At 69.6% G+C, this 41785-nt stretch carries 32 protein-coding genes and 1 pseudogene; 16 read left to right on the plus strand and 17 right to left on the minus strand.

All coding sequences use genetic code 11. The features are described from left to right. The 13 genes from Q1K70_RS15855 to Q1K70_RS15915 form a co-directional block, all read right to left on the minus strand. On the minus strand, nt 1-907 hold a 907-nt coding region (locus Q1K70_RS15855), incomplete at its 3' end, for a hypothetical protein (RefSeq protein WP_300161487.1). Nucleotides 908-909: 2 nt separating this feature from the next. Next, a complete protein-coding gene (gene asnB / locus Q1K70_RS15860; RefSeq protein WP_300161489.1) occupies nt 910-2784 on the minus strand; it encodes an asparagine synthase (glutamine-hydrolyzing) in 1875 nt (624 codons plus the stop codon). 59 nt (nt 2785-2843) lie between these two features. Next, the gene (locus tag Q1K70_RS15865) at nt 2844-3800 is read right to left on the minus strand and encodes a glycosyltransferase family 2 protein (RefSeq protein WP_300161491.1); all 957 of its coding nucleotides are present in this window, start codon (nt 3798-3800) and stop codon (nt 2844-2846) included. A 143-nt stretch (nt 3801-3943) separates the two neighbouring features. Then, entirely contained in the window at nt 3944-5614 is a 1671-nt protein-coding gene (locus Q1K70_RS15870; protein ID WP_300161493.1) for a hypothetical protein, read from the minus strand. Next, nucleotides 5598-6737 carry a hypothetical protein gene (locus Q1K70_RS15875; RefSeq protein WP_300161495.1) on the minus strand — a complete coding sequence of 380 codons (1140 nt, stop codon included), beginning with the start codon at nt 6735-6737 and terminating at the stop codon, nt 5598-5600. The genes Q1K70_RS15870 and Q1K70_RS15875 overlap by 17 nt, the downstream gene beginning before the upstream one ends. Before the next feature lie 14 nt (nt 6738-6751). Then, nucleotides 6752-7702, minus strand: coding sequence for an efflux RND transporter periplasmic adaptor subunit (locus tag Q1K70_RS15880; protein ID WP_300161497.1), 951 nt, complete (start codon nt 7700-7702; stop codon nt 6752-6754). Continuing rightward, nucleotides 7703-9295 carry a TolC family protein gene (locus Q1K70_RS15885; protein WP_300161499.1) on the minus strand — a complete coding sequence of 531 codons (1593 nt, stop codon included), beginning with the start codon at nt 9293-9295 and terminating at the stop codon, nt 7703-7705. It lies immediately after the preceding gene. 123 nt (nt 9296-9418) lie between these two features. After that, nucleotides 9419-10123, minus strand: coding sequence for an ABC transporter ATP-binding protein (locus Q1K70_RS15890; RefSeq protein ID WP_300161501.1), 705 nt, complete (start codon nt 10121-10123; stop codon nt 9419-9421). Then, nucleotides 10116-11369 (minus strand): ABC transporter permease, encoded by a 1254-nt coding sequence (locus Q1K70_RS15895; RefSeq protein WP_300161503.1) that lies wholly within the window; start codon nt 11367-11369, stop codon nt 10116-10118. Before Q1K70_RS15895 ends, Q1K70_RS15890 begins: the two co-directional genes overlap by 8 nt. A 63-nt stretch (nt 11370-11432) precedes the next feature. Continuing rightward, on the minus strand, nt 11433-12716 hold the full coding sequence (locus Q1K70_RS15900) for an aminotransferase class I/II-fold pyridoxal phosphate-dependent enzyme (protein ID WP_300161505.1): 1284 nt from the start codon (nt 12714-12716) through the stop codon (nt 11433-11435). A gap of 128 nt (nt 12717-12844) precedes the next feature. Beyond that, nucleotides 12845-13372 (minus strand): hypothetical protein, encoded by a 528-nt coding sequence (locus tag Q1K70_RS15905; protein ID WP_300161507.1) that lies wholly within the window; start codon nt 13370-13372, stop codon nt 12845-12847. Then, nucleotides 13369-13809: a hypothetical protein gene (locus tag Q1K70_RS15910; protein WP_300161508.1), complete on the minus strand. Its 441-nt coding sequence runs from the start codon at nt 13807-13809 to the stop codon at nt 13369-13371. Before Q1K70_RS15910 ends, Q1K70_RS15905 begins: the two co-directional genes overlap by 4 nt. Further along, nucleotides 13806-15464 (minus strand): glycosyltransferase family 39 protein, encoded by a 1659-nt coding sequence (locus Q1K70_RS15915; protein WP_300161510.1) that lies wholly within the window; start codon nt 15462-15464, stop codon nt 13806-13808. The genes Q1K70_RS15910 and Q1K70_RS15915 overlap by 4 nt, the downstream gene beginning before the upstream one ends. Nucleotides 15465-15907: 443 nt before the next feature. On the opposite strand from Q1K70_RS15915, the gene Q1K70_RS15920 reads away from it, so the two are divergent. Both Q1K70_RS15920 and Q1K70_RS15925 read left to right on the plus strand, forming a co-directional pair. Next, nucleotides 15908-17749: a methyl-accepting chemotaxis protein gene (locus Q1K70_RS15920; protein ID WP_300161512.1), complete on the plus strand. Its 1842-nt coding sequence runs from the start codon at nt 15908-15910 to the stop codon at nt 17747-17749. 224 nt (nt 17750-17973) lie between these two features. Then, a complete protein-coding gene (locus Q1K70_RS15925; RefSeq protein ID WP_300161513.1) occupies nt 17974-19359 on the plus strand; it encodes a glycosyltransferase in 1386 nt (461 codons plus the stop codon). Here Q1K70_RS15925 and Q1K70_RS15930 read toward each other — a convergent pair. Beyond that, nucleotides 19356-20330, minus strand: coding sequence for a lysophospholipid acyltransferase family protein (locus tag Q1K70_RS15930; protein WP_300161515.1), 975 nt, complete (start codon nt 20328-20330; stop codon nt 19356-19358). The genes Q1K70_RS15925 and Q1K70_RS15930 overlap by 4 nt on opposite strands. Nucleotides 20331-20448: 118 nt before the next feature. Here Q1K70_RS15930 and Q1K70_RS15935 point away from each other — a divergent pair, with 118 nt between their 5' ends. The 4 genes from Q1K70_RS15935 (at nt 20449) to Q1K70_RS15950 (ending at nt 25549) form a co-directional block, all read left to right on the plus strand. Next, on the plus strand, nt 20449-21390 hold the full coding sequence (locus Q1K70_RS15935; protein WP_300161517.1) for an SDR family oxidoreductase: 942 nt from the start codon (nt 20449-20451) through the stop codon (nt 21388-21390). A 26-nt stretch (nt 21391-21416) separates the two neighbouring features. Then, on the plus strand, nt 21417-21881 hold the full coding sequence (locus Q1K70_RS15940; protein ID WP_300161519.1) for a hypothetical protein: 465 nt from the start codon (nt 21417-21419) through the stop codon (nt 21879-21881). A gap of 24 nt (nt 21882-21905) precedes the next feature. After that, nucleotides 21906-23513 carry an O-antigen ligase family protein gene (locus Q1K70_RS15945; RefSeq protein ID WP_300161521.1) on the plus strand — a complete coding sequence of 536 codons (1608 nt, stop codon included), beginning with the start codon at nt 21906-21908 and terminating at the stop codon, nt 23511-23513. Nucleotides 23514-25261: 1748 nt separating this feature from the next. Next, nucleotides 25262-25549, plus strand: a complete 288-nt coding sequence (locus tag Q1K70_RS15950; RefSeq protein ID WP_300161523.1) for an exonuclease V subunit alpha — start codon at nt 25262-25264, stop codon at nt 25547-25549. 9 nt (nt 25550-25558) lie between these two features. On the opposite strand, the gene Q1K70_RS15955 is transcribed toward Q1K70_RS15950, so the two are convergent. Both Q1K70_RS15955 and Q1K70_RS15960 read right to left on the minus strand, forming a co-directional pair. Further along, nucleotides 25559-27757 carry a polysaccharide biosynthesis protein gene (locus Q1K70_RS15955; protein WP_300161525.1) on the minus strand — a complete coding sequence of 733 codons (2199 nt, stop codon included), beginning with the start codon at nt 27755-27757 and terminating at the stop codon, nt 25559-25561. Then, entirely contained in the window at nt 27757-28599 is an 843-nt protein-coding gene (locus Q1K70_RS15960) for a polysaccharide biosynthesis/export family protein (RefSeq protein WP_300161527.1), read from the minus strand. The genes Q1K70_RS15955 and Q1K70_RS15960 overlap by 1 nt, the downstream gene beginning before the upstream one ends. A 315-nt stretch (nt 28600-28914) precedes the next feature. Between Q1K70_RS15960 and Q1K70_RS15965 the strand changes: the two genes are divergently transcribed. The 9 genes from Q1K70_RS15965 to Q1K70_RS16005 all read left to right on the plus strand — a co-directional run bounded on the left by Q1K70_RS15965 (nt 28915) and on the right by Q1K70_RS16005 (nt 40256). Then, nucleotides 28915-29946, plus strand: a complete 1032-nt coding sequence (locus Q1K70_RS15965) for an efflux RND transporter periplasmic adaptor subunit (protein WP_300161529.1) — start codon at nt 28915-28917, stop codon at nt 29944-29946. Between the two features lie 33 nt (nt 29947-29979). Further along, nucleotides 29980-31440 (plus strand): oligosaccharide flippase family protein, encoded by a 1461-nt coding sequence (locus tag Q1K70_RS15970; RefSeq protein WP_300161531.1) that lies wholly within the window; start codon nt 29980-29982, stop codon nt 31438-31440. Beyond that, nucleotides 31437-33059 carry an alkaline phosphatase family protein gene (locus tag Q1K70_RS15975; RefSeq protein ID WP_300161533.1) on the plus strand — a complete coding sequence of 541 codons (1623 nt, stop codon included), beginning with the start codon at nt 31437-31439 and terminating at the stop codon, nt 33057-33059. The genes Q1K70_RS15970 and Q1K70_RS15975 overlap by 4 nt, the downstream gene beginning before the upstream one ends. Before the next feature lie 75 nt (nt 33060-33134). Further along, complete coding sequence (locus Q1K70_RS15980) at nt 33135-34790, plus strand: chemotaxis protein CheA (RefSeq protein ID WP_300161535.1); 1656 nt, start codon at nt 33135-33137, stop codon at nt 34788-34790. A 14-nt stretch (nt 34791-34804) separates the two neighbouring features. Further along, complete coding sequence (locus Q1K70_RS15985) at nt 34805-35257, plus strand: response regulator (protein WP_300161537.1); 453 nt, start codon at nt 34805-34807, stop codon at nt 35255-35257. Next, on the plus strand, nt 35242-35763 hold the full coding sequence (locus Q1K70_RS15990) for a chemotaxis protein CheD (RefSeq protein ID WP_300161539.1): 522 nt from the start codon (nt 35242-35244) through the stop codon (nt 35761-35763). The genes Q1K70_RS15985 and Q1K70_RS15990 overlap by 16 nt, the downstream gene beginning before the upstream one ends. A gap of 3 nt (nt 35764-35766) precedes the next feature. Continuing rightward, on the plus strand, nt 35767-36321 hold the full coding sequence (locus Q1K70_RS15995) for a hypothetical protein (protein WP_300161541.1): 555 nt from the start codon (nt 35767-35769) through the stop codon (nt 36319-36321). After that, a complete protein-coding gene (locus Q1K70_RS16000; protein WP_300161543.1) occupies nt 36318-39299 on the plus strand; it encodes a glycosyltransferase family 39 protein in 2982 nt (993 codons plus the stop codon). The genes Q1K70_RS15995 and Q1K70_RS16000 overlap by 4 nt, the downstream gene beginning before the upstream one ends. Before the next feature lie 144 nt (nt 39300-39443). Then, complete coding sequence (locus Q1K70_RS16005) at nt 39444-40256, plus strand: glycosyltransferase family 2 protein (RefSeq protein ID WP_300161545.1); 813 nt, start codon at nt 39444-39446, stop codon at nt 40254-40256. On the opposite strand, the gene Q1K70_RS16010 is transcribed toward Q1K70_RS16005, so the two are convergent. Further along, nucleotides 40198-41205: a hypothetical protein gene (locus tag Q1K70_RS16010; protein WP_300161547.1), complete on the minus strand. Its 1008-nt coding sequence runs from the start codon at nt 41203-41205 to the stop codon at nt 40198-40200. The genes Q1K70_RS16005 and Q1K70_RS16010 overlap by 59 nt on opposite strands. A 216-nt stretch (nt 41206-41421) precedes the next feature. Between Q1K70_RS16010 and Q1K70_RS16015 the strand changes: the two are divergent. Then, a pseudogene (locus tag Q1K70_RS16015) lies at nt 41422-41785 on the plus strand (HDOD domain-containing protein); the annotation flags it as partial.

Below are 41785 nucleotides of genomic sequence, written 5' to 3' on the forward strand. Positions count from 1 at the left end.
CCCCCCCCCCCCCCCCCCCCCCCCCCCCCCCCCCCCCCCCCCCCCCCCCCCCCCCCCCCCCCCCCCCCCCCCCCCCCCCCCCCCCCCCCCCCCCCCCCCCCCCCCCCCCCCCCCCCCCACCCCGGAGGCGCCCCACGAGCGTGGCGCGCGTCACGGCGAGCAGACCCGGATCGCGGCGGGCGTAGTCGGGGTGCAGACGGTCGGCGATCAGGGCGAAGGCCTCGGGGTCGCTGTCGTAGGCCGGCACGGCCACGTCGAAGCCTGCACCGGTCAAGGCGGCGACGTGGTCGTCGCAGCGCCAGGGACCGCAGGGGTCCGGGCCGGCCAGGCGCTTGGCGGAGGCCTTGGAGAAAAGGAGCCTGTGGTAGGGATAGCGCTCCAGGGGGTCGCGGCAGTCCACACGCCAGACGACGACGCCGCCCGGGACGAGCAGTCGGCGCAGGGCGTCGGCCAGTTCGCGGGGATCGGTCGGGCTGGCCGGCTCGACCACGGCGGCGTCGAAAAAGCCGTCCGGGATCTCGGCCAGACGGGCGGCCCGGGCCACGCAGGTGAACTTCACCCGGGGGTGCATGGCGGCCAGCACGGCCAGGTGCTTGGCGTCGCCGCCCACGTCGAAACCGGGCCGGGGGTCGTGACAGACGGCCCGGGTCGCGCCCATGGCCGCCAGGGCGTAGCCCATGCCGTTGGTCGGGCCGCAGCCGACGGCCAAAAGCCGCGCCCCGACCACGGAGCGCCCTTCGCGCTCCAGCACGGCGGCGGCCTTTTCGGCCAGGACCAGGGGGTCGGGTGTGACGGCTTCATGGAGTCGGCACTGGGGAACGAGCCCCCCCAGGCGGGCGAACCGCTCCTCGCCCAAAAGCGCCCGCAGGCGACGCACTAGGACGTATGCCAGCTTGTCGCGATCCATGGTCAGACCCCGGCCAGGCTGGCGTGGCGCAGCACCCAGAGGTTCCAGAGGAAGAGCCGATGGTCGGCGGTCCCCTGCCGGTGTTCGCGCAGGCGGGCCTGGCAAAAGGCCGCGTCGAGGCCGGCTTCCAGGAGCGACGGCGCACCCATGGCCAGGGCCCCGTCGGCCAGCCAGCGGCCCACGGGCACGCCGAAGCCCTGCTTGCGGCGGTAGATGACGCTCTTGGGCAGAAGCGGCTCCAGGGCCTTTTTCAGGATGTACTTGGTCGTGCCGCGCCGGAACTTGAAACGGTGTGGGATGCGGCGCACGTAGTCGACCAGTTCGATGTCGAGAAAGGGCGCGCGCACTTCCAGGGAATGCATCATGCCGGCCCGGTCGGTTTTGACCAGAATGTCGTCCTGCAGGTAGAGGCGCGTGTAGAACTCCATGGTCTTGTCCACCATGTCGCGCGACGGGCAGGCGTCGAAGACTTCGACGGCCTCGCTATAGAGTTCCTCGGGGTCCACGGGTTCGCGGAAAAGCGCGGCGATGCCGTCAGGATCGAGGGGCCCCAGCCAGACCGGATTCCACAGCCGGGCCGGATGGGACAGGCCGCGCAGGAAGCGGTTGATCTTAAACGGCGTGGCCATGTAACCGTGGCCCACGGGCAACCGGGCGGCCAGGAGCGTCAGGGCCTTGTGCAGGGGCTTCGGCGCGACGCGGGAATAGGCCTCGGCGGCGCGCAGGGCCTTGAAGGGGTCGTAGCCGGCGAAAAGCTCGTCCGCGCCGTCGCCGCCCAGAGCCACGGTGACGTGGCGGCGCGTCTCGCGGCAAAGGAGCGCCGTGGGGATGAGCGACACGTCGCCCATGGGCTCGTCGAGACGGCCGACGATCTCGGGCATGAGGCGCAAGGCGTCGGCCAGGGTCAAGGTGGTCACATGATGGGCCACGCGGCAGCAGGCGGCGGCTTCGCGGGCCTTGGCCGACTCGTCGAAAGCCGGATCGTCGAAGCCGATGGAAAAGGCGGCCACGTCCGGGGCGTGGCGGGCGGCCAGGGCGGTCACGGCCGAGGAGTCCACGCCGCCGGAGAGAAAGACGCCAAGGGGCACGTCGCTCATGAGCCGGCGCGCTACGGCCGCGTCGAGCAGCTCCAGCACGCGCCCGGCCATGGCTTCCTCCCCGCCGCCGGAAACGAGGCCCTCGTCCGGGGCCAGGCAGAAGGACCAGAAGCGGCGGCGCGAAACGGAGGCGTCGCGCACGTCCACAAGCAGGTTCTCGCCGCCGGGGAGCTTGCGCGTGCCCTCGTACAGGGCGTTCGGCGCGGGCAGGAAGCCGTAGGCGAAGTACTTGCGCAGCGCCTGCCGGGAAACCGAGGCGTCGGCCAGGGCGGGATGGGCGACGAGGGCGGAAAGCTCCGAGGCGAAGGCGAAAAATCCCGGCCGGGCGGCGTAGAAAAAGGGCTTCTTGCCGAAGCGGTCCCGGGAGCAGAAGACCACGCCCCGGGGCTTGTCGTAGAGCGCGAAGGCCCACATGCCGTTAAGGCGCGTCGGCAGGTCCTCGCCCCACTCGCGCCAGCCGTGGAGCAGCACCTCGGTGTCGCTGTGGTCGGTGACGAAGCGGTGGCCCTTGGCCTCGAGCTCGCGGCGCAGGGGCACGTGGTTGTAGACCTCGCCGTTGTAGGCGGCCACGAGGTCGCCCCCGGCCGTGGCCATGGGCTGGCCGCCGCCGGCCAGGTCGATGATGGACAGGCGTCGGTGGGCCAGGCCCACGCCGGCGGCCGGGTCCTCGTAGATTCCCTCGCCGTCCGGGCCGCGCCGGGCGAGCCTGGCGTTCATGGCCGCCAGGGCGGCCCGTGGATCGGCCGCGTCGCCCCCGACGAAGCCGCAGATGCCGCACACGGCCTAGCGCCCCCGCCCCGACGCCGGGGCCGACGCGGCCAAGGGCGTCGCAGCCAAGGCTAGGGCTCCTTGCAGTTGCGCGTGCAGTCCACGATGTAGGTCGGCTTGTCCTGGGACTCGTGGTAGGTGCGCATGAGGATCTCGGCAATGAGGCCCATGAAGATGGAGATGATGCCGATGAGCATGAACATGACCACGGCCAGGGGCAACGGCGTCTCGATGAAGCTCTTCCCCAGGAAAAACTTGCAATAGAGCATGAACAGGAAAAAGCCGGCCGAGGCGGCGATGCTGGCCAGGCCGAAGCCGCCGAAGAGGTACATGGGCTTCTGGGCGTACTTGTCCAGGAACTTGACGGTCATGAGGTCGAGGATGACCTTGACCGTGCGTTCGATGCCGTACTTCGACTCGCCGTGGATGCGCGGGTGATGCGTGACGCCGACCTCGGTGACGCGCGCGCCCTGCCAGGCGGCGTGGATGGGGATGAAGCGGTGCATCTCGCCGTAGAGTTTGACGTCCTTGATGATCTCGCGGCGGTAGGCCTTGAGCGAACAGCCGTAATCGTGCAGGCGCACGCCGGAGATGATGGAAATGAGCCCGTTGGCCACGCGGCTGGGGAAATTGCGCTTGATGGGATTGTCCTTACGGTCCTTGCGCCAGCCCGAGACCACGTCGTAGCCCTCGTCGAGCTTGGAGAGCAGACGCGGGATGTCCGCCGGATCGTTTTGCAGGTCGCCGTCCATGGGGATGAGGATGTCGCCCCGGGCGGCGTCGATGCCGGCCATCATGGCCGCGGTCTGGCCGAAATTGCGGCGCAGGTGCACCACGCGCAGGCGCTCGTCGCGACGGGCCAGGGCGTCCACGCGCTCGCGGGTGGCGTCCGTGGAGCCGTCGTTGATGAGGATGACCTCGTAGGGATGCCCGAGGGTCGGCAGCACGGCGTCGAGCTTGGCGTAGAGCGGCTCGACGTTGTCCTGCTCGTTGTACAGCGGGATGATGATGGAAAGCATGTCGGACATGGCGGATTCCAATTTCGAAACATAACGTCAGTCATGCTTCAAATACGAAGGATACAGGGCATTCGCTCTTTACTGCCTGGACGCTCGCAAGGGAACCGGAATGCCGCTCCCGGCAATTCGAGGTTGCGGTCGCAAGGCGGCCCTCACGGCCCGGGCACGGCCGGTTGCGCGCCCGTAAGCGGCCGCAGGTCCACCAGGCGCACGCCGGGCTCGGGGCTGGTATAGGGGAATTTCTCCCCGTCGAGAAGGGCGAAATTGCCGGCCGTCGCGGCAAGCGCGGCGATGCGGTCGTTGAAGGGGGCAAAAAGCGGGCCCTTGGCCGCGGCTTCTTTCGTGAGGTCGGCCTCGCGCACCACCATGTGCGTCACGCCGTAGGCCCGGGCGAATTCCAGCACGACGTCCGCATCCTTGGCGTAATAGGCCTCGGCCTGATGGGCCAGGCGGGGGTAGTACATGGTCCAGTAGCCCTGGCTCCAGGGATGGGCCAATTCGTAGGAGGCCACGACGTCGCGGCGGCCGAAGGTGAGCACGTCGTCGAGGAGTTCGGGGTTGCCGGCCAGGAGGGCGTCCTTGGGCAGAGCGGCCACGGCCCGGTAGAGGGCGGCGTCGGCGCGGTAGTCGTAGAGTCCCGCGCCGCTTAAGCGCCACATGCCGACGGCCAGGGCCAAGGCGGCGAGGACGACGCGGCCGCCGACCCGGGCGAGAAGCCTGTCCAGGGCATGGCGCAGCACTACGGCCAGGGCCAGGGCGTAGAGGAGATTGATGGTGTAGGCGATGTAGCGATCGGGCACGAAGAGCTTGAGCGCCACGACCCGGGCCAGGACGTAGAAGAGAAGCGATCCGGCCAGGAGCATTGCCGCCGGCCGGCCGGCCCGGGCGGCCAACCCGCGCCAGGGAGCGCGCCTGGCTCCGACGACGACGAAGGGCAGCAGCACGGCCAAGCTCGCGATGCCGGTAAAAAGCCCGATGTCGAGAAAAAGCCCGATGCCCTCGAAGGGCCAGTAGACGAGGTCGAAGAAGGGATTGGGCAGGGGGTAGAGTTCCAGTCGGCCGGCGGCGGTGAATTCCGGGCCGATGGCCAGCGTCTCGCGACCGACCAGGGGGCCGAAACCGGCGGCGGTCAGGGAGTGGTTGAAGGACCAGACCAGGGCGGCCGCCCCGAGCAGGATCAGGCCATGCCATGGCCGGGACGGAAAGGGACCGGCGGCGCGGTCCGTGATGCGGGCCCAGAACGCGTCGCAGCAGGCGCAAAAGGCGCACAGCACGGCGATGTAGGGGATGAAAAGCGCCTGGGCCAGAAGCGTCGCGGCCATGCCTGCGCCCGAGCGCCGCACCCAGGCCAGGAAGAACAGGGCCAGAAGCGGCGGCGCGAAGGAGCGCGACAGGCCGCCGGAGATGTTTTTGAGGAAATACGGCAGGCAGCAGGCCATGGCCGCGCAGAAATAGCCCAGCCGCCGCCCTTCCATGGCCGCGCCCAGGCCGAAGAAGGCCAGGGCCAGCGCCACGAAGAGCCCGCCCGTAAGCAGCTTGGAAAAAAGAATGGGGTCGAGGCCCGAGCCCTTGGCGGCGGCGTAGTACAGGGCCTTGAGCGCCAGGGGCACGTAGGCGGCGGCGTAGTCGCCAAGGAGATCGGGCGGGTACAGGGCGGGGTCGAGCCAGCGCGCCATCCAGAAGATCTGCTGGCGCACGTCGTCGTTGATCACGAAGGGCGAGGCCAGACCCAGGCGGTGGGCCGCCAGGAACACCGCCACGGAGCACAGCGCGACGACGAGCCAATCGCGCCGGGCCACCGGGCCGTCAGATGGCGCGGTCATAGAGCCGAAAGACCTTGTAGCGCTCGCCGCCGTAATCCAGCAGAGTCTTGTTCCACTGCTCCAGGGATTCCGGGATGAGCGAACAGTCGCAGTACTCCATCTTCGGATGGTTCTCGAGAAAGTTGACGATGATGTTGAGGATGATGGCGTGGTGCAGGCGCTTCCATTGATGGGTCTTGGCCACGCCCATGATGATGGCCCGGCAGTGGGTGAGCGGCCGCACGCGGCAGTCGTAGAGGAGCTGGAGCTTCTGCCACAGACCGAACTTGCCGTTGAACTTCTTCACCGACCGGTTCATGTCCGGCGACACCACGGAAAAGGCCACGATGTCGTCGCCGTCGAGGATCATGCTCTCGAGGTCCGGCCGCACCAGGGGCTGCAAGGTGACAAAGATGTCCTCGAACTGCCGGTCGGTCAGGGGGATGTGCCCCCAGTTCTTGCTCCAGATGTCGTTGAAGAGTTCCTTGATCTGGGGACCGCGCTTGGCGAAGTCGTTGCGCTCGATGGGCAGGATCTTGCAGTTCTGGCGCCTCAGGATGGAATCACGCATCTTGGCCAGCTTCTTGGCGTCCATGCCCGGCTTCCAGCTGATCTTGTAGGCGTACCAGTCGTAGGTCTTGGCGAAGCCCCAGGAGGTGACGAGGTCTTCGTAATAGGGCGGATTGTGGGTCTGCATCATGCAGGGCGGGCTGTCGAAACCCTCCACCAACAGGCCCACCTCGTCGTAGATGGAAAAGGACAACGGACCGTGGAGCCGGACCTTGCCCTTGGCACGCACCCAGGCCGCGGCGGCGTCGAACAGGGCATGAGCCGTCTCGCGGTCGTTCTCGCACTCGAAGAAGCCGAAAAAGCCGGTCTCGGCGTCGTGGTGCTTCTCGTAGAGGCCGTTCACGTGGGCGCTGATGCGCCCGACGATGCGCCCGCCCCGCTTGGCCAGGAAGTATTCGGCCTGGCCGAACTCGAAGAAGGGGCCCTTTGCCCGGTCCAGGAAATCCCGCTGCATGGGAATGAGCGGCGGCACCCACAGCGGGTCGTCGCGATAGATTTCCCAGGCGTAGCGGATAAAGGCGTCCAGGTCGGCCCGATCGGTCACGGGCGCGACGACGAGTGCGGCGTCGGTCATGGCGGTATGCCCGGCTACTTCTCGGGCTGGATGACGATCTGCCCCTTGAGGCCTTCCTTGAGTTCCAGGCCCGGGTTGGGGATGGTCAGCTCGATTTCGTAATAGGAAGGCTGCTGCAAGGCGGCGGGCATGGGTGCCCAGGGGATGCGCGACACCGAGGCGGCGTACTTCTTGCCGGGTATGGAGTCGAAGGTGACCACAGCCGCCATGTTCTCCCTGAGCTTTTGCGCCTCGATCTCGTGGACCTGGGCCCGGATGATCATGGGGTCGAGGGAGCCGACCTGGAAGAGCTCGGCTTCCTTGGCCAGCTTGACGCCGTTTCGCAGCTCGGGGTTCATCCACATGACGAAGCCGTCGATGGGAGCCTTGACGATGCCGTCCTTGGGCACCTTGCCGACGCCGGCGCCCTTGCCGAAGCGGTCCTCGGCCAGTTCCACGCGGTCGTTGAGCAGTTCCTTGGCCAGGGCGAGCTGCTCGGAAATCGAGGTCTTTTCCTTGCGGAACACCTCGATCTCCTTGTTGTTCATGGCGATGGACTGCTGGGAGGCCATGCTGCGCTGGCTCATGGCCTCGAGTTCGCGGGCCTTGGCGGAAAGGCGGTCGATCTCCTTGTCGGCGGTGGCCAGCTTGTATTCGAGTTCCCTGATGTTGGCCGACGAGAGCCTGGTTTTCTCGTCCATGCGGGTTTCCAGGGGGATCTCGTAGGTGGCCAGCACTTCGTTGCGCTTGACCTTCTGGCCGATATGGCCGGAAAGCGCGGTGATCTTGGCGTTGTAGGGCAGATAGACCGACAACTTGACCGGACTGTAGAGCTTGCCGGAAAAGCTGATCTCGGCGGGGCGGAAGGAGGCCGGCTGGGCCGGCTGGGCGGCCGCCGGCGCGGCGGCCTTGTCCTGGGCCGCGCACGGGATCGCGGCGGCCGCGACGAGGCAGCCGGCGGCCACAAGCGGGGCGAAAAACCGCATCTAGTTGTTCTCCATGACGCTGACGTTGATGTAGCGGTCCTGGAAGTCGCCGGCGATGCCGCGCACCGCCAGCATGGCGACGTCCCGGTCGTACTGCTTGAGCAGCAAGGTCTGGCGGCTGTCGAGGTAGTCGGCCATGGCCTTGACGATGGCGTCGTATTCCGCCTGGCCGGAGTCGAAGCGGAACTGGGCCTGCTGGGTGGTGAGCTTTTGCAGCTCCACCGAGGATTCGGCGAACTTCACGTCGGAATTGGCCGAGCGCAGCTTGGCCAGGGCCTGCTGGAACTCGTTCATGAGGGTGAACTCGATGTTGCGCCCTTCCACGGACAGCTGGGCCATCTTCTTGTACTGGCGGCTGACGTCGCGGCCCTTGGTCCACCAATCGAAGGGGAAATTGAGCGTCAGGTTCGGATACATGAACGGCAGGCTCGAGGTGTCGTCCTTGTAGGCGTTGCTGCTGCTGTTGAGCGTGGAGATGGAGGTGAACCCGAAGGAGAAGGTCGGCAGGAAATGGATGTAGGACAGAGCGATGTTCTTGCGCTGCAGCGACTTCTCGTATTCGTGGATGCGCAGCGAGAACGAGTGCTTGCGCAGGGATTCGTCGGACACGTTGGCCGGGTTGAAGTCGTCGAGCACCTGCCGGGAGGCTTCGGCGAGGTTCACGTCGACCTTCTGCACAAAGGGCACGCCCATGATGAACTTGAGCTCGTCGAGAAGCACGGCCTTGGTGGTCCGCATCTTCTCGCCTTCGGTCTTGGCCATGTTGACCCGGGTTTCGGCGATGCGCACGTCGAGTTGGGCGCCCTGACCGAGTCCGGTCTTGGTCTTGGAGTACTCCAGGTTCTTCTGGGCCAGTTCCTCTTTCTCCTTGGCCAGCTTGATCATGGTTTCGGTCATGCCGAGCTGGAGAAAGGTGGTGGCCAGGCGTCGCAGGCCCTGGTCGATGACCTTGAGGTGCGAGAGCACGGCGATGTTGACGAGCTCTTTTTTGGCCTGGACGTCGAAGGCGGTCAGAAGCGGGTTCCAGGCCCCGGTGTTGAAGTTCAGGTCGTAGGTCTTGCGGTTGCGGTTGTTGGAGTTGCCGGCGTAGACGGCGTTGGCCGCGGAAATGGAGTTGGACAGGTTCTGGGTCGGATCGGAGGAAGCGTTGTTGAACACGGACTGGTAGGCGCTGGAGGCCACCGTGTTCTTGTATTCGGGCAGGCGCAGGTAGAACGTGGTGCTCATGATGATGGTCGGGATGTACTGCGAGTAGGCATCCCCCACGTCCAGGCGCTTGGATTCGATCTCGATGGAGCTTTTGGTCAGCATGGGCGACTGGGCCAGGGCCACGCGCACGCATTCCTGGAAGTCGGCGGGCGAACGAATGGCGGTCGTGCCCAGGGCGAGCTGGGACGAGGCCTTGGAAAAGCTCGGCGCCGGCTCGTCGTCGACGGCCTTGGTCGCGGGCGCCGCCGCAGGAGCGGAAGCCGCCGGCGTCGACGCCGGCGCAGGCGCGGAAACGGCCGTCCCGTTCACCTTGTCCTTGGTGTAGCGGTCCGCCGGACCGGCCATGGCCTGGGCGGCCATGAGCGCCGCCGCCAGGAGAAACACCGCCGTCTTCGCCAGACGGGCCGAAACGCCCCCCGCCGCGCGGGCAACGACGTCCCCCCCGGACGCCCTTCCCCCCTGTCCGCTGGTCAAATGCCTGGCCATGCGCTCCTCCCCGTCGAGCGTTTAACCGTTCAGGTAGCCGTCCGTCAGGACGCATTTTCTCGTGCAATGCTCGGCCGTCATCCCGTCGTGGGTGACCACGACCATGGCCGTGCGCGCTTCTTCCGTGATCTTCGTGAAGTACTCCAATACACGCAGGCTGTTTTCCCGGTCAAGCTGCCCGGTGGGCTCATCCGCCAAAATAAACTCCGGTTCGTTGACCAGGGCCCTGGCGATGGACACGCGCTGGCGTTCGCCGCCGGACAGGCGGTTGGAGGGCTGGTGGATGCGATGGTCGAGATTGACCATGCTGAGCGCCTCCTTGATCCGTTCGGGCCGATCCCGCCGGCGCACGCCGGCGTAGATCAGCGGCAACTCCAGGTTCTCGTACACCGTGGAGTTTTCGAGCAGGTCACAGGTCTGGAAAACGAACCCGAGCATCTCCCGGCGAAAGATCGCCTGCTGGTCGCGGGTGAGCGAAAGCACGTCCACGCCCGCCACCTTGTAGCCGCCGGTGGAGGGCGGCTGAAAAAGCCCCAGGATGAAGAGCAAGGTGGACTTGCCCGACCCTGACGGCCCCATGACCGCCACCATCTCGCCCCGGCGCACGTGCAGGTTGACGTCCTTGAGCACGCGGATGGGTTCCAGGCCGGAGTTGTAGGTCTTGGTCAGCCCGTTGATGTCGATGACGAGTTCGTGGTCGTCGAAAGCGGGGGTCTGGTTACTCATAGCGCATCGCATCCACCACCTGCATCCGGCTGGCCCGGATGGAGGGATACAGGCCCGCGCCGATGCCGAGCACCGCCGCGAACACGATGCCCAGGAGCAGGCAGAAAAAGAACAGCCCCTCGGGCGGCCGCGAGTCGAGCATGCGGCTCATGTACTCGATGCCGACGCGCCCGAGGATCACGCCGAAGACCGACGAGGACATGGTGACGCAAAGGGCCTCGAACAGGAATTGGTACAGGATGTCGGTGTCCAGCGCGCCCATGGCCTTTTTGAGGCCGATTTCCCGGGTGCGGCTGGTGACCGTGGCCATCATGATGTTCCAGATGCCGAACCCGCCGAGGATCATTGTCGCCACGATGGAGCAGTAGATGAACAGCTCCACCCACCAGAAGATGCGCTGCACCTGCTTGAGCGGCTCCCAGGCCACGTTGACCCGCAGGCCCCGGTCGATCTGGTTGGCCTTGACCACGCCGGGCACGGCCTTGGCCACCAGGGCCACGTCGTCCCAGGTGGCGCAGCGCACGTAGGCGCTGTAGGGCATGGAGATGCCGACCACCCTGGCCTGGGCCGTGGTGATGGGCAGGAACACGAACTGGGCGCGGTCGCCGGCGCGCACGCCGCCCAGGATGCCGACCACGGTGTAGAGGTTGTCGTCGATGGACAGCACCTTGCCGAGCGCCTGCTGGTCGCTGCCGAACATCTGGCGGGCGAGGTCGGTGCCGACCACGCACACCCTGGCCCCCTCCTCCACGTCGCGTTCGTCGAACAGCCGGCCGGCCGCGGCGTTGAACGAGAAGACACGCCAGTAGTTGGCCTCGCAGCCCACGAGGTTGAAGCCGAAGAGGCGGTCCTGCCAGGTGGTCAGGGCGCTGGTTTTGAGCGCCACCTTGGTGATGTCCGTCACGCCCGGAATGCGGCCCAGGGCCTCCAGGGTGCGTTCGCGGAACCACTCCTGGCGCTCCAGCGGCAGCTGCTCGAACATGACGTTGATGATCGTCGCGCCGCCGAGCAGGTCGAGGTCGTTGTTGAAGTTCTTCTTGAGGTCGTTGCCCATGGTGATGATGACGATGAAACCGGCCATGCCCAGGGCGATGGAGGCGAGCACGCCGATGTAGCGACGGCGCTTGCGCACGACCTCGCGCACGCTCACGCGCACCAAGTCGTAATAGCGCATCGGCCCGGAGCCGCGACGCCTGATGCGGTCGAGCTCCGCGACGGTGATCTGTTTTCGTTTTCCTATGGCCATAAAAAGATACCGGGGGACGTCGTCCTCCGACGTTCCCGCGCCTATACCGGAGGCCTTGGCGCTTTACAAGTACGAGAGCCTGGAGCGGCCGGCGGCCTCGGGGTCGTCGGAGGCGCAGTCCAGGCCGGGGTCCTCTGGCAGGTCGCATTCGCGCACGCGGAATTCCCGGGCCAGGCGGTCGAGGACGGACAGGACGACGTCGAGCTGGCGGTCCTCGTGTGTGCTCATGTAGGCCGTGCGGATCAGCGCCTGTCCGCGCGGCACGGCCGGGTACACCGCCGGCAGGGCGAAGATGCCGGCCTCGAACAGGGCCCGGGAGAACTGGAAGGCCTTCTCGTCGGAGCCGATGATGATGGGGATGATGGGCGAGGCCGAGCCGCCGATGCGCAGCCCGATGTCCTTGTAGGCCTGGCGCATGCGCACCGTGACCTCGTGGAGGCGGTCCACCCGCTCGGGCTCGCGCTCCAGGATGTCCAGGCAGGTCAGCACGGCCACGGTGTTGGCGGCCGGCAGGGCGGCGGAAAAAATCTGCGTGCGCGACTGGTAGCGCAGGTAGCGCAGCATGTCCTCGTCGTCGGAGGCGATGAAGCCGCCGATGGAGGCCAGGGACTTGCTGAAGGTGCCCATGATGAAGTCGACCTTGTCCGTGATGCGGAAATGGTCGGCCGCGCCGCGCCCGCCCCGGCCGAACACGCCCAGGCCGTGGGCGTCGTCGAGGTAGAAGACGATGTCGGGATGGGCTTCCTTCACAGCGGCCAGCTCGTCCAGCACGGCCAGCTCGCCGGACATGCTGAAGACGCCCTCGGTGACCAGGAAGACGTCGCCGTCGGGCCGGGCGGCCTTGGCGGCCTCCACGCGCTGCATGGCCTGGGCGGCGTCGTTGTGGGCGAAGGTGACGAGCCGGGCCCGGGTGTTCTTGATGCCCTCGAAAATGCTGGCGTGGTTCTCCCGGTCGCAGATCACGGTGTCGGCCGGGGTGACCAGGACGCCGAGCGCACCCATGTTGGTGCTGAACCCCGTGACGTGGACCACGGCCCCGCGCTTGCCGACAAAGGCGGCCAGGCGCTCTTCGAGCTTGTGGTGCAGGACCATGTTGCCGCTCAGGAAACGGGAGCCGCCGGGGCCGGTGCCCCAGTCGTAGACGGCCCGGGCCGAGGCGTCCATGACCCGGGGGTCGTGGGACAGGCCTAGGTAGTCGTTGGAGCCGATCATGATGAGGCGGCGGCCGTCGACCTCGACTTCGGTGCCCCAGGTCTTGGCGATGGGACGGAAGTAGGGGTTGATGCCCAGGGCCGAGATGCTCGAATGCAGGCTATTGAAGTGCTCGCAGCGTTGGCGAAGTCTCATGGCGTTCGTTATTTCCTCGCGTGGTTTGGAAACGGCGGCGGCTCGGATGGGATTGTGGCTGTACGCCGCGCCGGCGACCCTTGGCCCAGGCCGGTTGCCGGCACTTGACCGGAAAAATGGCCAATACGTCAAAGACCCGGCCTTTGCAAGTCTCGGGGGTCGGGGGGGAAGGCGCGGGCCTCGCGGACGCGGGAGGCGAGCTGGCCGAGAATCTTGCCGAGCGCCAGCCTGGCCCGGCCGATCTGGCCGGGGAAGGTCCGGGTGAAATAGATCTCGTCGTCCGGGGCGGCCAGTTCCAGGCTGTAGTTGCGCAGCCACTGGCCGCGCTTTTTGCTCCACTCCAGGTAGACCCAGTAGAAGCTGGTGGAGCCGTCGGCGGCCTTGCAGCGGGCCGCGCCCCAGGCGTAGGCCTCGCCGCCCCGCTCCACCTGGCGGAACTTCAGGAAATCCCAGTCCTCAAAGGTCAGGCCGTCGGAAGCGGTCATGCCGCGCGCGGCGATGTCCATGGCCTGGCGGTAGCCGTCCTTGGGGATGCCGGCCAGGCCCATGGCCGGATAGTGCCAGGCCCCGAACCAAATGAGCGTCCCCGCGGCCAGCACGACCACGGCAAGGCCGGCCCACAGGCCGCGACGCAGAACCCTGCCCGCCCGGCTCACGGCCTGCCCTCCCCTGCCGGGGCGCAGCCCAGGCCCATGCGCCAGCCGGCGGCCTCCAGCCGCCTGGCCCGCTCGAGCTTTTCCCAGGCCCGGACCTCGTCGTCCACGGCGCGCTCGCGCGTGGCCTGGTCCTTGCGGATGGCCCGCTCAAGGGACTCCTCGGTGACGATGGAATCGGGCGCGGGCTTGTAGACGCCGGCGCGCAACTCGCCCAGGCGCACGCGCACGGCCTTGTCCGTGGCCTCCAGCACGTCGCGGTGGCGTTCCTTCATGATGGCCGTGTTCTCGCCGTCGTTGACCAGGCCGTTGTAAAAGGACTTCGGGTCGACAAGCGTCGCCCCCTCGGGGGTCTTGAGGAAGCCCTTCCACAGGGTGCCGCCGAGAGCCACGAGCAGGAGCGCCCGGACGAGGTTGTCACGGGTGAGAAGCCGCGTCATGGCCGCGCCTCCTTGCGACGCCAGACCTCGAGCTCCTTTTGGGGCTCCTCCACGGGCACGAAATAGTGGTGGTTGGGGTCGTCGGTGCGGTTGCCGAAGGTCTCGTCGGGAAAGGGCAGCGGCACGCGCTCGTAGTCGCGGGAAAGGTCCATGGCGTCGGTGAATTCCCGGGCCCCGAAAAGGAAACGGTCGCGGTTGACCCGCACCACGCGCCGCCGCAGCACCCAGTCCGGAACCGTGCCCTCGGGCACGGGCCCTTGCAGGCCGCCCAGGACCCTGAGGCCGGGAACGGCGAACATGAGCGGCAGGTCGCCGTATTCGGCCAATACGGTCTGGCCGGGCTTGGCGTGGGTCTTGAAGAACTCGCCGATGGCGATGTTGACGTCGGGATAGCCGCACACGAGCTCGGTGACGAAGAGCTTGATGGGGAAATTGAGCGAGGTGAGCATGCGGAAATCGTTCTGCCACGGCCGGTTGACGATTTTGAGCCGTTCCATGGGGTAGACGGCCAGCCAGTTGGTGAAGGCCAAAAGGAGAAAGAGCATGACCGAGGCCGGCCGGGAAAACCCCCACAGCCGGCGCACGCACCAGGCGAGCAGGATGGCGCACAGGGGGAGCAGATGGGCGATGTAGCGGAAAAACCGCTGAGGCACGATGCCGAGGAAAAGCAGGCTCAAAACGATCAGCACGGCGGAAAAAAGCACGAACCGCTCGCCGGGGTCGGCCGGGCGCGCCAGGCCCGTGAGAAAGGCGCGCCAGCGCCAGACCAGGGCGGCGGACACGGGCAGGGGAATGCAGAACATGCACAGGTCGGCGAAATAGAGCATCAGGTTTTCCGGCACGAGCAGCACGTCGAACATGCCGCTTTGCCGGCCGATGCGGTAGAGCAGCACGCCCGGGATCACGGCCACGACCACGGTGACCAGGGTCAGAAGCGACAGGCGCTTGACGGCCATGCGCTCGGGAAAGACCAGGGCGGCGGCGACCAGGGCCGTGGGGGCGAAGCTCAGAAAGAGCAGATAGTTGGCATGAAAAAGCAGCACCATGCCGGCGAACATGGCCAGAAGCGGCGGCCAGCGGCGCTGCCAGTCGCAAAGAAAAGCGTCCAGGGTCCACAGGACGAACAGCGTGCCCGGGGCGTAGTAGCGGGCCTGGCGGCCGATGAGGAGATAGGGGACGCACAGGGTGAGCAGCGTGGCGGCGAGCAAGGCCCAGTTGCGGTCGCCGAAATGGCGGCGCACCAAACGGTAGGTCCAGAAGATGGAGAGCAGCGCGGCCAGGGCGAAGGGCGCGCGGCCGGCGGCGGCATCGAGGCCGCCCACGGCGAAGCCGGCGGCCTGCATGTAGATCTGGATCCAGGGCGACCAGCGCCAGAGGTAGCCGCCGGTCTTGTCGAACTCGCGCTCCTCTTCCTGTGAGACGACGTTGACCCCGTCGAAGGCGTAGGGCAGGCCGGCGGACAGCACGTTCTTGGCCAGGCAGGCCGTCTCGGCCTCGTCCTGCCAGAAGGGGCGCTGGCCCAGGTTGTAGAAGAGGAGAAAGGCCGCCAGGGCCAGGACGGCGACAAGGGCCCAGTCCAGGCGGGCGAGAAGCCCCGGCGCGGCGGCCGGCGGCGCGGCCGGCGCGGGGCCGGCGGTCGTCATGGCGTTTGGCATGGCCCGCCCTGGGTAATGGAGGCGGCCGCCGATGTCCAGCCTCAGGCCGCCGCCGGGTGGTCGGCGCGCACGGTCCTGTTCTTGCCGCCGCGCTTGGCGGCGTAGAGGGCGTGGGGGTACGGGGCGTCGCCTGCCGGGCGGCCCGCCGCCCGGCCCGGGTATGGCCAGGGAGAAATGACGCACCGGGTTGCCCGACCCCGCTCCTTCCCCGGACCGAAAACCTTGACGAAACCCCTTGCGGTCGCCGGTTTATTATGATAATGAAAATCATTATCGTAAATTTTCGGTTTGCCCGCACTCGTGACGCAGCCGACGTGTTTTTGCCGAAATCGGGGAATTAGGTCGTTATCGAGCCAACAGGTCCCTTGGCCGCGCCGGGCGCGGTCGGGAACGCCCCGCCGGCGGGAAACGCCGGCGGCCACCAAAGCGAGGACAGGATCGCCATGAAAAACTGCAGCATCAAGACAAAGCTTTTTTCCATCATAGGCATCTTCGCCGTGGCCTTTGTCGTCCTGGGCGTGTTTTCCTACCGAAGCCTGGGCGGCATCGTGGTCAACGGCGGGGTCTACGCGGACATCACGCGCAACAAAGACCTCATCGCTGACATCCTGCCGCCGCCCGAATGCATCATCGAAAGCTACGCCACGGCCATGGACATCCTGGAGAGCCGGGACCCGTCCGCCGTGGCCAGCCTGACCGACAAGCTCAAGAGATTGCGCGAGGATTATGAAGACCGGCAGGTCTTCTGGCGGCAAAGCCTCATCAGCGCCAAGGCCAAGGAGCTCCTGACCGTGGCGGCCTACGCCCCGGCCAGAAAATTCTACGACGCGGCCTTCGGCGAGTTCCTGCCCGCCGTGGCCGCCGGCGACGCCGCCAAGGCACGCGGCGTCTTCTTCGACGTCCTGCGCCCGGCCTACCTTTCCCACCGGGACGTCATCGAACGCCTGGCCGCGCTGGCGGGCGACGAGGTGGCCGCAACCGAAACGGCCGCCAACGCGGCCATCCGCCAGGCCCTCGTCGGCGTCGGCCTCCTGTCCCTGGCCGTCTTCGCCGCGGCCATCGCTTTCTCCCTCTACGTCTCGCGCCAGATCACCCGGCCCATGCGCAAGCTCCTGCATTTCTCCATGCGCACGAGCGAAGGCGACTTCGAGGAAACCCTGGCCATCGAACAAAAGGACGAAATCGGCATCCTGGCCCGGCACGTCAGCGACATGGTGCAAAGCCTGGCCAGGCTCGTGGCGCAAAGCCGGGCCACCAGCGAGCAGGCGCGCTGCGAGGCCCAAAACGCCCTGGCCTGCAAGGCCGAGGCGGAAACCGCTAAGGACGACATGCAAAAACGCCAGGAGAACATGCTCGCCGCCGCCGGCAGCCTGATGGCCGTGGCCGCGGCCCTGGACAACGCCATGCACGCCATCGCCAACCAGGTGGACGCCTCCAACGAGGGGGCCCGCGCCCAGTCCCGCCAACTCGAGGAGACGGCCACGGCCATGGAGCAGATGGCGGCCACGGTCCTGGAAGTGGCCCGAAACGCCGACGACGCCTCCCAGGCGGCCAGGCGCGCCCGGGACAAGGCCGAGGAAGGGGCCAAGGCCGTGGCCGAGGTGGTCAGCGGCATCGACGGCGTCCAGGCCCTGGCCAGGGGCCTGACCCAGGACATGGACGAACTGGGCCGGCGCGTGGACGGCATCGGCGAGGTCATGCGGGTCATCTCGGACATCGCCGACCAGACGAATCTCCTGGCCTTAAACGCCGCCATCGAGGCGGCCCGGGCCGGCGAGGCCGGACGCGGTTTCGCCGTGGTGGCCGACGAGGTCAGGAAGCTCGCGGAAAAGACCATGGTCGCCACCCGCGAGGTCGGCCAGGCCGTGACCGGCATCCAGGAGGAGACGCGAAAGACCGTCTCCAGCGTGGAGAGGGCCGTGGACGGCATCGCCCAGACCACGCTCAAGGCCCGCCACTCCGGCGACGCCCTGGGCCAGATTTTTTCCCTGGTGGACGCCGTGGCCAGCCAGGTCTCCTCGATCGCCGCCGCCAGCGAGGAGCAGTCCGCCGCCAGCGAGGAGATCAGCCGGGCCATCGACGGCATCAACCGCATCTCCACGGACACGGCCGAGGCCATGACCGAATCCGTCGGCGCCCTGGAGGAGCTGCGCGGCCAGTCGGGCGTGCTCGCCGGGCTCATCGACGACATGCGCCGCGCCGGCGGCGAGGCGCTGCCGGCCGGCCCGACCCGAAAGCCCCGCCTGGCCCTGGTGGCCGGACGCACCTCCACCGCCGGGACGTAAGCACTCTTCCAGCCTCGCCCTTCCCGTATCCGTTCCTTGAGCCCGACATACGAAAACAGGTGGTCATCCGGCCTGTTTCTTTTGCCGCGAACGCCTTCCAAAAGATTCAGGACCGCACAAAACTGTAATTTTGCATTCCTGGACGCATCCTCTATGGAGTACCCGTCACAGTCGGCCCGCCCGTCCCCGCCGCCGCAAACCCTCATTACGGTTTAGAAACAGACATGAAAAAGAGCTATACCCACATCGACCTGATCTATCTCGTCCTCGTCGTCGTCACTGCGCTGGCCAGCGGTTCGGCCATGGCCGTCGCCTTCGGCGAGGAGGAATCCCTGGCCTTTCTGGCCACCTATGACGATCTGATCCCGTACGCCAGCCTGGGCGTGGGCCTTTCGCCCCTGGCCGCCTTCCTGCTCCTGTGGCGGGTCTGGATGGCCTGGCGCTACGCCTCCTGCCCGCCGGCGCCGGACGCGGCCCTGCCCGTGGCCACGGTGGTCATCCCGGCCTACAACGAGGGCCGGCAGGTGCTCGAAACCATCCGCTCGGTCATGGCCAGCGACTACCCGGCGGAGAAGCTCCATATCCTGTGCATCGACGACGGCTCGGCCGACGACACCTGGCAGTGGATGCTGCTCGGAGCCAAGGAGTTCCCCACCCGGCTGCGCCTGCTGCGCCAGCCCCGCAACATGGGCAAGCGCCATGCCCTGCTGGCCGGGTTCCGCCAGGCCCGCGGCGAGGTCTTCGTGACCATCGACTCCGACTGCCTGGTCATGTCCGACACCCTGCGCCATCTGGTGAGCCCGTTTGCCGCCTCGCCGCGCACCGGGGCCGTGGCCGGCAACGTGCGGGTGCTCAACCGCGGCGACGGGGCCATCCCCAAGATGCTCGACGTGTCCTTCACCATGTCCTTCGACTTCCTGCGCCGGGGCCAGGGAACCTACGGCGGCGTGCTGTGCACGCCCGGGGCCCTTTCCGCCTACCGCACCAGCGCCCTGGCCCCGGCCATGGAGGCCTGGGCCGAACAGACCTTCATGGGCCGGCCGGCCAACATCGGCGAGGACCGGGCCCTGACCAACATCATCCTCGGCCAGGGCCTCCGGGTGGACTACCAGAAGGACGCGGTGGTGCTGACCAACGTGCCGGCCGGCTATCGGGGGCTGTACCGGATGCTGCTGCGCTGGGCGCGCAGCAACGTGCGGGAATGCCTGGTCATGCTGCGCTTCCTGCCGCGCCGCTTCCGCCATGGCGACGGCGGGAGCGGCTGGGTGCGCCTGTCCGGGATCTCAGAGCTGCTCATGCTGCCGGCCACGGAGATCGTCAAGGCGGCCAGCCTGGCCGGGCTGTGCCTGGCCCCTTTCGCCGGGGCGCAGGCCCTGGTCGTCGGCAGCCTCATCGCCGCCGCCGTGCCGGCCGTCGTCTACCAGTTCCGGGAGCGCGGCCTGTTCGGCCTGGTCTGGGGCGTCGGCTACTGCTTCTTCTGGGTGTTCGGTCTGTCGTGGATCACCCTGTGGGGGCTCTTCACGGCCATGCGCTCGGGCTGGCTCACCCGCGACCTGGAGCCCGCCGCCGCGCCGGCGGCCCTGGCCAAGGAAAGCCCGGACGCCGCCTAGGACGCCGACGATCGCTCCTCCGGGTCCTCGACGAAGAAGGGATCGTGGCCGCCCCGGGCCATGAGCAGGCGAAAGGCCAGGAAGTAGAGGTAATGGCTGGGGTTGGCCACGACGGCCCGGGAGAGGCGCTCGGCCAGGCGGGCCGTGGCCAGCCCGGCCTCCTCGGCCGAGGGGCCGACGTCCGGCAGGGGCTCCTCGATGCGAAGCGTCAGGCGGCCGTCGTCGCCGCGCTCCATGAAGCACGGCAGCACGGCGCAGCCGGTGCGGCCGGCAAGCTCCATGGGGCCGAGCGAAAAGGCGGCCGAGCGGCCGAGGAACGGCACCGCCGCCCGCCGCTCGCCGCCGCCGCCGTCCACGGCCACGCCCAGCACATGGCCGCTCCGCAGGCAGGCGAAGGCCTCCTTGAGGCCGCCGAAGACGTTTACGTGCCTGACCGGCAGCGTGCGCTCGTGCTCCCAGCGCAGCTCCCGCGTGCGCCGCACCAGCGCGCCCCGGGCCTCGGGCAGCTTCTCGTTGAGGACCAAGGCCGGGGCGGAAAGCTGCCACATGCGGTAGCCGGCGTGGCCTATGGCGGCCATGATCATCTGGTTGGCCCCGTAGTGGCCGAAGGCGAGCATGGCCCCGCGCCCGCCGGCCAGGGCGGCGTCCAGGCGTTCCCGGCCCCGGATGGCCGCCAGCGCCGCCGTGCGCGCCGGGGTCAGCCTGGGGAAGAGCAGCACCTCGAGGTCGGTCTGGCAGAATTCCACCAGCGCCTTGCGGGCCAGGGCCAACCGGACGGCGGCATCGTCCGGCACGCCCGGGACGTAGCGCGCCGCCTCGGCCATGCCGGCGAGCCGGGCGTTGGGCACGCGCCCGAGCAGGCGGCCGAGCCCCCTGGCCAGGGCGTGGGCCGCGCCGTCCGGCAGGGTCCAGACCAGATGTTTGAACGGATGCCAGTAGCCCCAGACCAGCGCGTCGCGCAGCATTCGCATGGCGCTCTCCCCCCCCACGGTCGCCGGGCGGTAGCATGTCTGGCGGCCCCAGGGCAAATGGTGTATGGGCCGGGGACGCGACGCCGTCGCCACCACTTCGCACAAAAGGAAAAGACGCATGCGCATACTCGTTACCGGCGGTTTCGGCTACATCGGCAGCGTGCTCGTGCCCGAACTGCTCGCCCGCGGCCACGAGGTCACGGCCTTCGACATCGGCTGGTTCGGCCGCCACCTGCCCGAGCACCCGAAGCTTTCGGCCGTGACCGGCGACACCCGCGACATCGACGCCGTGCCCATGGAGGGCATGGACGCGGTGATCAACTTGGCCAACGTGGCCAACGACCCCTGCGGCGACCTGGATTCCAAGCTGACCTGGGAGGTCAACTGCCTGGCCGTCATGAAGATGGCCGAAAAGGCCGTGGCCTGCGGGGTGAAGCAGTTCCTGCACGCCTCCTCGGGCTCGGTCTACGGCGTCAAGGACGAGCCGGAAGTGACCGAGGACCTGCCCTGCGTGCCCATCTCGGACTACAACAAGACCAAGATGGTCAGCGAACGCGTCCTTTTAAGCTACGCCGACAAGTTCGCCCTGCAGATCATCCGGCCGGCCACGGTCTGCGGCTACTCGCCGCGCATGCGCCTGGACGTGGCCGTCAACCTGCTGACCATGCAGGCCCTGGCCAAGAAGCACATCACCGTGCTCGGCGGCGACCAGACCCGGCCCAACATCCACATGAAGGACATCGTGCGGGTGTTCCTGCATTTCCTGGACACCGGCGACAGGCACACCGGCATCTACAACGCCGGGTTCGAAAACATTTCCATCCTCGACCTGGCCAAAATGATCGTCGAGGTCGCCCCGGCCGAGATCGAGATCAAGCCGTCCAACGACCCGCGCTCCTACCGCCAGAACTCCGACAAGCTGCTGGCCACGGGGTTTTCGCCCAAGTTCGGCGTGGCCGACGGCATCCGCGACGTGGCCGAGGCCTTCGCCTCGGGCAAGCTGGCCGACGAGGACCGCTGGTACAACATCCGCACCATGAAGACCCTGCCCAGGCTGTAGGACGCCTCCGCCGACCGGCGGACGCCATGGAGGACGAGGCGATGGACAAACGGGAATTCCCCTGGGGACGCCTGGCCGCGGCCGGCGTCATCGCCCTCGTCCTCAACCTGATCGGCGTGCTGTGGCTGGGCCTGTCCCAGGAGCGCCTGCGCGCCGCCATGGCCGTGCTGGACCAGGAGGTGCGCGCCCTGCCGCCCGCCGCCCCCTGCGGCGACGTGGAGGCCGTGGAAGCCGAGATCGCCGGCCTGCGCCAGGCCGTGACCGGCCTTTCCGGCAAGCTCGAAGGCCTCAAGCCCTCCAGGGAGGACGCCAAGGCCCTGGACCGGCTGGCCGGGGAGGTCAAGGCCCTGGCCGCCAGGGTCGAGGCCCTGGGCGCGGCCAAGACGGCCAAGCCCGCCAAGTCCGAAAAAACCGCCTCTCCCCCCCGGGAGCGCCCCGCCCCGGGTGGTCCCTACTACGGCCCGGGCTATCCGGGCTGGCCCGGGTATTAGCCCCGGCGCGGACGGTCGGCGGCCATGGAACGCTCCCGAAACAACCTGCCCCGGGTGATCCCGGTCCTCTGCCTGGCCGGGGCGGCGGCGCTCGGCGCGGCGCTCTTCCATGACTGGCGCATGGCGGCCGGGGCCGTTGCCCTGGTCGTCGCGGTCCTGATCGCGCTTTTCCCCTTCGCCGGGCTGCTGTGCGCCACGGCCGTCCTCTTCGTCGGCACGCCCTCGCTCAAGATCGTCCACGCCCCGGGCGTGGTCACCCAGTTCTTCCCGGCCATGCTGTTCATTCCGCTTGTCTGCCTGGGCTTTCTGGTCCGGGCGGCCCTCGACGGAGGACGCCGTCGGCCTGTGCGGCGCGAGAATCTCTCCGTGCTGCTTCCTTTCGTGGCCGCCGTGGGCACGCTGCACCTGCTCGCCCTGGCCTGGGCTCCGCACACGCTCTTCGGCCTGGGGCAGCTGGCCACCCTGGCCAGCAACGTCCTTTTCTTCTGCCTGATCGTCGGGGCCGTGTCCGACGTCGGCCGGCTGCGGGCGCTTTGCCTGTCCGTCGTCGTTTCGGCCGTGATCGTGTGCGCCACCATGGTCTGCGCCGCGCAGTACGACTGGGCCGGCACGCTGCACCTGGCCAGCGGCGTGGAGCTCAACTTCGAACTGTTCTCCGAGGCCCGCTGGGGCCGCATCGGCGGGCTGTGCTCGGCCAACCAGGCCGGCGGCTTCCTGGTCTTTTCCACCTTCATCGCCATGGGACTGGCCGTGCGCTGCCGCCGGATTCCCCGCGTCCTCTTCGGCCTCCTGTCGCTGACCTTTCTCACCTTCGTGGTGGTTTCGGGCTCGCGCGGGGCCATCCTGGGATTTGGCGGCGCGGCCGGCGCGTTCATGATCCTGCACCGGCCCACCCGGGAAAAACTCCTCAGCCGCTCGACGCTCCTCGTGCTGGCCCTGGCCGTGGCCATCCTGGTCGGCAAGCCGTCGTTCATCGACCGGATGCTGGTCGGCTTCGGCTACGACGGGCCGCTGATCTTCTCCGCCAAGAAAAAGAGCGAATCCACGTCCAACGTCAGCGGCTCGGGGGCGCGCTTCCGCATGTGGAAAAAGGCCCTCTCGGTCATGGCCGACCGGCCCGAGCTCATGCTCCTGGGCCTGGGGCCGGGGGGATTCATCTGGCACACCCGCGAGCCCGAGGTGCACAGCCTCTGGCTGGCGTTCTTCTTCGACCTGGGCCTTTTGGGCGGCCTGACCGGCCTCCTGGGGCTGGCCGTCCTGGCCGGGTCCACGGTCACGGCCCTGCGCCGGACCCCGCCCGGGCAGGCGCGCCTGCTCTTCACGGCCGTGGCCGTGGCCGCCCTGGCCGAGCTCGGGATGCACAGCGCCATCGACCACGACCTGACCTCGCCGGTGTCCCGTTTCGCCTGGCTCTACGTCGCCGTCCTGGCCGCCGCCCTGCGGGTCGCCCGGACCGCTCCCGGGGCGGACGCGCCGCGCCCCACGATGGAGGTCGCCCATGCGACATCGCCCACGCCTCCCCTGGCTGGTCGTCCCGTGCCTGCTGGCCGCCCTGGCGGCCCCCGCGCCCTGCCCGGCCCAGCCCGCGCCGGAAATGCTCCTGGACCAGGCCCGGCGGCTTGCCGCCCGTGAACGGACCGAGCCCGCGACGGCGGCCGACGCCGCCGCCCGGCTGCGCGAACTCCAGGACCTCTTGGGGGCCATGCGCCTGACCGGCGCGTTCACGGGCCTGGAGCAGATCTGCCCGCCGGCCTCCCTGGCGGCCATGATGCGCGAGCTGGCCGCCGGCCGGCCCGAGGCCCTGCCGCCGCTGCTCTCCCCCTGCCTGCTCGCCCTGGGCACCCTCGGCCGCCTGGACGGCCCGGCAACGGCGCAGGGCGCGCCGGCCGGACCGGGACCGTTCCCGGGTGCGGCCGCCGGGCCGCCTTCCCCGGGCGCGTTTCCACCGCCGAACGCGGGCGGGCCGCCGGCCGTTCCCGGCCCCGGACAAGGCGCGCCGGTCCCTGGCCCGGCCATGCCCCGGGCGCGCCTCGCCGTCTTCCTGCCGACCACGGCCCCGCGCCTGACGGTCTCCCCGGCCGTGCCCGACACGGCCTCGGGCGCGCCGGACTTCCCGGCCACGGTCGTCGCGGCCGCCGGCGGCCGCGTGGCGCTCACCCTCACGGAAACGCCGGTCTACATCGAGGAGAAGCCCCGAGAGACGCCGCCCACGCCCGGCGAACGCCTGGCCTCGCCCTTCGGCGCGCACCCGGCCACCTTCCGCGGCGAGACGCCGCCCTTCGCCCTGGCCCGGGACCTGGGACTCGGCTGGCACCGGGGCGTGGCCTGGTGGGTGGACATCCAGTCCGACGCGGACCTCGCCGCCGGCCGGTTCGACTTCTCGCGCCTGGACGCCCAACTCGCGGCCATGGGCACGGACATGCGGGCCATGCTCACCATCATGCTGCCGGCGCGCCTGCGCCAGGACGGCCACGGCGGCGCCCCCGGCCAGCCCGGCCCCCCGGCCGTCAAGGCCGACGGCTCCTGGGAGCTCGGCCCGCCGCCGGCCGCCTACGACGCCTTCGTCACTGCCCTGGTCCGTCGCTACGGCGCGAGCCCCCCGGCCGGCGCGCCCCGGGTGACCTACTGGCAGTTCGAAAACGAGCTGGACCTGTCCCGGGCGCGAAACGACGCCGCCGGCTTCGCCGCCCTGACGCTGCGCACCGAACGGCTCATCAAGAAGGCGGACCCCGGGGCCAAGGTGCTCCTGGCCGGAGTTTCGGGCGAGGACTTCCCGCGCAATTTCGAAACGTATTACGTACCGCTGCTCAAGGCGCTGCACGGAAAGGGCTTCGACATCTTCGACCTGCACGCCTTCGGCCGGGCCGGGGACTACCGGGGGCTTACGGCCATGACCGCCGCCGCGCGCCGGACCCTGGACGCCACGGGTTTCGCCCGCGTGCCGCTGTGGATGACCGAGACCGCCACCTACAGCGGCGCGCCGACCGCCCCGCCGGGCCTGCCGCCCCAGACCGAGGCCGAGCAGGCGGCCGAACTGGTGCGGCGCGGCGTGTTCGCCCTGTCGCTCGGCGTGCAGAAGGTCTTCTGGGCCATGGTGCGCGAGGGTTTCCGCTTTCGCGGCGACGTCTTCGACCACGTCGGGCTCACCACCGATCCCCGGGTGAGCCCTGACCGACCCGACGGCGCGGCCAAGCTGGCCTTCTTTACCTATCGTCGACTTTGCGCCAAACTGGCCGGGTGCGACCCCAGGCCCGAACGCCTGTCCCTGGCCCCCGGGGCCTATGCCTACCGCTTCCGCGCCCCGGGCGGCCGCACGGTGGTGGTGGCCTGGGCCGATCCCAGGCCCTGACCGCGACCGCCCGCACCAGAAGGAACCCGACATGCCCCAGCCCGACCCCGGCATCTTCGACTCCGCTGCCTACGCCGAAGCCCTGGCCTTTGCCCGAAGCCTGCGCGCCCCGGGCAAGCCGTTGGATTTCCCGAGCTATTCCGATTATGTGCGCCTCGTGGCCGAGCGCGTGGTCATCGACCTCGACGCCTTCGACCCGGACATGGCCGATTTCCACGAACTGCCGGAGACCTACGAACTGGCTTACCTGACGGCGCGGCTGGAGAGGCTGCGCGCGCGCATCGCGGTCGAGCGCGGCGTGGACGTGAGCGGATTGTAACGAAAGAGATCAGCCGGCGGCCCGGGCGGCGCGCCCCCGGCGCAGGCGCGCCCGGATGGCCCGCCACTGCTCGCGGGGCGTAAGGTCGTCGGCCGGCACGCCCGACAGCACGGCCAGGGGTTCGCGCCCCAGGGCGGACAGGCAGGCCTCGGCCGCTTCGGCCACGACCCCGACCGGCGTGCGGTAAAGCCCGGCCACGAGCAGCACCTCTCCGGCGGACCGCCCCAGGGCCAGAGCGTCGCCCGAGCGCGAAAGCGGCGCGCAAGAGACGAGCACCCGGTCGAAGCGCCCGGTCAGTTCCGCGAGGACCGCGCCCAGCCGCGGCGAATCCATGAGCCGGTCCGCCGCCGCCACGGACAGCGACCGGCCGGCCGGCAGCAGGAAAAGCTCCGGTTCCGGCCCCGGCACCAGCACCGATTCCAGGGAGATCTCCCCGGCCAATGCCTCGGCCAGGCCCGGGCCCGAAGGCAACCCGGCCATGGCCGCCAGCCCGGAAGGCTGGGGCGGGCAGAGATCGGCGTCCACGACCAGGGTGCGCGCGCCGGACCGGGCCACGGCCAGGGCCAGGTCCCAGCACAGGCGGGGCGCGTCGCCGTCCCCTTCGTCGACCCCGGCCACGACGATCGACGTCCCGGGTCCGGTTCCGGCCGGGAAAAGCACCTCGCGCAGCCGGCGCAGGGCCTGGCTTCGGGCCACGGCGCCGCGCCGGGGCACGGCCCCGAGCACCCGCGTGCCGGCCTCGGCCAGGGCCGGGCGCGACCCCGCCGCGTCGTCGGTCCAGGCCGCGATCAACGCGGCAATCACGGCCAGAAACGCCCCGGCGGCGATGCCCACGGCCAGCATCAGCGAAATCTTGGGCCGCATGTAGTCGTCGATCTTGCCCGGCAGTTCGGCCGGCTCCACCAGATGGGCGATGGACAGGTCCATGCCCTCGCCGACCTTGGCCATGGCCTCCATCTGGTTGAGGTTGGACACGAAAGTCTGGTTGGCATCCACCCGGACGGCCACCAGGGCCGAGGCCGCGGCCCGGCCGGGGAAGGCGTCGGCCTTTTTTTCCACGTCGCCCAGCAGCGCGGCGAAGGCCTCGTCCTGACACTCGTAGCCCGCCACTTGCGCCGCGTACTCGGCGGCCCGTTCGCTTAAGTAGCTGTAGGTCGGATCCGTGGACACGGTTTCCGAGCCGAACACCTTCTGGGACTCGCCCTTGATGATGCGCTTGGCTTCCTCGATCTTGTTCTCGATTTCCCTGACCGCCGGATGCTCGGCCGTCAGGCGCGTCTTGGCCGCGGCCAGGTCCAGGTAGAGGTCGCGCAGGGTGAGCTTGACCGAGTCGATGAGCGAGGAGCGCTGGGTGGACTCGGACGTCTTGCGGAATTCCGGCCGCTTGGCCAGTTGGGCCTTGACGTTGGCCAGCATGCCCTGGGCCCGGATGAGGCTCAGGCGGTTGGCGTCGCGGTCGGAGGAGAGCGTGTAGTAGCGCGAGACCAGCTGCTGGCCTTCGCTGGTCAGGTCCACGATCTTCTCGGTGCGCCGGACCTCCTTCTGCTCGGCCAGGGCCTGCTCGTAGGCGGCCCGGGCCTTGGGCAGCTCCCGGGCGACGGCCTCGGCCACGGTCCGGCATTCGTCCTGGCGCATGGCCGTTTCCCGGGCCACGAAGGACTTGGCCGCGGCGTTGGCCAGGTCCATGGCCAGCCGCATGGAGGAGGCCGAGGTGGAGAATTCCAGGATGTCGGAATCCTCCATCATGGCCGCCTTGAGATAGGGCCTGGGGAAAACGACATGGACCAGGGACTTGTTAGTCAGCTCCTCGTAGGTCATGGGCCGCAGCCCCAGGCGAGGCCAGAAATGGCCGATGACCAGTCGCACGAACGGTATGAATTCCAGGGTTTGCAGCGACTTGCGCTTGCGCATGAGGTCGAGTTCGGCGATGACCGGCCGCACCACCGGCACGGTGACGGCCAGGTCCTCGTAGGTGGCCCGCTCGGTGTCGGTGAGCGAGGCCGAACTGACCATGGCCGAATCCAGGGAGGCGCGCCCGAGCAGCGTGGCCTTGGTGGAGGAATGGTACAGGTAGACCTTGGCCGAGGAAACGTACTGGGTCTCGCAAAGGAGCGTCAGCACCAGCAGTCCGCCGAAGACGGCCAGGAAGGTCCAGGCCATGAGCGCCCGGCGACGCCACAGGACGGCGAGAAGCTGGCGGAGTTCCACTATTGCACCGTGAAGACGCCGCCCTGGCTGTTGCTTAACACCTCGCCGGCCACGGGCTGGGACTGGTTGTTGATGATGGTGGTGGACGTCGTGACCGGCCCCTTGAACAGGTCGTTCACGGCGTCGCGCAACTGGGGCATGAAGATGACGAAGCGCTCGGCGTTGATGACGGCGTTTAAAGCCGAGGTCATATGTCCCATGAATTCCTCCACCGTGGCCCAGGTGCTTTTGGGCACGTAGAGGATGTCGCCGCCTTCGAGGTAGCGGTTGAACCCGACCACGCCCTGGCCGACCGACGTGCCCAGGCGCATGTCGAGGATGTAGGCCCGGGGGCGGTCGCCCTCGGGACGCAACAGCACCACCATGGACTTCCCGGCGTTGTCGGTGAACCCGCCGCTTCTGGCGATGGCTTCGAAAAGGTTCATGTCGTGGTCCACGGACACCACGCCCTGGGTTTTGACCTCGCCGAGAACGATGGCCGTCTGGCTGCGCAGGGTGGACACGGAAACCGTCACCTGCGGATCGACGACGTACTTGCCGTACACCCGGGCCAGTTCCGTGCGCAGCTCGGCCACGGTGCGCCCGCCGGCCTTGACTTCGCCGACCAGCGGCAGGGAGATGTCGCCGTTCTCGTCCACCCGGGCCGAGGTCTTGAGGTCGTCGTTGCGCCACACGGCCACGGTCACCTCGTCGCCGTAGCCGAGCATGGCCCGGCGGACGGCGACCCCGTCCGGCGCGCTTCTGGACGTGGTTGCGGGCGGCGGCGGCGAAGGCTTGACGCAGGCGGCGCAGGCGAGCAACGCCAGCCCGCAGGCCGCCAGGAGAATGGCCCTCAGAGACATGCCCGCGCCCTTTCCGGGATGCCGCGACAGTTTCAGCATGGCGTCGTCGAAGCGCACGGATGCGGGTTTCGTGGACGCGCACCAAGCGCAAGGCCGCGGTCGGAGCCGCGAAACGTGGGGTACAGGCAGGCTGCCGGCATGGGAATTCCTGGAGGTTTCGAAACTGCTTCCTGGTACGGGATTTCCGGGGCGACCGCAAGGCGGGGCGGCGCGTTGTGGTCCACCGGGTTATGGTGTAAGAGCCATTGCGCCAAGTTCCGGCGGTCGCCAATGGCGCGTCGCCGGCCCAAAACCCCTACAGCATTCAGGCGACTTATGACATCCACCCGTTTTTCCGCCGGACCTTTCGCCGCCCTGGCCCTGTGCCTGGCCCTGTGCCTGGCCGGCCCGGCCGCAGCCGAGACCCTGACCTTCCTCGGCAAAAGCTATTGCCCCATCAAGTACGAGATCACCTGGCCCTTCATCTCCAAGCCCGACAAGGGCAAGGCCCAGGGCAGCGGCATCACGGCCAACGTCTACGAGTTGCCCAAGGAGCAGAGCAACGAGCAGAAGTCCGCCACGGAGCTCGGCTCCACCATGGACCGGCTGCTCATCCTCTCGGCCCCGCTCAAGGTCGGCGACCCCGTGTCCGAGGACCAGATCCTCATCACCTACGAGATGCCCCTCGAGAACCTCATCGCCGAGAAGCAGACGCTTTCCCGCGCCGAACTCAACGACGCGGAACATGCCTTGGCCTATGTGGAAAACCAGCTGTCCCTGGTGCGCCAGCTGCAGGCCGACCTGGAAAACCAGGCCGCCGGACACGCCGTGGCCCCCAACACCGTGCGCTACAACCAGCAGGAAATCGAAGCGCTCATGCTCCAGCGCGACGCTCTCCGGGAAAAGCGCGACCTGGCCGAGCAGCGCTACGACAACGCGGTCATCATCGCCAAGTCCAAGTACGGCAAGGACCAGGACATCCACAAGCTGCCTCGTGTGGGCTACATCCGCGCCCCGGCCAGCGGCTACGTGCTGTGGACCAACTCCAGCCTCATCCCGGGCATGGCCTTCAGCAAGCAGGCCTCGCTGATCTCCATCGGCCGCCTGGACCCCATCATCATCCGGGCCTCGGTCCACGAGATAGCCGCCCAGAAGCTCAAGGTCGGCGACAAGGCCACGGTGGTCTTCCACGGCCTGCCCGGACAGCCCTTCCAGACCGCCATCTCCAAGATCGACTTCGTGGCCCAGCCGGCCATGCTGCAGCAGCCGTCCTTCTACGAGCTGGAGATGACCCTGCCCAACCCCGACCTGCGCATCAAGGAAGGCATGCGCTGCGACGTCACGGTGGACCTCGACGCGCCCAAGTAACGCCGCCACGCCCCAACCGGAGACCCCCTCCCCGTGACGCCGCCCCCCCGCTCCCTGGCCGGCAACTTCCTGGCCCTGATTTCATCGCGCGTCATCCAGATCGCCAGCGGCTTCTTCGTGCTGCTGGCCGCCGCCCGGTGGCTGTCCCTCGACGCCTACGGAACCTACGCCTCGGTCACGGCCATGGCCGGAGCGGCGGCGGCCATGACCTATTGCGGCATCCAGCAGATCATGATCCGGGAGATGGCGGCGCGGCGAAACGAGGCCCCGGCCATAGTCGGCCAGGCCCTGCTCCTGCGCCTTTGCCTCGTCGCCTTGTGCGGCCTGGCCCTGGCCGTGGCCGGCTTCTTCGCCGACTACGGGCCCGAGGCCCGGCTGGGGCTCGCCCTGGCCTTCTGCCTGGAGGCCTGCCGGTCCCTGGGACAGCTCGGCTGCGCCGTGTTCCAGGCCCACGAGCGCATGGGCTACGAGCCGCCCCTGTCCATCGTGTCGGGGCTGGCTTCGGTGGCCCTGGTCGGCGGGGCGCTGTGGCACGGACTTGGCTACACGGGCGTGCTGGCCGGCCTGACCCTGGCCGCCGGCCTGCATGCGGCCCTTGCCTGGCGCGTGGTCTGGCGCGACCTGACCCGGCCGTCCCTGCGCTTTTCCCGGGCCGAGCTTTGGCGGATGCTCGGCGCGGCCTCGGTGGTGGGGCTCGGCGTTTTTTTCCACCAGAACCTGTTTCGGGCCAACACCCTGGTGCTGTCCTTCCTGGCCGACGCCGCGGCCGTGGCCGACTTCCAGGCCCCCCACGAGTTCATCCTCAAGCTCGAGATCCTGCCGCAAGCCCTCATGCTGGCCGTGTTCCCGGCGCTCTCCCGCCTGGCTCCGATCGATCCCCTGGGGGCCAGGCGGCTTTTCCGTCTGATCTTCCGCCACACCCTGCACGTCATGGCCCTGCCCTCGATCCTTTTGGCCTACTACGCCGAGCCGGCCTGCGTGCTCCTGTTCGGCCAGAAGTTCCAGGGCGCGGCCATGGTCCTGCGCCTGCTCGCCCTGGCCCTGGCCCCCCTGGCGCTGGACATGCTGGTCAATAACGTGCTCGTGGCCATCGGCCGCCAGCGCTACGCCCTGTACTACGCCTCGGCCGCCCTGGCCCTCAACGTGGCCGGCAACATCTACGCCGTGCCGCGCTACGGAGCCGTGGGCTCGGCCGTGGTGGCGCTTTGCTCCTACGTCTGGCTGCTGATCTTTTCCACCCGTTTCGCCGCCCGCCACAGCTACCGGCCCCACGCCCTGGGGCCGCTCGTGCGCGTCCTTTGCGCCAGCGGGGCCTGTCTCGGGGCCTGCATGCTGCTGCGCCACGCGCCCATTCTCGGCGCGGCCTCGGGCACGCTGGTCTACCTGGCCGTGCTCGTGGGCCTCAAGGGCTTCGGCCCCCACGATCTGGCGGAACTGCGCTCCGTCGCCAAACCCCGGCCGCAAGGCGCGGGCGATCCCGGAGAACGTCCATGAAAGCCGCCCGCGTGGTGGTCGTCGGCTGGGACGGCGCCACCTTCGACGTCATAAAGCCCCTGATCGCCGCCGGGCGCATGCCCCATCTGGCCGCGCTCCTCGAAAAGGGCGTCCACGGCCCCTTGTGCTCCACCGTGCCGCCGGTGACGCCCGTGGCCTGGACCAGCTTCGCCACCGGGACTTCCCCGGGCCGCCACGGCGTCTTCGACGCCCTGACCCTCGATCCGCAGACCCACGAGGTGCGCTTCGTCTCGGCGGCCATGCGCCGGGCCGCGCCGATATGGGCGGTGCTGTCCCAACGCGGCCGTCCGGCCGGGGCGGTGAACGTGCCCGTGACCTGGCCGCCGGAGCCGATCGACGGCTTCGTCGTGCCGGGCATGTTCACTCCTTCCGACGCCGAGGACTTCGTGCACCCGAAAGAGCTTCGCGCGGAGATCGAGGCCCGTTTCGGCCCGGGCCTTTGCCGCGACTCGCCGGCCATGGACCCGGACCCGGCCCGCTACCTCGACAACCTCCTGGCCGGCGTGGACGCCCGCTGTGAGCTGACCTTGTGGCTCATGGCGCGCCGCCCCCTGGATTATTTCTGCTCGGTCTTCATGGAATCCGACCGGGTGCAGCACTTCTTCTGGGCCTACCGCGACCCGGCCCATCCCCTGCACGCCCGCCTGGGCCGGGCCATCGAGGCGGTGTACGAACGCCTGGACGCCGCCCTGGGCCGCATCGTGGCCGCCTGTCCGCCGGAGACGGCCGTGGCCCTGGTCTCGGACCACGGGGCCGGCCCCCTGCGCCGGGCCATCTTCCTCAACCGCTGGCTCATGGACCAGGGTCTGCTCGTGCTTTCCGGCGACCTGGCCTCCCTGGCCGGCCGCCGGCCCTCGCCCCTGCGCCGGGCGGCGGCCGCCCTGGCCAAGGCCGTGCTGCCGGCCTCGGTGCTGGCCGCGCGCCGCAAGGCCCGATCCAGGGCCCACGCCCGCATCAACAACCTCTTTTCCGCCATCGTGGACTGGGAGCGCTCGGCCTGCGTGTCCGAAGGCATCGCCGGCGGCATCTTCTTCAATCCCCGCCTGGTGGGGCAGGGCGATCGGGAGGCCCTGACGCGGCGGCTCAAGGAAGGCCTCACCGCCATCGTCGATCCCGAGACCGGGGAGCATCCCTTTTTGGCCGTGCACGCCCGGGAGGAGCTCTACGCCGGGGAGGCCGTGGCCCACGCGCCGGACGTGGTGACGTTGTGCGGCCCGGGCTACCAGGTGCTCGTGCCCCACGAGATCGCGCTCTACGGCCAGGGCGCGCCGACCGGGCTCTTCGCGTCCCACAAGTGGAGCGGCCGCCACGAGCAGCACGGCGTGTTCGCCCTGGCCGGCCCGGGCGTGGCCGCCGGCGTCGCCCTGGCCGACGCGGCCATGCCCGACGTGACGCCGACGCTGCTCTACGCCCTGGGCGAGGCCGTGCCGGACAACATGGACGGCCGGGTGCTGGCCACGGCCTTCACGCCCGAAACCCTGGCCGCCCGGCCCCCGGCCGTGGCGGCGGCGACCGCCGCCACGGCCGCGGCCGCCGGCACGGACGGCGAGGCGGCGGCGCGCATCGCCGACGAGCTGTCGGACCTCGGCTACATGTAGGCCGCCAAGCTTCGGGCCCTTGCCTCCGGGGCGGTTGGACCGTACTCTCGCGCAACGCTCCGGACCGAGCCCGCTATGGCCGAAGACGACAAAATATTCGAACTGTTCGCCGAAAGCTGCCTGGAGCAGCTGCGCGGCATCGAAGCGGCCATCCTCGACCTGGAGTCCGCCGGGCCGGGCGTGCTCGAAGCCAAGGTGGCCGCCGTGTTCCGCGCCGCCCACACCATCAAGGGCGACGCAGGGGCCGTGGGGGCCGCTCCCCTGGCCGCCCTGTGCCACGCCGTGGAATCCGTTCTCGACGCCGTGCGCCAGGGCCGTCTGCCCATCGAACGCGGCCTCGTCGGCGAGCTGCTCGCCGTCTTCGACGTCATCCGGGCCATGGTCGAGGACGCAGCCAAGGCCCGCCACGGCGACATCGCCCGGGAAACGGCCCGCATGGCCGCCCTGCTCCAGGCGACGCCGCCGACCCGGAACGCGGCCGCCCCGGTCTCCGATTCCGCCCCCGCCGCCGAACCCGCTGCGGGTGAAGCCCCCGGCGGCGACGCGCCCGTCGACGAGCGCATCCGCAAGCTTTCCATCCCGGCCCGCGAGCTCGACATCCTGGTCGACCGCGTGGGCGAACTCGGCATCGCCCAGTCGCGCCTGGCCTCCCTGTCCCAGCGTCGGGTCGATCCGGAACTGCGCGACGTGGCCGAGGAGGTCGAGCGCCTGGCGGCGCTTTTGCGCGACCAGGTCCTGGGGCTGCGCCTTTTGCCCATCAAGGTCAGCTTTCCCAAGTACCGCCGGCTCGTGCGCGACGCCTGCGCCGCGCTCGGCAAGGACGTGGAGCTCGTCATGGAGGGCGAGAACACCGAGCTCGACAAGGCCGTCATCGAGCAGCTCAACACGCCCTGCATCCATCTGCTGCGAAACGCCGTGGACCACGGCATCGAGGCCCCGGACGTGCGCGCGGCCCTCGGCAAGCCGCGCCGGGGGGCCATCGCCCTCTCGGCCCGCCAGGAGGGCAACGACGTGGTCATCGCCATCCGCGACGACGGCGCGGGCATCGACGGCCGCAAGCTCTGGCAGCGGGCCGTGGAGGCCGGCCGCCTCGACCCGGCCCGGCCCTACGACGCCGACGCCGCCCTGGAGCTCATCTTCCTGCCGGGAATCTCCACGGCCGACGCCGTGGGCGCGGTCTCCGGCCGGGGCGTGGGCATGGACGCCGTGCGCGAGGGCATCGCCGCCCTGCGCGGCCGCATCGACGTGGCCTCCTCCCCGGGCGAGGGCGCGGTCTTCACCATCCGCCTGCCCGTGTCCCTGGCCATCATCGACTGCCTGGAAGTGGGCCTCGGCGAGGAAACCTACTACCTCCACCTCGACTACGTGGAGGAATGTCTGGAACTGCCGCCGGGAACGTCCCTGCGCCAGGGACGCGGCGTCATGGACCTGCGTGGCCAGGCCATGCCGCTGGTCTGCCTGCGCCATTTCTTCGGCCTGGACGGTCAGGCCCCGTCCGGCTCCCACGTGGTCGCCGTACGCCGCGAGGAGGGCCGGGCCGGCCTCGTGGTGGACAGCGTGCTCGGCCGCAAGCAGGCCGTGCTCAAGCACCTGGGCCGGGCGCTGGGCAAGGTGCCGGGCGTGCTCGGCGGCACGGTCACCGAGGCCGGCGACATGGCCCTGGTCGTGGATGTCCCGGAACTGCTGCGCGCCGCACGCCAAGCCGCGGCGGACGCCCAACCCCAAACATGACGGAGAGCCGAACCATGCCGCGCGCCCTCATCGTCGACGACAGCCGCTACCAGCGCTTCCTCATCATCCAGGCCCTGGAAGGGCTTTTCACGCCAGAAGAAGCCGCCGACGGCCGCGAAGCGGTGCAGCTCTTCGAGAACGCCCTGGGTCGAAACGAGCCCTTCGACCTCATCGTCATGGACATCCTCATGCCCGTGCTCTCCGGCCACGACGCCCTGTCCGGCATCCGGCGCATCGAGGCCGCCCGGGGCCTGACCGGCGAACGGCGCACTCCGGCCGTCATGCTCTCGAGTCTCGACGATCCGGCCAACATGATGCGGGCCCAGTTCGAATCCGGGGCCCAGGCCTACGTCACCAAGCCCTTCACGCCGCAAACGCTCATCGAGGCCCTGGTCAGCCTGGGCCTTCACGACAACCCCCTCGGCGACGACGCCGAAGACGCAGAATTTTCATGCAAGGCCTTCTAGAACGCTTTCCAGACCATGCCCTGGCCTTCCTCAACGTGGCCCAGGGCGGCGTCTACGAACGGCCGACCATGGCCCACACCGTGCTCGGTTCGTGCGTGGCCGTCACGTTTTTCGCCCCGCGCCGGGGCCTGGCCGGCATCTTCCACGCCCTTTTGCCCAAGGCCTCCGAGTACCGGCTCCACCAGCCGGACCAGACGCCCTACAAGTTCGTGGACACGGCCATCGCCACGGTGGCGCGCCGCTTGGAGATGCGGGGGGCCAAGCTCGGCGAGATCGAATGCAAGGTCTTCGGCGGGGCCAGCGCGCTTTTCGCCGAGGACATGTCCGTGGGCCGGCGCAACGTGGAGGTCGCCTTCGCCACCCTGGCCGACCTGGGGCTGCGGGTGACCGCTTCCAACGTGGGCGGCGAGCGCGGCCGCAAGATTGTGTTCGCCTCGAGCTCCGGCGAGATCTTCGTGCGCATGCTCAACAACGCCGCCGCCAAAAACGGCGGACGCGCCCGTTAGCCCATGCCCGCGTTTTCACGCCGCCTCGCCGCGACCCTCGTCTGCCTGCTCGCGCCCGCCGCGGCCTTGGCCGCGGCCTGTCCGGGACTGCCCCCCGGGGCCGGGGCCAAGGAGATGATCGGGGCGGCCATCGGCCTGCTCGACCCGGCGACGACGGACCCGGCCAAGGCCCGGGCGGCGGCCGCCTGCCTGGCGGCGGCCCACGCCGCCGGCGACGCCGGCGCGGCCGCCGCCAGAGGCCAGCTGGCCTTGTCCGGCCGGTCGGAACGGTCGGGCCGGCCCGACCCCACCCTGGCCCTGTCCTGGTTCGCCAAGGCCGCCGCCGCCGGCTCGCCCCAGGGCGACCTGGCCATGGGCCTGGCGCTTTTGCGCGGGCAGGGCGCGCCGGCCGATCCCTACTGGGCCTGCTGGCGGCTCGGCCGGGCCCTGCGCCAGCCGGGGCTTACGCCCGAGGAAAAGGCCCTGGCCGCCCGGGCCGCCGACGAGGCCGCGGCAAAGCTCGCCCCGGCCGAGCGCGCCGCCATCGAGGCCAACCTGTCCGGGGGCGCGGGCCAATGACCATGGGCAGGGACGCGCGCCTGCCCGCGCCGGCCGCCTGGGAATGGGCGATCGTTTGCGCGGCGACGCTTCTTGGCCTGTGGCTGCGCCTTTTCGCCCTGGACGTAGTGGGGCTGTGGTGGGACGAATTCGTGACCCTCGGCCGGGCCGCCTGGCCGCTTGCCGACATGCTGCCTTCCCTGGCCTTCCAGGGGCCAAGCGACGTGAGCCTCGACTCCTCGCCGCCGCTTTTCCACCTGCTGGTCCACGCCGCCTTGCGGGTCCTTCCGGCCACGGACGCCACCGTCAAGCTGCCGAGCCTCGCGGCCGGCACGCTGACCATACCCGTGGTCTGGCTGCTGGGGCGGCGGCTTTTCTCCCGGGAAACGGGACTGGCCGCCGCCGTTGTCTGCGCCGTGTCGCTTTTCCCCATCCACTATTCCCGCGAGGCCAGGCCCTACGCCCTGTACCTCCTGTGCGCCCTGGCGGGATTTCTTTTCCTGCTGCGGGCCATGGATTCGGGCCGCCGCCGCGACTGGGCCGGCTTCGTCCTGGCCAACGCGGCCATGTTCTACGCCTCCTACCTGGCCTCGGCCACCTTCGCGGCCGAGGGGCTCATCGTCTGCGGCCGGGCGGCCCTGCTCTGGCGCGCCGACAGGCCGGCCGCCCGGCGGCTTTGCCGCGACGCCGCCCTGGCCGCCGGCCTGGTGGTCCTGGCCTACCTGCCCTGGGTTCCCGGCCACCTCTTCCAGGTGCGCACCATCCACAGCGACGGCCCCACCGGCGACCGCTTCGCCTCGGCCGGCTTTTCCGCCGTGCTGCGAGCCTTCACCGCCATGCACGACCAGTCGGGCCTGCCCTGGCCGGCGATCCTCGGCGGCCTGGCGACGCTCGGGCTGGCGCGCCACCTGCTCCTTGGGCGCTGGCGGTCCCTGGCCGCCCTGGCGGTCTGGGCCGGCTGCGCCCTGGCCATGGCCGCCGCCCTGCCGACGCAGATCGACGTCTCCATCCGCTACCTGGTCAACCTGTTCTTCCTCTACGCCTACCTCGCCGCCGGCGGGGCCGAGGCCCTGGCCGCGCTGCCCGGGCGGTTCCTGCCCAACCCGCCGGCGGTCCTGGCCCCGGTCCTGGCCGCCGCCTTGGCGCTCGGCTGCGGCTGGCCCATGGCCGCGGCCCTGCCCGTGTACGTCAAGCGCGACAGCCCGAGCATCAAAAGCGCGCTCGCCGACCTGGCCATCCGTCGCGACGGCGCGGACTGGCTCTTTTTCTACCGCAACCGCCACCTCAAGATCATCGCCGAGTGGTATCTGGGGGACACCTTCCGCACGGCCGCGAGCCTCTCCGACCGGGCCTACCGCCGCTTCCTCCTGCTCACGCCCCACGATCTGACCGAGCGGCGCGCCCTGCCCGGCCTCGTGCCGGTCAGGGAGACCTTCTGGGCCGACGTCGCCAGGGGCGGGGCCGTCAACCGCGCCCCGCTGCCCCTGGACGTCCCCTACGCGGCGGATTTTTCCGACCTGGCCTTTTTCGCCGACGTGTTCGCCGTCCAAAACCTGGCCCCGGACCTGGGCTACGCCACCCTGGCCCTGTACGACTGCCGCCTGCCCGGCCGGGCGGTCTTCGCCTTCGCCCTGCCGCCGGGAAGCACGGCCGGGAAAGCTCCGGTCCGGGTGACCCTGGCCCTTCGCCCGGGCAAGGCCGGCCTGCCGGAGGCCGGGGCCACGGTCCTGACCGGGACCGACCCGGGGCGGCTTTCCCCCGCGGCCCGGGCCACGGCCCGGGATTTCGGCCCGGGCCGCGACCGGCTGGACCTCGACGTCGCCCTGCCGCCGCCCGATCCGGCCACGGGGCTGACGTTTCTGGCCGTGGAAATCGTCGCCGGCCATGTGGACGGTTTCCTGGAACTGGCCGGCCTGCGCGTGACGCCGCCGACCGAGGTGCGCCTGCCGCCCGGCGCGCCCGCGCTCTGGCAGCGCCGGGCGGCGGCCGTGGCCGCCAACACGCCCGTGCTGCCCGGGCTCGGCGAAGCCCGGGCGGCCCTGGGCGGCGCGACGCTTTTCGGCTTCGCCGACGCGCCCGACCCGGTCCTTCGGCTCGGCGGCCCCGAAGACCTGGCCGCCTACCTGCGCGCCTACCCGGACGACGCGCCGGTGGCGACCGTGGCCGACGCCACGGGCGCGGTCCGGGTCCGCTATTTCGACCCGGGTCTGCGCCATCCCCTGGCCGGTCTCGCCGCCGCGCCGCGCGAGCTGCTCCCCGGCTTCGGCCGGCCGGTCACGGCCAAGGGGCTCATTGCGGCCGGAAACGTGGCCGGGCAGACGCTTCGGTTCGGCCAAGCCCAGGTCCAGCTGCCGGTGGCCGGGCCGGCCGGCTCCCGGCTGCTGCTCGGCGCGGACGGGCGCGGCCTGCTCCATTTTTCCCCGACCTTCGACCGCCCGCTTCCACGCATCCTGGACGAGACCTTCGTCGCCGACGCCGTGGCCGCCGCACCCGGCGAACCGGCGCTGACCTGCTCCGGCGACGCCCCCTGCTTTTTCACCTACGCCGTCACGCCGCCGCCGGGGGAGGCCGGGACGGCCGCGCCCATCGAGGCCTTCCGCCTGGCCTGGTACCCGCAGGTGCTCACCGACGGGACCGGGCACAACCGGGTGACCGTGGCCTATTCCACGGACGGGTCCCGGTACGAACCGTTGGGAGAGCTCAGGAGCGAAGGGGATTTCTTCTGGTACGGCGGAGAGATGCGCATGGCCCGGGAGGTGCGGCTGCCCCAGCCGGCGGACAGGCTTTATCTGCGCTTCGCCCTGTCCGGGGCCGGCGCTCGCCTGTGGAGCGCGCCGGGAACGCCCCTGTCCCTGGACGTGACCCTGGCCGGCACGGGCTTCGCCGGCCTGCCCCTGCCGCAGGGGCCGGTCGCGGCCGCAAGCCCTGACGGCGACGTGCTCGTCCGGCCGACCCTCGCCCCGCCGGCGCTCGGGCTGTCGCTACGGGAGCGCCTGTAGCGGCCGGCGGGGTACGGCCAAGGCAACGGTTGACAGAGACCCCGATTTCGGGATTAGTGCCTCGTTTGGCCGCGCGGGTACGGATGCGCGGCGCACTCCGCCGTTTCGAACGCGATCCGGCGACCCCCCTGGAGCAAACACCCCATGATGCACGGAAAGAAAGTGGTGGTGGTCATGCCCGCCTACAACGCGGCCTCCACCCTCGAACGGACCTACGCCGAAGTGCCCAAGGACATCGTGGACGAGGTCATCCTCGTCGACGACTGCAGCCGGGACAATACCATCGAGCAGGCGCAAAAGCTCGGCCTGCGCTGCTTCCGCCATCACCAGAACTGGGGCTACGGCCGCAACCAGAAGACCTGCTACGCCGAGGCCCTCAAGACCGGCGCGGACGTGGTCATCATGGTCCACCCGGACTACCAGTACACGCCGAAGATCATACCGGCCATGGCCAACCTGGTGACCTGCGGCGAGTACGACGCGGTCATCGCCTCGCGCATCCTGGGCGGCACGGCCCTTCGCGGCGGCATGCCCCTGTACAAGTACGTGTCCAACCGCTTCCTGACGCTGAGCCAGAATCTGCTGCTTTCGGCCAAGCTCTCGGAGTACCACACCGGCTACCGGGCCTTCTCCCGGGAAGTGCTGGAGACCCTGCCGCTGTGGGAAAATTCCGACGACTTCGTCTTCGACAACCAGATGCTGGCCCAGACGATCTACTTCGGCTACCGCATCGGCGAGGTGTCGTGCCCGACGAAGTACTTCGAGGAAGCCTCGTCCATCAACTTCCGCCGCAGCTGCACCTACGGCATCGGCGTGCTCCAGACCTCGGTGCAGTTCCGCCTGCAGAAGTGGGGCCGCAAGCAGTACCCCATCTTCGACAGGAACGGCCGGGGGCTGTCTAGCCCCAATCCCCCGTACTACGCCGACGAGTCCCCGAACTGCGGTCCGGCCAGCTGAAGTCCGGCCCGGCCAATTCGCCGAGCGTCGCCCCCCTGACGTCGAAGGTCCGCCGCAGCCAGACGGCGAAGCGGCGGACCTTGGCCAGAAATCCGTCCACCGCCGCCTTGTCCGGAAAATGCGGGCTGGCCCCGGGCAGAAGCTCCGAGGAATGCCAGAACATGGTCACGGCCCGGCCGCCGCGCCGGACGTGGCTGCGCACGGCCAGGCGCATGGTGGGTTCCGGCATCCAGACCGGGTTGACGCCGAGCGTCATGGTTTTCATGAAAAACCCCAGCGCGGCGTCCCTGGCCCGGCCCGGCAGCCGTCCGGCCAGGGCGTGCAGGAGCCTTGGGCTTTTCGGCGCCAGGGGAAGCTGCGTGGTCGGGGCCTCCAGCAGGCGCGGGCCGCCCGGCCCGGCCGGGCGCAGCCAATAGGGATCGGCCGGGGCCAGGAAATGGTCCGGCCCGCCGCGGACGTGTCGCAGCGGGGCCACGCTGGAATCGACCGTGAACCCGGCTTCCGGCAGCACGGCCATGGCCCGGCGGAAGAGGTTCCAGCGGCCCATGCGGAAGGAGGCGGCGCGGCGGCCGGCGAAGGCCTCCACGGCCTGCTGGAGCGATTCGAGCTTGGCCCGGAAGACCTCGACGGGCATGACGGCCGTGGACACGGGCTCGGGCCAGGGCATGTCCGGAAAGGGCGGCGTGTTCCAGGGATGCAGGTGCGCGCCGAGCTCTCCGCCGACCCGGCCGAGCAGGTCCGACAGCACGTCGCGGCTCGGGCCGTGGGTCAGCACCGGGTAGTCGCACAGATAAGTGAGCGGCAGCCCGAACTCCCGGGGCAGGAATTCCAGACGGGAAAGGTGGGCAATGTTGGTCAGGCCCGCGCCCGACCTGGGGTAGGCCCCGGAAAAAAGGCCCTCTTCCTCCACGTCGAGACTGACGACGACGGCAAGCTTGCTCGGCGGCATGAACGTTCTCCCGACGGGCATCCTAGCCAGGCGGCGGAAAAAGTACAGAGGCGACGGCGGGGAAGATTCCGAAGGCTCTGCATGAAAATTGCAAAAACTTTCGGAAACAGCGGAGGCGATCCAGCCGGGATGGATTTCCCTCGATTTTCTTGACAGATTCGAGTAAGGTTTATTTTAAGAAGGAGTGTTTCCCGTCGTGCCCCCCAGGAACAAGACATGATGCAGCGAGTGCCCCTTGCGTTGTTGCGTGCAGGGATGATCCTGGCGGAACCCCTGCGCCGCCGGGACGGGGCTCTGGTCTTGCCCGTGGGCGCGGTCCTGACCGAGCGGCACCTGGAGCTGTTCCCGGTCTGGAGCATCGAGGCGGCCATGGTGGAAGACCACGAAGGCCCGCCCGCGAACGCCGCGCCGGGGAACGCCGATGCCACCGCCGAACCCGACGCCGGAGACATGGAAGCCGCCCGGGAGCTGCTCGCGGCGCGCTTCGTCCACGCCGACCTCGCCTACGCGCCCACGGCCGCCCTGTTCGCCCTGGCCCTGCCCCGGGCCGCCGCGCTCCTGGCCGAACGCGGCCCGGCCG

Origin of the sequence: Solidesulfovibrio sp., assembly GCF_029978005.1 — a bacterium.
Taxonomy (GTDB): Bacteria; Desulfobacterota; Desulfovibrionia; order Desulfovibrionales; family Desulfovibrionaceae; genus Solidesulfovibrio.

Excerpts from the sequence above, each read along its gene's own strand:
- Q1K70_RS15940 (WP_300161519.1), top strand. The coding sequence starts at position 21,417 with ATGGAGGACGAGGCGATGGACAAACGGGAATTCCCCTGGGGACGCCTG.
- Q1K70_RS15965 (WP_300161529.1), top strand. The coding sequence starts at position 28,915 with ATGACATCCACCCGTTTTTCCGCCGGACCTTTCGCCGCCCTGGCCCTG.
- Q1K70_RS15915 (WP_300161510.1), bottom strand. The coding sequence starts at position 15,464 with ATGCCAAACGCCATGACGACCGCCGGCCCCGCGCCGGCCGCGCCGCCG.
- Q1K70_RS15935 (WP_300161517.1), top strand. The coding sequence starts at position 20,449 with ATGCGCATACTCGTTACCGGCGGTTTCGGCTACATCGGCAGCGTGCTC.
- Q1K70_RS15995 (WP_300161541.1), top strand. The coding sequence starts at position 35,767 with ATGCCCGCGTTTTCACGCCGCCTCGCCGCGACCCTCGTCTGCCTGCTC.
- Q1K70_RS15945 (WP_300161521.1), top strand. The coding sequence starts at position 21,906 with ATGGAACGCTCCCGAAACAACCTGCCCCGGGTGATCCCGGTCCTCTGC.
- Q1K70_RS15875 (WP_300161495.1), bottom strand. The coding sequence starts at position 6,737 with ATGACCGACGCCGCACTCGTCGTCGCGCCCGTGACCGATCGGGCCGAC.
- Q1K70_RS15950 (WP_300161523.1), top strand. The coding sequence starts at position 25,262 with ATGCCCCAGCCCGACCCCGGCATCTTCGACTCCGCTGCCTACGCCGAA.
- Q1K70_RS15960 (WP_300161527.1), bottom strand. The coding sequence starts at position 28,599 with ATGTCTCTGAGGGCCATTCTCCTGGCGGCCTGCGGGCTGGCGTTGCTC.
- Q1K70_RS16010 (WP_300161547.1), bottom strand. The coding sequence starts at position 41,205 with ATGCCGCCGAGCAAGCTTGCCGTCGTCGTCAGTCTCGACGTGGAGGAA.
- Q1K70_RS15985 (WP_300161537.1), top strand. The coding sequence starts at position 34,805 with ATGCCGCGCGCCCTCATCGTCGACGACAGCCGCTACCAGCGCTTCCTC.
- Q1K70_RS15890 (WP_300161501.1), bottom strand. The coding sequence starts at position 10,123 with ATGAGTAACCAGACCCCCGCTTTCGACGACCACGAACTCGTCATCGAC.
- Q1K70_RS15880 (WP_300161497.1), bottom strand. The coding sequence starts at position 7,702 with ATGCGGTTTTTCGCCCCGCTTGTGGCCGCCGGCTGCCTCGTCGCGGCC.
- Q1K70_RS15930 (WP_300161515.1), bottom strand. The coding sequence starts at position 20,330 with ATGCGAATGCTGCGCGACGCGCTGGTCTGGGGCTACTGGCATCCGTTC.
- Q1K70_RS15895 (WP_300161503.1), bottom strand. The coding sequence starts at position 11,369 with ATGGCCATAGGAAAACGAAAACAGATCACCGTCGCGGAGCTCGACCGC.
- Q1K70_RS16000 (WP_300161543.1), top strand. The coding sequence starts at position 36,318 with ATGACCATGGGCAGGGACGCGCGCCTGCCCGCGCCGGCCGCCTGGGAA.
- Q1K70_RS15990 (WP_300161539.1), top strand. The coding sequence starts at position 35,242 with ATGCAAGGCCTTCTAGAACGCTTTCCAGACCATGCCCTGGCCTTCCTC.
- Q1K70_RS15910 (WP_300161508.1), bottom strand. The coding sequence starts at position 13,809 with ATGACGCGGCTTCTCACCCGTGACAACCTCGTCCGGGCGCTCCTGCTC.
- Q1K70_RS15865 (WP_300161491.1), bottom strand. The coding sequence starts at position 3,800 with ATGTCCGACATGCTTTCCATCATCATCCCGCTGTACAACGAGCAGGAC.
- Q1K70_RS15900 (WP_300161505.1), bottom strand. The coding sequence starts at position 12,716 with ATGAGACTTCGCCAACGCTGCGAGCACTTCAATAGCCTGCATTCGAGC.
- Q1K70_RS15980 (WP_300161535.1), top strand. The coding sequence starts at position 33,135 with ATGGCCGAAGACGACAAAATATTCGAACTGTTCGCCGAAAGCTGCCTG.
- Q1K70_RS15920 (WP_300161512.1), top strand. The coding sequence starts at position 15,908 with ATGAAAAACTGCAGCATCAAGACAAAGCTTTTTTCCATCATAGGCATC.
- Q1K70_RS15975 (WP_300161533.1), top strand. The coding sequence starts at position 31,437 with ATGAAAGCCGCCCGCGTGGTGGTCGTCGGCTGGGACGGCGCCACCTTC.
- Q1K70_RS15870 (WP_300161493.1), bottom strand. The coding sequence starts at position 5,614 with ATGACCGCGCCATCTGACGGCCCGGTGGCCCGGCGCGATTGGCTCGTC.
- Q1K70_RS16005 (WP_300161545.1), top strand. The coding sequence starts at position 39,444 with ATGATGCACGGAAAGAAAGTGGTGGTGGTCATGCCCGCCTACAACGCG.
- Q1K70_RS15925 (WP_300161513.1), top strand. The coding sequence starts at position 17,974 with ATGAAAAAGAGCTATACCCACATCGACCTGATCTATCTCGTCCTCGTC.